The organism is Ruegeria sp. AF8 (assembly GCF_056541825.1).
Map to the genome: position 1 here is coordinate 1 of NZ_JBQFYW010000026.1, position 43,045 is coordinate 43,045.

The window sequence follows — 43,045 nt, forward strand, 5'->3', positions numbered from 1 at the left end:
GGTATCAGCAAAAACACTGTGCTCGACATTATGAAACGTCATCGCGAAAACTCTTAGGGTGTCATTCTGCCCCCAGCCGGAACAGACCCCACTGTGCTCGACATTATGAAACGTCATCGCGAAAACTCTTAGGGTGTCATTCTGCCCCCAGCCGGAACAGACCCCTTCGTCGGTGCTGTGCGGCGGCATTCCCCGAAACGGCCACTGGACACGGGGCGCAGCATTTCGAGCTGCGGAGCGTCTGCGATGCGGCCCTTTGTTGGCGCTCCGCTTCGCCGGGTGCAGCAACGCCGCTGCTCCAAAGCCGCCCTTCGAGATGTGAAGCAGCACAACACGTGGGGGCCTTGTAGAGACAGGACGAAGCAGCCGTTCGGCGGGGTAGCAGCCAGTGTCGCTTTAAAGTAGAAAGCATCAATCGAAACTATCGAGCGATTCCACAGGCGGCACACCCACCCAGCTGGTTCGCAGATCGAATTGCGCACGCCCTATTTTCTAAATCATCCGCGATGGAAACAAACGCCTGACAAGCCGAGTATCGGCAAGGATAAGCCTTTGGATAGCAGCAAAATCATCGAGAATGCGGTCAGCAAGCTCGCAAACAGCATGAGAATTTACGTTGAAGCGCAAATGCGTTTTGGCGAGCTGTTCAAGATCGACGCCGAAGAAGCGATTGATAATGTCGATAGTGGCTTCGAGATGAAGCTTGAGGCGTTCCATACGCTTTATGATGTTTCAAAGAAACTATTTCCCTATTTCGATCATGGCGATACCGCCCTGATGATAGCCATACGAAACGCAACCCATCACTGCGATCACCCGCTCTTCACGAGTCTGAAGCGACGCCTGCACCTTGAGCGAGGTGGAATAGAACCCTGGCTCGGCGCGTCCTTTTTGCTCGCCAGCCACCCGGCGGCTCACGGCGCTCCTATCCTAATGTCCCATCATGTAAGATTGGACGATCTGGACGCACGCCTCGACCCTTCGCGTGCATCGCCATATCTGGACGTCTCTGTGAAAGGTGCGAAAGCGACCAATCGGTTCATGGTGATCGATGCTCAACTGGGACTGCCAGAAATCCGCGCTTTCCGTTCGCAGCACAGATACCCCGACGATCAAGCATACCTCGATCTTATGCCGATTTTTATCTCGGCTACATGCAAGATCTTCAAGGTGCTGAAGGCTGAAGGCATAAATTTCAATGGTTTCGATGCCAGTACCTATCTCGTCCCCTTCACGTCAGAGCTCAATATTGACCTTTCAAGCCCACAATTCTCGCAGTTGCGCCTACGCGGTTTTGGGCCACTCGATCTTATTCCCATTCCCATCGAGCAAGAACGGAACCGGGAGTCGACGTCTGCTCTGAAATGAGTTGTTGCTTTCTTAATCTTTGCCCTGTAGGTGAGTCGCAATACCGCGTGTGGATGACCAGATCAGCGGCAATGTATTCTCGCCCGTGATCCCCAGATCGTTGTCTTGAATAGCTCCATGAGAGCACAGAAACGACGGCGGCTATTTCATACGAGCTTCCCAGTAGATTAGAGAGACCAAGTGCCGATGGCGGTGAACCGCATGTATGGCACGAGACCAAACGCTATTGACGACATTTGACACATTCGGCCTTGCCGAGCCCATCCTGAAAGCCATCAAGGCTCAAGGATATTCGACCCCCACGCCCATTCAGGCCAAGGTCATACCGCTGCTTCAATCTGAGCGCGACGTGATCGGCATTGCCCAGACCGGCACGGGAAAAACCGCCTCATTCGTATTGCCCCTGTTGCATCGGATTGAGCGTGAGAAATCAAAACCTATCCCGAAACAGTGCAAGGCCCTGATCGTGACGCCCACGCGCGAGCTTGCGGCGCAGATCGTGGACAACATCCGCGCTTACAGCCAGTTCAGCCAGATTTCGGCGACGCTTGTTGTCGGTGGCATGCGTCCCGGCGGACAAATCAAAGCCCTCAGCGGTGGTGTGGACATCGTGGTGGCAACGCCCGGTCGCTTGCTCGACCACCTTGGCACAGGCGTCATCGATCTGTCCGCGACCCAAGCCGTTGTGGTGGACGAAGCCGATCAGATGCTGGATTTGGGCTTTCTGCCCAGCATTCGCAAGATCATGGAAAAGCTGCCCGAAACACGGCTGACGGCGCTGCTTTCGGCAACGATGCCGAAACAGATCAGAGTGCTTGCCGATGACTTCCTGAGCGATCCGGCAGAGGTTCAGGTGGCGGCTGTTTCAAAGCCGATTGAACGCATTGCGCAGAGCGTCAGGCATGTGGCCAAGCAGGACAAACGCCGTGTCCTGGCGGATATTCTGTCGGACAAGGACGTGCATCGCGCAGTCGTATTTACCCGCACGAAGCGGGGCGCGGACAACGTCTGCAAGCACCTGATTGCTGCCGGGATCAACTCCACCGCCATTCATGGAAACAAAAGTCAGCCACAGCGCGAACGCGCCATGGCGGGGTTCCGGTCGGGCGCGACCACCGTCCTTGTGGCCACTGATATAGCCGCACGGGGGATCGATATCGACGATGTGTCCCATGTGGTGAATTACGAGCTTCCGAATGTGCCGGAATCCTATGTGCATCGCATCGGTCGGACGGCCCGCGCAGGCAGAACCGGCACCGCGATTTCGCTGTGTGATCGCGAAGAGATGTCCCTCCTGCGGGATATTGAAAAGCTGATTGGCAACAGGCTGCCACGCGGCTCAGAAGCGCAAGACGAGCCTGTGAAATGCAGTCGGGTTGCAAAGCCACAAAAGCCCAGTGCTGCCCAAACTATACTGTCGCCAAAACCGCGAGTGATCAACCACGCAACGCGCCAGCGGAACGGACACCAACAATACAAGATCGAACCCGCTCAGGCGCAGGACGGTCTTTTGCGAATGCTCTCCAATATTGGTGAGTTCCCCCAAACTGCTGCCTGATTGCAGCAAGCAGCCCAGCCAATCCCGGCGGGCGCATCTGTCATTGAAAGGATATTCTCATGACGACCGGAACAGTAAAATGGTTCAACGAAACTAAAGGCTACGGCTTCATCGAGCTGGATAACGGCAGCGGCGACGCATTTGTTCATATCAGCGCTGTTCAGCGCTCCGGCCTCGACGGCCTGAAAGAAGGCGCAAAAGTCGGCTTCGATCTGAAAGAAGACCGGATGCGCGGCAAGTCTTCTGCCGAAAACCTGCAATTGCAGTAAGCAAGCTTCAAATGATACCAGTCAGCGGAAGCAAATGCCGCTGACTGGAAGCCCAACCGCCTGAATGCAGCCATTCGCTGCGGTGCATCCGATGATCAGGTTGGTTTCTTTGCCGCCTTGCGGTGCCGCAGCGACCTGCGACCTCGTCCCGATTTGGGAGCGACCTTTCACCTGGACATCGCACTTTCGGCCTAACCACCTGCAAATGCTCACGTTTTCCGGACTGCAAAGATGAGCCGGCATCGTTCGCCGTCTAATAGGTCGCTTTCCGACTTGGGGCGGTGAATTCACCGTATGAGCCCAACCTGTACCCTGGATTTTATTGCTGCATGCGCTTGCAGCAGTAACAACATTGCAACTGCCGAATATCTTGTGCGGCCAAGCAGCGGAAAGAACTGTCATTCATGCAAATAGCAGCGACGCTCGCGGCGGCAGCTCACAGTTCGCTCAACAAAGCCGTCCTTCACTTCATCCGCAACAGCTATCGCCTAGCTGAATTGGTGGACACGGGACCGTGGCATATGAACAGTAAACACAACAGTCGCCTTCCAACGGCTTCAAAACTGTTTTGCATGACTTGCATTCATAGAACCACTGGCAAGCATCCGTTGGCATTTGCTCGGTTTCGCTGTGGCCGCACTTCGGGCAAATCAGGGTGCTTTCTAGGACTACAGTTTGTTTTGTCATAGTCTCACATCTGCATGATCAGGTAATCGTTAATCCGTGCCTCGTTAAACACAACGACCCAAGCCACGCCGGTGATTAGAGTCGTTCCTGCAAGCCGCCATTTTAACGTCGGTAAGGAACCGCGCCGATAAGATACCAGCCACGATATCGCGACGAGCGCCGTTGAAATCGTCAGCACATAGTAACTCGCTGCCGCAACCTTCCCAAAGATTGCCAACCAACTGCCGCCCAGCCCCAGTAACATCATCATCATGGGCAAAACGCAGCAAGTCGCGACGCCAAGCGCTGATAGCGATCCCAAATAGCTGAGGCTAAGGTACTTCTGCATTCTGTTTCCCTGATGGACTACGTCGCGCGGAGTTGTAGAGACAACAACCTCTCGTATAACTTCTGTAGCCACTACAGGATCAAGACAGGAAATCTCACATGTTTGCGATTGGGGAGGCATCCCGGCAAAGCGGTGTCGGAATTGAAACTATCCGCTATTACGAACGCGAAGGGATCGTGCCGAAACCAGAAAGGGCATCGAATAATCGACGCATGTACTCTGCGCACGATGTGGGACGGCTTTGTTTTCTAAGGAAGTGCCGAGACTTGGGTTTTTCGCTTGCCGATGCAAAGGTGCTTCTCAACCTGTCCGAAGGTGATAGCGAGGATTGCCAATCCGTTAAGGAACTGGCCGAGCTTCATATCTCCAATGTGCGTATGAAGATAATCGAACTTAAGCGATTGGAGGCCGCCCTGAATGAACTTACGGCCAACTGTAACATCGGGAACGTTTCTTGCCCGATGCTTGCGCAGATACGGACCTACTAATGGCATTTTGAGGCTCGCAGTCGCCCTATGCCAACGCAGCATGACCCAAGATTCGGGCCACGCAGAATCTACCGTTCGTTAGAGAGGTCAACTCGTTGATTTAGCAATGTTTCAATCAATCAATGAACATTTGTGCGTCGCCGCGGTGTTCTTGAAGCACGCGGCGATTTCGGACAGTGAGCCCTACCTGCCGTGCCTGAGCAATCAATTTGCTACATACGCAGTCGGCAAGTTTTATCAGAAGTCGACCTCTGATTTCCGAAACGCAGAGCAATGGTTCTGCTTATCTTTGTCCCAAATTGGGCTAGGCAGACTCAGATATTCTGTTGCTTTCCATTGTATCAAGGCTTGTATCGTGCGTACTCGAAGTCCATATACACTAGGCTTACGTTTTTCTTTTTCGACCTGCTGTCTCCTCAATTCGGCGTTCAGTCTTTCGATTCAGACCGACCACGCCGAGTCGCCGCAATCATGCGGGCGACATGTATTAGGAGACTTCCACCATGGCAAATGGCACAGTAAAATGGTTCAACTCGACCAAAGGTTTTGGCTTCATCGAGCCTGAAGACGGTAAGCGCGATGTGTTCGTGCATATCTCAGCACTTGAACGTTCCGGCATCAGCGAATTGAAGGACGGCCAGAAGGTTACCTTCGACGTCGAAGCTGGCCGTGACGGACGCGACAGCGCCGCCAATCTGGCACTGGCCTGACCTTTTACGGGCACCCTTCTGGGGTGCCTGTTTGCTCAGAGGGTTCCTAAGTGCCGTTGGAGAACAAGTCAGTTGCAACAGCAGGAATTGACCCGGGCGCTCGCGCAATACCGTGTGCCCGATACGAAGCGTAGCGTTTTTGAACTGACAATCACTGTCATCCCCTTTTTCGCGCTATGGGGCGCAGCGTGGTTTGCGCTATCCCTTAGTATCTGGGTCACTGTTCTACTGGCCATCCTGAACGCCGCATTTCTGGTGCGTCTCTTCATCATCATGCATGATTGTGGTCACGGATCATTCTTTAGAAACCGTACCGTTTGCAATTGGACAGGTCGGGTCTTGGGTGTTCTCGCCCTCACACCTTATGACGTCTGGCGGCAAAGCCATGCGATTCACCACGCCTCAACCGGCAACCTTGATCGGCGTGGTATGGGCGACATCCCTACGTTGACCGTAGAGGAATACCTGAAGCGAAAGTGGGCCGGTCGTGCCGCTTACAGGTTGATCCGGAACCCCTTCTTCCTGTTCTGTATCGTACCGGTCTACACGTTCTTTCTTCAAAATCGCTTGCCTTTTGGTTTCATGCGGTCAGGCTGGCTGTATTGGGCAAGTGCAATGGGAACAAACGCCGCGATTGCGGTGGTCCTGGCTGCTATTTTTTGGACCGGAGGCCTGGATGTACTGGTTTATGTATTCCTGCCAACCATGATTGTCGCCGCGTCGATTGGTATTTGGCTATTCTATATTCAACACCAGTTTGAACACACGACCTGGGAGCGGGAAGAGGTGTGGAATCTTCAGAACGCCGCATTCTATGGAAGTTCTCACTATGCCCTGCCAGGCATCTTGCGGTGGTTCTCTGCCAATATTGGTGTGCACCATGTTCACCACCTTGCCAGCCGCATACCTTTTTATCGGCTAGACGAAGTTTTGCGTGACCATTCCGAGTTGGAAAATTGCCAGCGTATTACTCTATATGAGAGCTTTCACTGTGCACGATTGCATCTTTGGGATGAAGAAAGTCAGCGCTTGCTGACATTTTCCGAGGCTTTGTCGAACGCCAATCCCAACAAGAGTTTAGTGTAGCCTGGCACGCACCAAGTAGGCTTCGACAGTGTCTCCTCCGAGGGCGCGAATGGCCTCTAGTCGGTGAAGGCCTTCAATCAGCACGAACCTTTTGTTGTCCGCTCGTACTTGAATCGGGGTCTTCTGGCCGTTCTTCAGGATATCTTCGGCCAGCGACAGGACTTTTTGCTGATCAAGTGTTTTTGCACGTTTCACAGGTACATAGATCAGGTCGAGCGGGTATGGTTTTTTCTCCAGCATAAGCTACGAGGGCAACCTTTCATGCATTTGTTCCGGTCCAGAGTTCGCTTCAAAGGCAGGCGCTGGAACGTGCGTCATAGAACCGAACGAACAGCATCGCGCAGTTCCTGATGCATGATCCAAGTCGCAGGTTCATCGTCACTTTCGATGTGAGAAAATGCCAGGACCTGAGCGGCGCCATCATTCTGTGCCGATCCGGCTTCGGGAAGTTCGAGTTCCAGGTATTCTGCGATCAATAGCCCGATTTTCTTGAAGACCTTGACGGACGCCTCGCGCGATTTGTAACCGGCGACCCGAGACAAGTGACCAATGGTCAGACCTTCCTTGCCGGCGAATGTAAGTGCTTTGAGCATTGTGACCTGCGCCGGGGTTAGCCTGATCTGGCGCAATGCCTCGGCATATTCTCGATCACTGGGAACGAGGGTGCCGGAGTTTCCCTCCAAACGGCGTTGACCGCTACGTTTCCTGTCTCGTTCTTCGAGAATTTCTTTTAATGCTTCAATGGCCAATGCTGGTGTTTCGCCAACTGCATCAGCAATCATTGCCTGCGTTTTGGCTGGTGGCTTGGGGAATGCGCGCGCAACGCTGTTACCGCTCAGAATACCAGCCTTAATCAAGTACTTTCCGAACTCTTCTTCAATCACTCCTGATACGTCGGCGTTCCGCGACTTACGAACACTGCGGTCCTGAAATGCTCTTTGTTCCAGACCACGAACTGATATCTTTGGACCGTGAAGGGTTACTTGAGGGGCATTTTTGCGCATCAGAGAAACACCACCACAATTATGGCCGCAACACACACTGCTAACGCAATAGATGTTTTAATCCCGTAGGATCTGCGACGAGCCCTTTCGGCTTTGAGCCTTTTACCCAGATTTTCGTCAATCGAGTTGTGGTTCACGGCTTGGTCCTTCCGGATATTTCAGGCGGTATTGGTTTCCATTAACCTATTGTCGCGGCACAGTTTCGGTGCACTTGTCATTCTGTCGTGTGTACGGCCGATTGCATTCCCAACCGTCACCTCTCCGATTCAAGTGAGCATTTGAAGGGACAAGGATCGCAACGCACCTGTCCTGTTTCGCGCGAAAGCCACGTTCACATTTCCATCCAGAGTAGGTTTCAGGCGCAAGGTATGCATGCAGTGGAACGGCCACAGGCTCACAGCCGCTCTCCGCTGCCCTGTAACCTCTGAGGCATAGCCAACCATCCACGCTATTTTTGTCAGTCAGACGGCCGTTGCTTGGAACATTAATCGCAACACAATCCTGGCTTTCCTTACGAAATCCCCAGTTGCAGTGTATTTCCTGCACGCCAAACCTGGTTTCGACGTACCCATTCTGAGGTGAAATCACTTCTTCGCATTTGTCCCCGACTCGTCGGAAGAGCCGATTGCACTCCCATCGATCTCCGGTCGATGCAAGATATGCGTCTTTAGGAACTGCTATTTCCTCACAAAGATCTCCAACACGCTGGAATCCATGGTTGCATTCCCAACCTGAACCATAGGAACTGCCGGTCAAATGCGCATTTTCAGGTGCGTTTGCTCTTTGGCACGATCCGTTCTTGTTTTCGAAACCTTCGTCACATACCGATCCGTCGGCATTGCCTGCGACTTGGGCAGGAAGCTGCGTTCCTGAGAGCGGCACCAAAAGGGTCGGGATCAGGCAAAGAAAGCGGCGCGAAAACACGATGAATGACTGATTGAAACGGAGCCTGAGACCTGATCTATCGAGCATCAAGCACGCTAATTATTAGCCATGTGTTGTTCATACGGCGCCTTCTTTCATGGGTCTCGCGATGACTGGGGCTTGTCAGGTCACAGTTGCGAAAGCTTGCGAGGAACGAGCTCATCACGAAGACCCCAGCGAAACCCGTTCCTGTGCTGGGGCACATGCTACAGTTAGTCTGAAGGCCATTGGATCATCGAAGCCGGCAGCATCGCGGCGACGAGTAATTTTCACCAATGCACTTTAGTGGTCCTTAGCCAGCATAGAGTCAAGGAAGTTTCCCTCGTCGCAACGCTAGCTCCACCAGGGCAGATAGTTTTTGAAACTGCCGGTGACCAAGATCCCTGGTGAACTACCGAAAGAAATTGTCTGGTATTAGTTTTTTGTTGTGTCGATTTGGGGCCAGACTAGCAGCGGGTGGCAGTTTATGTCCGCGTTTCAATTGTCGGGCCTGAGTGAGGTGAAAGAGGAGTATGTGATCAAGGCTTCCTCGTGACTATGAATGACTGGCCTGACGACATTGGCTGCAAAGCAGCGATTTTCGCGCCGCTTCTGCACAAGTACTCGCGGCGCAATCAAATGGCCGCTCGGTCCCGCACCTTGTAAATTGCGCCTGTGCCGAGAAATCTGTGCTGCGAGCGCACGCAACAAGATTTTGACACTTCCGCTCAGGGCTCGCTACGTCCCACCCCTGCGCAAAAGAACTAGAACCGCTATGGATTGGCGACCGACAACGCCGCTCGCCAAACTGTCTCAGATGTCTATACGTTCTGCAATGCTTAGCGCGTCTTCCAATTCAACGCCCAAGTATCGCACGGTGCTGTCGACTTTTGTGTGCCCGAGCAGAAGTTGGACCGCCCGGAGATTTCCTGTCTTGCGGTAGATCTCAGCTGCTTTGGTTCGGCGAAGCGAATGCGTGCCATATCCGCTCGGTTCCAATCCGATTGCGGTCACCCAGTCTCGAACCAGCCGGCCATACTGTCGCGTCGAGATGTGTGGTCGATCATGGAATCGGCTTGGAAACATGAACCGGCTAGCAAACATTTCCGGCGAATTTACCCATACCAATACAGTTTCTCGCGTGTTTTCCGTCAGTTCGAATTGAACAGATCGCTTGGTTTTGCTCTAGATCACCGAAACACGTTCACGGACGCGATCGTCTTTGACAAGATCAGTCACAGCGAGTTTGACCAGATCGCAGCCGCGAAGCTTGCTATCAATCGCGACGTTGAACATTGTGAGATCACGCAGATTTCCAGCAAGTTCGAGCCGTGCACGGATCGCCCAGACCTGTTTTGGGAGTAGCGGTCGTTTCTGACCGATGATCCGCCCCTTGTTCCAAGCTCTGGTTTTTGGGGTGACTGCGGGTAGTTGGACTCTTGGCATATTATGCACTCCGATCCACCCTCCGCACCCAAGCAACAGCACCGCGCTGACCATCGAATAGTACAAGCGGCGTGAATGCCTGCTGTCCAATTATGAATACTGGCATGGTCTAAGTGTGTGCATTCGGCGGCTTGAGCCCATATCACTACGCAGAAGAACGGTTCGCGTCCAAACCGCGCGTACGCTTCGTCTTCAGCACCGATTACCGGTCGGGTTCCACGTTAAAAGGCCCGGGTCAGCGGGCTGGGTCAGCACCAATAAGATAAAATGAGATATGATCAGAAAAGCTGGTAAGACCGTCGTCAGGTTATCAGCGACGCCGAGTTAACCCGGGGCTTACCGATACGCCATTTCGCCACGCGCTCAACCCCTTGCAGCGCCGACAAATCCGTTCTCCGAATCCTTCGCTCCAGAACGGAGTTCTGCAACGAAGGCACGGGCGTTCCTGCGGCACGTCATTTTGAGCGCGAGCCATGATCGCATTTGTTTCGTTGTCGGGGTCTTCCATCAGTTCTTAGCCTCGATTTCTGTTTTGGTTTACTCCGCGGCTGGAAAAGAAAGTTCCGAGCCCTACGCTTTGAGTTTGAATGAGCTGCCCATTTCAGTCCGTCCTATCGGGCGGCCTGCAATCCGAGGGGTTTTATTAGGACGAACCGGCATTCCTTCATTCTCGGCAGCTTGGACAGCGAATGCATACCGAGAGTCGCTTCCGCACACTTGCCGTGGGGCTCGTTGGCTTGATGATTTGTCGTCTGCTTCAGAAATGAACGAGCCCGAGTAGAGGTGCCGAAGTTGAGTCTCAGACACACCATCAGCTTCCATGATCAGTTGCACCATCGGATCGGCCAAAAGTTGGTCGAGCAGGAACTGCGACAACTGCTTTGAAGACAACTTGTCCTTTGCGCGTGCACAGTCCAAATCAGCAAGAGAAACGGTCAAGGTTCGCGCCAGACCGGGGTGAGATTTCCGTGGATGCAGACAGATTAGTACTGATGCCTTCCAGGCTTCTGGGTCCGAATAATCTGGTGGTGCGGAAAGCTCTGTTTCTATGTCGTATTCGCCTGCCGGGAGTAATTCGTCGAAGCCAGGGAAAGTAAACGGCCTGGAAAAGACTGCGATTGTCTTGCTGACTATCTGGTCCATTTGGGTAGTTCTCCTTTGCTGATACCGCTCGCTCGGAGATGCAGACAAGAACAAGCCACCTACTCCCGGCAGGGTATTATTAACTTTGAGGTTTAGGCTTTGGTTTTTCGGGGACGGTGTCAGGCCCTTCCGACGTCGTTTCTTTTTTCGGTGCGTCCGCATCGTTTTCCTTCAGTGCGGCAGCCGCTCTGGTCGTCAGGTCTTTGAAAGACATCATTTTGATCCTTTGATTGTCCGCACCACCCACGAGCCCAGATGGGGTGTGAAAAGTGAATGCGGATACCACCAATATAGGTATTGGTGGCCCAATTTACTACGTAAACCTGTAGAATAAGACGGTAGACTGAAGTTTGGGTTTAATCGGCGACGATCTTGGTGCGCTACCTTCACTTCGAATATGGGCGATCATTGTTCGCAGCGGTGCATTCTGCCAATGCGCTAGCACCACGGAAGACCTTTGCAACATCAGGTGCTGCCATGCTACGCGAAAGCGCGCTATACTTCATTCTCAGCTTCATCTCGCCACCAGCGCGAGCCGGACAATCGGTGGTTTCAACAACGATATGATCACTGGTAGCTCCGATGAACGTGACGCCAGCAGGAAATACAAGACCCGCCGCATCGGTGTCCTGAAGTCCAATGGCAAGGATCGACCGAGTATTCGAAGGACTGTCTAAAGTCACACACTGCATTGAAGGTATAGGGTAATTCATTTGCACGGGATTTGGGTTTGATTTGGCTTTCGTTTCGATCACTTCCGCCCAAAGCGTGAAAACATCGGTGTAAAGCCCGTTGATCGCGTACCCCGACACGGGATCGGTACCCAGCAGGATGGCCTCACCCAGACGCAGGTTGTTGATCTTTCCGGGCGCCCCCTTGCCAAGCGCCCATGGCAAACTGGCAGAGCCGCCGCCTGATACCGTTTCCAGAGCGGGTCCACTTGCAAGTTCGGTGTCTACGGCAAACGACGAAAGCAATTCCATTGCTCCTGCAGATGGTGCAACATGACCCAGACAGGCAAAATTTGCGCCAATCCCCTTCAAAGAAATCCCTTCCATTCTAAGAATTTGAGACACAGTGCTTTCAAGGTGTTCAGACAGGATTCCTTCCCGCATATCCCCCATTTCCACCATCAGGATAATATTGTGAGTAATGTTCTTTCCCAGCGCCTCGATGGCCAGGCTGGCGATAACGTCCATCTCTGTGTTGAAGCTGACATCGCAGTTATCAACGACTTGCGCGACCTGGCTCAGCATGGGTGTTCGGATCAAGGATATGGAACACGAGATTCCAGCATTGCGCATACGCATGATATTGCTGATCCGCGCGTCCGCCAGCCCTGTCGCGCCACCTTCAAGCATAGCATTCGCAATCTCCGGATGACCGCACACGGCTTTTGTCACGCCTGTCACCGTAATTCCGCGGGGTCTAAGGTGGTCGACCAGGAACCGTGTGTTGTACCGAATTTTATCTAGATCAACGTCGATACGCAGCTTGTTCATTCAATCGACGTTACAGGTACAGGCTGCAAGCGCGGAAAGGCAGAAAGAACCATGTTCACCAAGTTTGATGTAGGACCGTTCAATGCGTCAGTAACCGGGAGGTACAATTTGCAGTTATAATCTGTGATGGCCTTTGAAATCTCAACTTCATTCATACCTTCATGGTTGATCGTCATGCCAATTACCTCTGTGTTCGCAAACGCCTCGATCAGGGTGATTTCATCGCAAGGATCGGGCATAGTCATGTTTGGGAAGTCGCATCGACGTTGTCGCTTAGGCGCGTGTTGAAGAATAACTGCATGTGGCTGACTGCCTCGCAGAATAAAGGCTGATGTACAAAAGGCTGGATGGCTGAGCGCGCCCTGGCCCTCGATCACTATGACATCGGGGTGCTCACCTTCAGAAGCAGCAACAACAGCGCGCTCAAGCTCACCACAACAAAATTGCGGCGGCACCGAATCCATCGCGACACCATACTTGGCGCCCTGCATCAAACCTGTCTGGCCGGTGCCAACTAAAACTGTTTTGATCCCATGCGTGTTAAGTGCGTTTGTCAGGATTGTCGCGGTCGTACGCTTTCCAATTGCACAATCGGTGCCGAACACCGCGATGCGGATCGCCTGGACGTCTCCAATACTGCCATCTAACAGGCGCAGGTCGGGATTTGGCCGCGGCTTGCGAATGTCGCGTATCGTGACATCGTGAATTTTGGCAAATCCGGCGAGCTCCTTGTCATCGCTAAGAAATTCATGCAGCCCACTGACGATGTTCATTCCGAGCGTTATCGCATCCACAACAACTTCGCGATCCTCAAGGGACATTCTGCCGCTGGCCGGCGCCATTCCGTAAATAAAAGTGTCGGGGATCGTAGCTTCATTAGCGACGGCGGCATCAAGATCATCGAAGATGGGAACCTGATTTGCGATATTATCAAGCACTTTGCCACTGTCACAACCGCCATACGTGCTGTCGATCACCGAAAGAACGCGATAGGCCTGTGAATGTCGAACGAGACCATTAGCCGTCTTGCCATCGATCTTCGCGAAGTTTCCTTCGCAATACACAATTGCAGTCGGTGTATCTGTCACGAGTGTCTTGCGGTGAAGCTCTGGAAAAACTGCTTGTTCAGGCGCCAGCTTTTGCGCATCGCTGGCAATGAACTGCTTGGCATCCGACGCAATGGGTACGGGTTTCATATTTGTTCCTTTTTAGAGTGTGAAACGCGCGTCCTTGGTAAGGACGGGCAAAAATTGTGAAGTTTGGGAAAGTGGGCTTTCTGTCTGAATTCTCACTGGTTCAGAACACACAGCCCTTCTGATCGATGATAGTTTTTGTGGCATTGCCACCCATTGCCGGATCGGTCGATATGGGCATTTGCCGGTAGCTCGATTGCATTGCAGCGATCACCGGACGCCTCGTAGCCACGTTCGCATTTCCATCCAACTCCATGGATCGCGTCATCGTAGAAAGCATTTTCAGGCACAAAGACGGCATCGCACCGTCCGTCGCGCTCAAAATACCCACGCTCGCACGTCCAGGGACGCCCGCTGGTTGATGCGTTCAGAAAAGCGTTTTCCGGCACCGCTACTGCCACGCATGCTTCTCCGTTTTTTTCGTAGCCACGGTTGCAACGCCATGCAGATCCATAAGTGCTATTCGTCAGGTAAGCATTATCCGGCACCACGATTTTCTGGCAGCTATCGTCTACTCTTGTGTATCCACGCAGGCACCGCCACCTCTCACCTGATGGATCGAGATATCCACCTTCAGGCACAATCACTTCAGTGCATGAGGTGCCGCCAACTTCAACAAAGCCGTGCATACATGCCCACCCTGAGCCGTATGTTCTGTTTGTGGGGTAGGCATTTCCCGGCACGACAATGGCAACGCATTCTTCGCCTTCCAACCGATAGGACAAATCGCATTCCCAACCGTCGCCATATTTTTTGGGATGCGCATTATCCGGGACCGAATTTGTTTCGGCCGATGCGGGATTTGATGAGATAAAGGAGCCCGCCAAGCAGCTGAAAACGCCAACAAACAGCGCCGTCATAAAGTGAGAGTAAAACCAGTGCTGATTTTTTCGATTTGTCCTGGTGCAAACGGCGTTGTCCGAATGTTGAGTGATTGAGTTACGATCCATCCAGGTTCAGCCCTTCGATACAGGCCTGTGCTAGATCTTTATTAGGAGTTTGAGATCCCGGTACCGTTGCCCAGCCGGCTGCCATAACGGCATCCTTCCGCTTGAAAGACGAAGCTTCTTTGATCGTCGTTATTTTTTCGGCGCGTTGGGAGTCAGTTCTAGCCATGTCGACGCAGATCGGAACCAACGCAGCGATTACATTGTCGCGGGACATGGCGTTGGCCATCTTGTCCGCGTTACTGCCCGTCATCCATCCACCCCAAGAAAATCCAACAACGCCGACGAAAATCCCTCCGATCAGGGCACCGTAGATTCCGGGTTTGAGCCATTCGGGCGTGTTCATAATCTATTCCTCCTGCGGGGAAAGCGCCGCATCGCTGTCATTGTTAGATGTGGCCAAGGTCTGGTCGTGCTTAAGTGCCAGTTCGAGATCTTTTTGGTCTACGGGGCGCATTTCTGTGCGGCCTGGCTTGCTGCCTTTGCTCTGAACCGTCAGGTAGGTTCCGGTTCTGCGATATGCTTCGAAACTCAGACCCAGTAGTAGTTCTTCTTCAACAACCACTACATACTCACCTGCAGGAAGTTCATCCGGGTAGCCGGACAAAGAGAACGGATTTAAAAACGTCACCAAAGAACTGGACGATCTCGTGCTCACCTTGGTCCTCCATATAGTTTGTTGGATCTTCCCCGCGCAGTCTGCTGCGGAATACGCTCGTAAGCGCCGCGGAAGTACTGGCGTTGCAAATTAGGATAATGTGCAAATGGCAGACGCGCGCTGATCGATGTTAGTCGGCGGCCAATGACCTGAGATTTTTTTGGAATCTCAAATGCATTTGGTGCCCGAGGATCAGGTACTGCCAAAAATTGACTAACCTGCGTCAGTGCAACGATGTTTGGATTCCGGCAACGTGATGTGTGTTGGCGGGATATTTGCTGGCGTGTTCTTAACGAGTATTTAAGAAGCGCAGGAAATCCAGTACCGCAATCGGACTGTATTTATCTTGCGCTTCTTTTTCAGTGAAATCCCAATTCTGCCGAAGCGAATAGCGTCTCTAACCAGGCAACCATCATCAAAATCTGGACATCGCCGGAGGGGTGAACCTATTGCTTCAACAGTGGCCCGGCCTGATCCAGATAAGTGGGGTCAAAACCGGCCAACGTCACCAGTCCGTCATAATCATCAAATACCACTTGCCCGGATTGAAATGTAACCAGCCCCTTCTCCCGCAGTTGCCGTAGGACACGATTAACATGCACGGCACTCAGTCCTAGCGTATCGGCGAGGTGGTATTGTGTCAGTGGGCAGGCGTATCCCATCTTGCTGCCGATCCCGACCTGAGTCAGCCTCACACCAAGTTCCAACAGAAAATGCGCCATGCGCTCACCCGCATCTCGCCGTCCTATGTTGACCAGGTGCTCAACCACCATCGCTTCATCTCGAGATACCGCCCAAAGAATTGCTGTCGCCAGCCGGGGTGTTTGCGCGAATGCTTCCAGGAGATCATCCACTACTACCTCAATGGCTTGGATTTCCATGATTGGTTCTATGCTGTGATCCGAGGTGTGCAGCAGAACGCTCCGCAAGCCCAGAAAGTCACCCGGTACTTGGAAATCGACGATCTGACGAGACCCGTCAGTCTGGGTTTTGTAGGAACAAACCCAGCCCGAGACCAGAATGTAGGCAGCCTGCTCTGATTGCCCCTGATACACAAGATCACGTCCCGTTACAAAGGTTTTGCGACGCTTGTGCAGACGCGCTAAAACCGCAAGTTCAACCTCAGACAGCGCGACGAAGTTTGAGAGCTTTCGGGTGAGCGGACTGTTCTTGATAGCGAGCAAACATTCTTCCTTCATCAATGAGCCGTCCGCGAAACTATCCCACGCGAAGACTGCTTTCGATCAGTTAAGTATACAGAAATCTATGCCAGTATGGTGCAATTCATCGTGGCGCTTCCTTGCTTGGACGCCTGATAAAAAAAGGACGTCTACCATGGCCGAACAGCAAGACTACTCAGGAATGGCCGCACTCTCAATTTGTGAAGCGCTTTTGCTTGCAATGAACGATCGTGAGCTCCTCCCCGAACATGAGATTGTGGGAGTTTTGCGTGACGCAGCCGCTGCCCACGAAGCAGCGGTCGGCAATAACGATGAAAAGGATATGCACCAGGCCGCCGCTGTTCTGATTAACCGGATCATTGCTTCCGGCTATCGGGTTCGGCAGTAGCTTAAATTCCCATGTCGGAAAAACAAGATTACGTTCGTCAAAAAAGCTTTACAGCGAATAGACGCACTTTTGGTGGTATTGCCAACTTGTAGATTGATGTCCGTGTAAACCGTTTTGCCGTTTGCTCAGAAGGCCATTTCCGTAGTGTAGTCTGCCCACAAGCTGAAGGCGTCGGCTCTGGCTTGGCGGTAGTTGGCGGCGGAAAGTTTTTGGCGACGGGGGCAAAAGATCAGGTTGATTTGACCATGGGCGGACAGAAACCTCTGCGCGTGTCGGGGCGACTTGAAACGCCCGGCAATCTTTTCCTGTTTTCGGGTCGACCCCTGCAACACTTCGATGGTGTTGTTGGGGCCTTTGTGCGTCAGATGGTCCGCGTCTGGAGCCAAGGCCATTACCGGCTTGATGTAACTGCGCAATCAGCCGGTTCAGAAATCGCTTTGCCGCTCTGGCATTTTGCCTGGGTTGCACAAGAATGTCCAAAACGTTGCCGTCCGCTTCGATGGTCCGCCAAAGCCAGTGCTTTACGCCGCGGATCGAAATAACGTCTTTGTCGAGGTGCCATTTATCGCGCGGCGCAGGCCGGTCTCTCTTGCTGCCGCCTATCGCAAAAAGAGGGCGAGAACAATTTGGCAATACCGGCTCGTGAGTTGTTCGCGCTTCACGACCGCGAGTATGCCCAGTTGCAGAACGAAATCGAAAAAGTCGAGGCGCGACTGATGGCTTGGCATCGCACGGACGAGTGCAGCTGCCGTTGGACGCAGATTCCAGGCGTTGAGCCGATCGGCGCACTGATGATGGTCACCGGCGACCAGTTCGACGCCAATGCTGCGCTATTAGCGCATGGTCGTGCAGCATAAAGATCTGCCATTTAGGGAATGCGCAAATGGCGCAACCGCGAAAGGCTGAGTCCGAACTTGCAGGAAACGAACAGTTAGTGTGATCGATCGATCCAAGACGCGAGAAAATTCGTACGATGCAAGGCTCTCAAAAGGCCGCAGACTTGTTTGGAACTCACGTTACGGAAACCATCTTGGCCCGCGGTCATGCGCGGCTGCAATCAGAGGCCGGAACTATGATCGCAAGCGATGGGATCATGTCGCTGTTCAATATCGTGCAAGAAGGAGGCCGTCCACATATGTATCGTCCATCTGGTGTGCCATTCCCTGAACTTCTGTGCTTGGAAAGACAGGGAATTGGTGGCTGCTGATTTGCGCCGGATTTACGGGGCCGCTACGGCAGATCACGCCGCCGCGGAACTGGATGGGTTCGAGGAAAAAGGGGCCGGAAAATACGCCTCCATCGCCCCTGCCTGGCGGCGGGCATGGGCCGAAGTGATCCCGTTCTTAGCCTTCGATCCGGCAATCCGCAAAATCATCTATACGACAAACGCCATCGAGGGCCTCAACCCGGTGATCCGAAAAACCATCAAAACGCGTGGCTCATTCCCGACTGAGGAAGCCGCAACCAAGTTGATCTATCTGGCCTCCGGAACTTCGAGAAAGGTGTCAGGAATGTCCGCGAGTGGTTTGCCGCGCGCAACCAGTTCGCTATCATGTTCGAGGAGCGCTTCAATGCGTGACAATATCTGAAACCCGCTTGGACCGGGTCAGATACACAGACTTCATGACACTCCTTCACGCGATGCTTTTTTGCCTGTCTCCAATCGTAGAACGCGTTTGTGACACGGTGTTACGAATGTCGCACCACGTAGCTTATTCTGTGCCGTTTGCCGGTAGGGTTGGAATGATATCGGAGCCAAGTACAGGAGTTCTTGGCGGCGCGACACCCAAGCAAAGAAGGGTAAATTGTATCCTGCCACTCCAGGCATTGCCCCACCTGTCATCGCTCAGCGTGAGTACTGACCTTAGATGGGCAACTGTTTCCGGACCGGTTTTTTCAATTTTGTCCACAAAAACATTCACAGAACCAAACCCGTAATTTTCATCTGTTGGATCAACCCATTGAAATTTTCGGTTGAACTCGCCGTAGGCCAAGGCCCATCCATTCAGTGCAGGGATTGCTGTAAGCGTGGACTCTGGGACCGTTAAGGCTTTCTTGGCAATAACTACTGGACTGGCTTTCCATTCAGTTGTCGCTACTTCGTCTTCCGCGACATAGACCAAAACCTCTACAGGAATCGCGCATACAATGCTTACTGGGCCGGTCTCGGCAAAGAAGGCATCTGGCGCGAAGAACCCACTAATTGTTTCAAGGTTTCGAGGCTCGTAAGTAGGTTGATGGGAAGTTTCTGGGTCGTCATCGTCACGCACAATCTGAGCTGCAAGCGCAACGGGAACACAGCCCAAGCCTATCACTGTAATTGCAAACATTGATTTAAAACTGAGCACAAATTCCTCCCAAATTGGTCTACATTCGCCAAAGAATACTAGCACAACCTAGTAGAAGACGGCCTGAACCGCTTACTTTCATTTTGCGCGACAGTGGTTTGAGAAATTGGATTGCACTCAAAATTGACCATTGGTTACACTGAAGACGAGGGCAATGTTCCTATAGTTTGCATTCTACAGTTATCCTTCAGAAGAACATACTGACGCGCTGCCTCATCTTTCCCGCATGGACCGCCTCAAAAAAAGGCGGCAGATGCGTGGCGCAATTGCAGCGCCTGAATTCGACCACCAAGTCGGCGTACCGTGGGAAGAGTTGGCGCGTTGCAGCTAACCGTGACCGGGAATATTCCTTTGTGTATGGGTGCACCGATGCTGACACCGCTGAAATGGTCGGAGATGTTTTCGCACCGTGAGTGCGAGGAAATCGTCGGCATGGCCAAGGCACAGGGCCTACACGAGGCCAGGCTGGTCCGTGGACCACAAAACCAGAGTATCCGGTCCGCTCAAATTGCCTGGCTCGATGAGGAAGGTGAAGCCGGTTGGGTTTTTGCGCGGATGACAGACACCGTACTCGCTGCCAATCGGCAGCATTTTCAATTTGACCTCACCGAGTTTGCCGAGCGCGTTCAAGTCGCCTTTTACGATGCCGGTCAGTTGGGGCATTTCGACTGGCACATCGACATTGGTGCTGGCACTTTCGCTGCCAAGCGCAAGTTGACGCTTGTCGCGCAGCTCAGTGATCCATCAAGTCATTCCGGCGGGTACCTCGAATTGAACGCCACAGGACAGTTCGAAGTCGCAGGCGCAGCGCAAGGCGACGCAGTGCTATTTCCAAGCTTTGTTCCGCACCGCGTGGCTGAGGTAACCAAGGGTAACAAATATTCACTGACGACTTGGGTCCACGGTCCGGCTTTCCATTGATATTCTCAGACGTGGCCGGCTTTCACGCTGCCCTTAATTTCTGGGCGCAGACGTATTCGAGGCGGAACCTCAGAATTTTGTGCCCCTAATGTCTGGATATCCACAGGCCGCCGCGAAGTGATCGCACATCACCCAGTGAGGGAATTAAAGCACTTCCAGATTAACCTGCGACACATCCGGCAGCCTGAAAGTAGTTCCAACATTCTTGCAGGCAGTACATTTCACAGATTTCTCCGACGGCTTGGAAGACGGATGTGAAAGACCTTGCCCCGATCCGGCGCAGGTGAGCTTTGAGTTTGGAGAAGGCCAATTCAATCGGGTGCAGATTCGGTGAGTATGGCGGCGGGTACCGCGTTCTCGCTCCGCGTCGTGCTGTTTGCGAGCCTGAAGCAGCAAACGATTGAACTTGGCTGTTTTGCACGCCAAAGATCAGAGGTTACTTCCGTTTGTCCCCGATATTGAGCGGCGTCTTTCCCTTGGCGAAATCGGCCGTTGCCAGGACCTGCTCCTTTACTTTTTTCGGTTTCTTCACTTCAAGATTTCCGCGTTTCTTGTTGTCTTTGGACATCTGATTTCCTCCAATGTCATGTTTGTTGGGTGATTTCAAATGATCAGACGGATACAGACGTTTCTTGCCGGCCGAATTTCTGTCGAACGTAGCTGGATAGAAGCATTGAACCGGTTTACATCATGCCGCTCATGGGATCCATTTCGGACATTCCGCCGGGCCTTTCCGGCTTGTTTGCTACCATCACCTCCGTCGTGATCAAAAGGCCCGCTATCGACGCAGCGTCCTCCAATGCGATCCGCATGACTTTGGTCGGGTCGATGATACCCGCCTGCTGCATGTCGCCATACTTCTCCAACTGAGCGTCGAAACCGAAGGTCGTGCTGGCGTTCTCGATGACCTTGCCCGCGACGATCGACCCGTCGACCCCTGCGTTTTCCGCAATCTGGCGTAGCGGCGCGTGGATCGCGCGGCGGATGATCTTGATGCCGGCATCCTGATCGGGATTGTCGCCTTTCAAGCCGGCCAGAATCTTGCCTGCGTGGACCAATGCTGCCCCGCCACCGGGAACGACGCCTTCCTGCACCGCCGCGCGCGTCGCGTTGAGGGCGTCGTCCACCCTGTCCTTGCACTCCTTGACTTCGATCTCGGTGGCACCCCCAACCCGGATGATGGCAACGCCTCCCGACAGTTTGGCCAGACGTTCCTGCAACTTTTCCTTGTCGTAGTCCGAGGTGGTGTTCTCGATCTGGCTGCGGATCTGCGTGATGCGCGAGGCGATCCCGGCCTTGTCGCCCGCACCATCGATGACCGTGGTATGATCCTTGGTGAGATCGATTTTCTTAGCGGAGCCGAGCATGTCCAGCGTCACTGTTTCCAGCTTCGTCCCGAGTTCGGCCGAGATGAGTTGTCCACCCGTCAGGACCGCCAGATCCTCGAGCATCGCCTTTCGGCGATCCCCGAAGCCCGGCGCCTTGACGGCCGCGACCTTCAGTCCGCCGCGCAGCTTGTTGACGACCAGGGTGGCCAATGCCTCGCCCTCGATGTCGTCGGCGACGATCAGAAGCTGCTTGTCGGCCTGGATGACCGCCTCCAGCAGAGGCACCATGGATGCAAGGGAGGTCAGCTTCTTTTCATGAAGCAGGATGGCGCAGTCTTCCAGCTCCACGACCATCTTCAGCGTATTCGTGATGAAGTAGGGGCTCAGATAGCCGCGGTCGAACTGCATGCCCTCGACCACATCGGTCTCGGTTTCCAGCCCCCTGTTTTCCTCGACGGTGATCACGCCTTCTTTTCCGACCTTGGCCATCGCTTCGGCGATCTGCCGACCGATCTCGACTTCTCCATTGGCCGAAATGGCCCCAACCTTGGCGATCTCGTCGCTGTCAGCGACCGGTCTGGACATGGTCTTGATCTCGGCAACGACCGCAGCCACCGCCCTGTCGATGCCGCGCTTCAGATCCATCGGGTTCATGCCGGCGGCGACGGCCTTCATGCCTTCCTTGACGATGGCTTGGGCCAGAACGGTCGCGGTTGTGGTGCCGTCGCCGGCCTCGTCGTTGGTGCGGGACGCCACCTCCTTCACCATTTGTGCGCCCATGTTTTCGAAATGATCCGAAAGCTCGATTTCCTTGGCGACGGTGACGCCGTCCTTGGTGATGCGCGGAGCGCCGTAGGATTTGTCGAGAATGACGTTTCGGCCCTTGGGACCAAGGGTAATCTTGACGGCATCCGCCAGCGTGTTGATGCCTTTCAGCATACGGTCGCGGGCGTCGGTACTGAAGCGAATTTCCTTAGCGAACATGTTGTGGGCTCCTGAGACTGAGGTTGCAGTGATGGATTACGGACTCAGGCGATCACGCCGAGAATTTCGCTCTCCTTCATGATCAGAAGGTCTTCGTCGTCGAGTTTGATCTCTGCCCCGGACCATTTTCCAAACAGGATCCGGTCGCCGGTTTTCACGTCCATCGGGATGCGCTCACCGTCCTCGCGTCTTCCGCCGGCGCCAACGGAGACGACTTCGCCTTCTTGAGGTGTTTCCTTTGCGGTGTCCGGAATGATAAGCCCGCCGCTAGTCCTTTCGTCGCCTTCGATGCGACGAACAAGGGCCTGGTCGTGGAGGGGAGTGAGTTCCAAAGAACTGTTCCTTGTCGAGGTTTCGGTTCGAGACTACCGCCGCAGTGGTTCACGAGCGTCGAACCGAGTTCCCGCCGGCGATGATTGAGGTGATCAGGTCTGCCACATGCTGATGCATTTCCATTTCGAGTTCGGTGCCGACGGCGTTTTCATAGGTCGCAGCTGCGTCACAGAGAATCCCCACGACCTCGTGCTCCTGCAGCAGCCCGTGATCGTTTATCGCAAGCAGGAGCGCCTCGCAGATCGATAGGGCGGACTGGCCTGCATGTTCGCTCGCCGTGGACACCCAGGTTTCCTTCCTTGGCATCGTGAACGGGGGAATGTGAGGTTTAGATGCATCCGTACTTATCGCAGGAAGTGCTCTATACTGTACTGATCCAAAGCAGTGTCCCGACCGATTCTCCGGGGTGTCTGACGTGAGCGCCAATGGGACAGTTTAGGTGTGTGAGCGATACCTGAACTGCGACTCCAGTCGGTAGTCAGGGTAGGGACCTCATCGCATTTCCTCCAGCATCTTTTCCCGGAAGACCTCTGCCGGTGTCTTCCACCCGAGGCATTTCCTTGGCGTTGCGTTGAGGCGGTCGCAGATCATTTTCAATTCATGATCTGAGACCGCCGTGATGTCGCGCTTGCGAGGTAGCCATCTTCGCACCCTTCGATTGGTGTTCTCGACGGTGCCTTTCTGCCAAGGTGAAGAGGGGTCGCAAAACCAGGTTTGCGTTCCGATCTCGGCCTGAAGATGTGGCCAGCTGACGAACTCAGTGCCGCGATCAAAAGTGATCGATTTGCGCGCCAGGTGGGGCAAGTCGCGGACGGCCTTCATGATCTTTCCCATCACCGGTTTCGTGCGCTTGTTCGGGTTCTTCAGCAGCACCGTGAACCGGCTCACGCGCTCGACCAGTGAGGTCACATTTGATTGCCCAAAACGCTGCTTAAACAGCACAAGGTCAGCCTCCCAATGGCCGAACTGACGGCGGTGCGCGACATCGTCTGGGCGAAACAGGATGCTCACATCACGATCGAACTTTGGGGCCCGGCGCTTTCTGGCGCGACGCGGCCTGCGAGACTTCCGATGCTCTGGAAGGTACCACCAGGGTTCCTGGGCCATGCCTTCCTTAGAATAGATGTATCGGTAGATCGTTTCCTGGCAAACACGCAGCTTTGCACCTTCGTAGATCATCCGATTGCCGATCTGCTCCGGTGTCCAGCCGTCTTTGATGCGCGTGACCACAGACTTACACAGATCAGGATGACGGATTAGTTTGCGCTGAACCGAGCGGCGTTTCTGCGTCTGTTGATGTGCAGCATGACCGAAGTAGCCTGCGTACTTTTTGGGAAACGCATCATCATCCCAGAAATTGCGTTTTAGCTCGCGAAAGATCGTCGATTTGTGACGCTTCAGAACCCGCGCCATCTCGGCGACAGGGACCTTGGCGTGCCACCAGTCCTCTATTTTGCGACGTTCCTGAAGGGATAGTTGCGTGTAAACGGCGCCCATGGCATGATCTCCCATTAGATAACATGTTGTTTTCTAACAAGAGTCGCACTTCAGGGTAGCGCGCTCCGCTACATGTGTTGGGAACGCATAGGTGAAATTATGTGAAGCGAATAACTGCACACAATTTAGAAGACAGAGCAGCGCAAATTAATCGAACATGAGAACTGTCGGCCGATCGTACGCCCAATGGACGCGTTGGGTTTAGGACAATAGGCGCAGCAGAATGTGCGCATCGTGGTTTTGACCACTATAGAAGACGGCGAGTACTCGTATGACCAGTTCGTCATCGTCGACTTCAAAATAGATGATCGCTTTGTTCTTGGTTACGTTCCGAATGCTATTGCCGAGATGAGGTCTTAGGGTGCCTTGATGTGGAACGTTCACCAGGCTTTCGAGGCTCTCCTGAATCTCGATCACACGTTTCTCAGCGCGCTGAAAAGCGGTTTCCAGATCTTCGCCAAAGTGCTCAGCGGTTTCAACAAGATAGTCAAATATGAGATCAATATCTGAAGTGACTTCTTCGGCGCGAACGACCTTATAAACCACGTTCGGCCCGTTTGCGTAGGATCATGTCTTCGGTGCGCTTTTTGCCCTCTTCGAGAGTAACGAAGGTGCCGCTACGACGCTGATCCAGCAGCTCTCGCAGTGCGTCCGTGTTTTGCGATTGCTCACGCATCAGTTCAAGCCCGTGCTGAAGCACGGCGGAAAGGCTAGCGTAATGACCCTGGGCGACAAGATTCCGCGCATAGGCCTCTTGTGACTCAGTCAGGGATATTGATGCTTTAACGCTCATATCAAGCCTCATTTATACTACTGGGTAGTATAAGGCTGTGGCGGACAGAGGTCAATATTGGGCGCGCACGGGTGTATTTTTTGGGCATATCTATGTAGAGAGAAACTTCTCCGCATATCCTGCTTAATCGTAATGGCTTGCCAACGTCGTTCAGAGATAACTGATCCAAACGCTTTGATCCCGGTTGAGCCCAAGTTCCTCCAGTATCCTTTCGGCGTCCAAATTGAAGTCATTCATCAGGTCCAAGAAATTGCCAAAGACTTCAATTTGGATGCTGAAGGGATCCGTGAAGAACTCGGGCTCAGCCCGGATCAAAAAGTGTGGATTAGGTATCTCTGAGTTTAGGCCACATGCGCCGTTTGATTTGCAATGATGCGGACGGGTGCAAGTTTCACATAATTTCACCTACGCGCCATTTGGTGGCTGACTTGCAAGCTTCAAGTTAGGTTGAAGCGGATGCGAGTTTCGAAATTGTTTTGCATGTGTGCCGCAAAACAGGATTAGGCATGATTTATTTGAAAGGCTGCCACTTCTCGAAAAAAGCGGTTTTTACGCTGTCTACTTCCAATTCCGATATACAGTGTCTTACTGAAGCCTAGAGGAGATTAAAGAATCCAATTCTCAGTATCTCAGCAAAAGCTACCCAATCTTTGATCTAGACTTTGCTCGCCACAAATGCCTGGGCGATGGTGCACATCTTTTCCCTGGCCGCCATTCGGTCCATGTCATTTGGAAAGCTTTGTTCAATCACAGTTTCAATCTGAGTCATTGCTTCGTCCCGGTTGAGCCCGCCAATCTGCAAACCGCAGCGCATCCATAACCCGTCAATCAGCAAGCTGACTGTATGCGCGGTAACATGGGCCTTTACCGCTTCTGCCCCGGTCTCCTTCAGCGCTGAATAGAGGTTGCTGTGCAGGCGGTGATAAATCGCGTTTTGCAGGCGTTGAAATTGGGGGTTGTGCGGAACCTCGGCACACATGGCAATCCATCCATGCGCGACCTCTGGTCTGAAGGTGGTAGGAGAGAAATTCGCTTCGATAATTGCATAGAAGCGTTCCCAGGGCGTCGCTGCCAAAGACAGGAAGGCGACCGCCTCTTTGCGCAGCGTAGCATTAGCACGGCGCATGGCGGTTTCGATGAGGGCCTGTTTGTTCGAAAAATAGTGCAGCACGCTGGCCTTGGAGGCGCCGGTATGCTCGGCGACACGCTGCAAGGTCGTGCCTTGCATACCGTGTAAGGACAGCACTTCGAATGCTGCGGCAGCGAATTCTTCACGGCGAATTTCGGCAATGCTTTTACGTCCCATTGGGCCCTCTTTTTGACCGAGAATAGATTTAGTTGACTCTGCGGTCAATTTAAACGTATGGTCTGGTTATTGACCATAGGGTCAGTATAAAGACCACTGGGAGGAATTACGAATGCAAATGACACTCCGCAGCGCAACCATGGCCTCCGTACTGGCCGTTTGCGCCCATCAAGCCGCCGCCAATTGTGACACTGTGCGTATGGCCGAGCCAGGCTGGACCGATCTGGCCCTGACAACCGGTGTCGCGAGTACCGTGCTGGAGGGTTTGGGATATACGCCGGAAAGCGATGTTCTGGGTATTCCAGTGATCTATGAATCAATGGTCGGCAAGGATCTGGATGTATTCCTGGGCTACTGGGACCCGGCGATGGAAACCTATTATCAGGCCTATCGCGATACCGGCGACATCGAGACGGTGCACCAGAATCTGGAAGGCGCGAAATTCACCTTTGCGGTACCGAAATACGTCTACGAAGCGGGCGTGACCGATTTTTCACATCTGGTGGAAAACGCCGACAAGTTCGACAGCCAGATGTACGGGATCGAACCCGGTTCGAACGACATCATGCTGGACATCGTAGGCAAGGACGCCTTCGGTCTGGGCAGCTGGAAAGTCGTCGAAAGCTCGGAACAGGGCATGCTGGCACAGGTCAAGAAGAACCAGCGCAAAGAAGACTGGATCGTGTTCCTGGCATGGGCGCCGCACCCGATGAACACCCAGTTTGAAATCGAGTACCTGACCGGTGGCGACGAATTCTATGGCCCGAACTTCGGTGGCGCAACCGTGCATACCCAAGTGCGTAAGGGCTATCTGGAAGAGTGCCCGAATATCGGCAAGCTGGTAACCCAGATGACCTTCGACATCCCGATGGAAAGCGAAGGCATGGGCTATATCCTGGAAGATGGCATGGACCCGAACGAGGCTGGTGCCGCGCTTCTGAAGGCGCATCCCGAGTATCTGGACGCTTGGCTTGATGGCGTGACCACCTTGGATGGCAGCAGCGGTCTGGACGCAGTCCGGGCGCATCTGGGCCTGTAATCAAAGCGGGGTGAGCGATGCCTATCCAACAGACAATCGCCGGAAACTGCCCCATCTATGTCGAGATGCACGGCGACAAAGCCGCGCCGTGCATCGTGATGATCCTCGGGCTGGGAATGCAGCTGCCGGAATGGCCCCAGGGCCTGATTGACAGCCTGGCCCGGGACTTTCACGTCGTTTGCGTCGAAAACCGCGATATGGGGCGGTCTGGTCGGGCAGGGCCGGATATCGACCCCGAAGCCTTCAGACTGCTGGAATCGCAGCCAACCGTACACCGCTCCCCCTACACGCTGTTCGACATGCGCGACGATGTCCTGCGCTGCGTCGATGCCCTGGGCGTTGATCAATTTGCCGCGGTTGGGTTTTCCATGGGGGGCATGATCGCCCAGCTGGTCGCAGCCAAGCTTGGTTCGCGCGTCACCGGGTTGGCACAGATCTGCAGCAGCGCAGGCGAGGCAGAAATCCCAGCGCCGCCCGGTGCATGGGACCGTTTTAAGCGCACCGCGCGCCCGTTCGTATCTGAAACCGAATTTGTCGATTGGCTGACCGATGACCTCATCTGGTGGTCCGATCCGACACCGCTGACCAAAGAAGACGCCCGCGCGACGGCGCTGGACATGATCCAGGGCGGGTTCTCGTCCGGGGGATATGCCCGGCAGTTGCTTGCGCTCAATGGGTCCGGCGACCGGACGCCCGAACTAAAGTCGATCACGGCACCAACCCTGATCGTCGCCGGTGCGCAGGACCGCTGCGTGATGCCCGAAAGCTCGTATCAGGCGCATGCGCTTATCGCCAATTCCGAATTCGTACTGTGCGAAGACATGGGCCATGCCCTGGATCCGCAGGCCATCAAATATCTCGAAAACTGGCTGAGGAAGACACTTGACCCTCAGGACCAGCAAACAACGGCACATGCAGGAGGGAGGACCTGAAATGGAGTGGTTGGAATCCTATAAAATTCCGATTGGGAAATGGGCAAAGATCTTTGTCGAATGGCTGACCGATAACTTTTTCTGGTTTTTCGATGGCCTTTCCGCAGTTCTTGAGGGGATCATCCTCGCCCTGCTCTGGTTGCTGCAAGCACCAAACACCTTTGTGGTGATCGCGGTTATAACCGCGCTGTCCTGGCTGGTTCGGAAATCCATCGGCTTTACCCTGTTCACGGCGCTTGGGCTGCTGCTGATCGTCAACCAGGGATACTGGGTCGAAACGACTGAAACTCTGGCGTTGGTCTTTGCTGCTGCCGTGGTCTGCATGGGGCTGGGCGTGCCGCTTGGCATTGCCGCCGCTCGCAAACCCTGGCTGTACCGGATCATGGAACCCATCCTGGACCTGATGCAGACGATCCCCACATTCGTCTACCTGATCCCGGCGCTGATCCTGTTCGGTCTGGGTATGGTGCCCGGCCTGATCGCCACGGTGATCTTTGCCATACCCGCTCCGATCCGTCTGACCCATCTGGGGATCACCTCGACGCCCACGTCACTGATCGAAGCCGGCAAGGCCTTTGGGTCGACCCCGCTGCAGCTGATGTGGAAGGTGGAACTGCCTTATGCGCTGCCACAGATCATGGCCGGTCTGACGCAGACCATCATGCTGTCACTGTCCATGGTGGTGATCGCCGCCCTTGTGGGAGCCGACGGCTTGGGTGTTCCGACGCTGCGGGCGCTGAATTCGGTCAATATCGCCAAAGGGTTCGAAGTCGGCATCGCAATCGTTCTGGTCGCCATCATCTTCGACCGGATGTTCAAAAGAGGGAGCCCGTGACCGATGACTGACACAATGGTACGTTTCGACAACGTGAACATCGTCTTTGGCAATGAACCGAAGACCGCCCTGCCGATGATGGACAAGGGGATGTCGCGCGCGGAAATTCAGGAACAGACCGGACAGGTTCTGGGCGTTCATGATTGCTCAATCGATATCAAGAACGGCGAGATTCTGGTGCTTATGGGCCTGTCGGGATCCGGTAAATCAACCCTGCTGCGGGCGGTAAACGGGTTGAACCCGGTGGTGCGCGGCAAAGTTGAGGTCAACACCGGAAACGGCCTGGTGGATATCGTGCAGGCCAACGAAAAGGCTCTGCGCGGAATTCGCCGGGATCGCGTTGCCATGGTCTTTCAGCAATTCGGGCTGCTGCCCTGGCGCACTGTGATCGACAATGTCGCCTATGGGCTTGAGGTCGCTGGTGTCGACAAAGACGAGCGTCTGCGACGCGCCCGCGAACAGCTGGAACTGGTGCATCTTGAGGATTGGGCCGACCGCAAGGTTCAGGAACTGTCCGGCGGCATGCAACAGCGTGTGGGCCTGGCCCGCGCCTTTGCCACCGAAGCGCCGATCCTGCTGATGGACGAGCCGTTCTCGGCCCTTGATCCGCTGATCCGCAACAAGCTTCAGGATGAATTGCTGGAGTTTCAGCAAAAGCTGGGCCGTACGATTGTTTTCGTCAGCCACGATCTGGATGAGGCGCTGAAAATTGGGTCTCGCATTGCCATCATGGAAGGCGGTCGCATCGTGCAATGTGCGGAACCTCAGGACATCGTCCTGAATCCCGCGACGCCGTATGTCGCCGAGTTTGTGGCCCATATGAACCCGCTGAACGTCTTGCGCGCGATGGAGATCATGATTGAGCATTCCGGCCCCGTTCCTGCGGACGCCCGGGTTATCGCTGACACGACGCCCCTAAAGGACATCATTTCGATGCTCATAGAAGAGCAAAGCGAAATCATTGTTCTGGGGGCGGACGGGCCAATCGGCAAGATTGACGTCAAGGCCGCGCTGAGCTGCCTGTTGCGCACACAACAGGCCGAAGTCGCGGCGTAACAACCGGCGCCGGGGGCTATCTCTCTGGCGTCGCTGACCAATTTGCATCGGAGGTGTCGACCATGATCGCGCAACCCACTGCCAGCCATTTCGTCAATGGGGCTTATGTCGAGGACGAAAGCGGAGAGGCGCTGGATGTCATCTATCCGGCAACCGGCGGGGTGATTGCCAATCTGCACGAAGCATCGGCCGAACTCGTTGATCGCACCATTGCACAGGCGCGGGCAGCACAAAAGGACTGGGCTGCGATGTCCGGCACCGAGCGCGGGCGCATCCTGCGCCGGGCCGCCGACATCATGCGCACGCGCAATCACGAATTGTCAGTGCTAGAAACCTATGACACTGGCAAGCCGCTGCAGGAAACCACTGTCGCAGATGCCACGTCGGGGGCCGATGCGCTGGAATACTTCGGCGGGCTGGCCGCCAGCCTGACCGGCGAACATATCCAGCTGGGCGAAGACTGGGTCTATACGCGGCGCGAGCCGCTGGGCCTGTGCGTTGGTATCGGCGCCTGGAACTACCCCACCCAGATCGCCTGCTGGAAAGCCGCGCCCGCGCTGGCCTGTGGCAATGCGGTGATCTTCAAACCGTCCGAGGAAACCCCGCTATGCGCGCTGAAAGTGGCCGAAATCCTGACCGAGGCGGGCCTGCCCGCTGGCCTGTTCAACGTGTTGCAGGGCCGGGGCGAGATCGGCGCGGCGCTGGTCACGGATCCCAGGGTGGACAAGGTCTCGCTGACCGGGTCGGTCCCGACCGGGCGCAAAGTCTATGCCGCCGCCGCCGAAGGCATGAAACATGTCACCATGGAGCTGGGCGGCAAGTCACCGATGATCGTTTTCGACGACGCTGATCTGGAAGAGGCCGTCAGCGGTGCCATTCTGGGGAATTTCTATTCCTCAGGTCAGGTCTGTTCCAACGGCACCCGCGTGTTCGTGCAGAACGGCATCAAAGAGGCGTTTCTGGCCCGCCTGCAAGAACGGCTGGCCGGTGCCATCATCGGCGACCCGCAGGATGAGGCGACGAATTTCGGCCCTCTGGTCAGCGCCCGTCAGCTTGAGATTTCGCTCAGCTACATTGCCTCGGGCAAGGAAGAAGGCGCACGGCTGGTCTGTGGCGGCGAGCGGATCGACAAACCGGGCAACTGGATCACGCCTGCGGTTTTCGCCGATGTCAAAGACGACATGAAAATCGCCCGGGAAGAGATTTTCGGACCCGTGATGGCAGTGCTGGATTTCGACACCGAAGACGAGGTGATCACCCGCGCCAACGCCACCGATTTCGGTCTGGCCGCCGGGGTGTTCACCAATGACCTCAAGCGCGGTCACCGTGTGATCGCCCAGCTTGAAGCCGGCAGCTGCTTTCTCAATTCCTATAACGATGCCCCGGTCGAAGCGCCGTTTGGCGGCGTCAAGCAATCAGGCGTGGGCCGGGAAAACTCGAAGGCCGCGATCGAACATTACAGCCAGGTCAAGTCGGTCTATGTCCGCATGACCTCGCTCGAAGCACCGTTCTAAGGAGGATTCCATGGAGGCAGATTTTGTCATAGTTGGTGCAGGGTCGGCGGGATGCGCCATGGCGTACCGCCTGTCCGAGGCCGGATCATCCGTGATCGTCATCGAATATGGTGGCACCGATGCGGGCCCGTTCATCCAGATGCCCGCGGCCCTGTCTTATCCGATGAACATGTCGATCTATGATTGGGGCTTTTCGTCCGAGCCCGAGCCACATCTTGGCGGGCGCGAACTGGCCTGCCCGCGCGGCAAGGTGATCGGGGGATCGTCGTCGATCAACGGGATGGTCTATGTCCGGGGCCATGCCAAGGATTTTGATCACTGGGCCGACAGCGGCGCTGCGGGCTGGAGCTATGCCGACGTCCTGCCCTATTTCAAGCGGATGGAAAACTGGCATGACGGCGGCCATGGCGGCGACCCAGAATGGCGCGGCAATGACGGCCCCTTGCATGTCACCCGCGGCCCGCGAAAGAACCCGCTGTTCCACGCCTTTGTCGATGCCGGGAAGCAGGCCGGGTATCAGGTCACCGGCGACTATAACGGGGAACAACAAGAAGGCTTTGGCCCGATGGAGCAGACCGTCTGGAAAGGACGGCGCTGGTCGGTGGCAAATGCCTATCTGAAACCTGCCCTGCAACGCCCGAACTGCACGCTGGTCAAGGGGCTGGCAAACCGGGTGATCATCGAAGACGGCCGGGCAACCGGTGCCGAGCTGCAACGCGGATCGAAAACCGAGACCATCCGCGCCAAACGCGAGGTGATCATCTCGGCCTCGTCCATCAATTCGCCAAAACTGCTGATGCTGTCGGGCATCGGACCGGCGGCGCATCTGGCCGAACACGGGATTGATGTCGTCGCGGACCGCCCCGGCGTGGGTCAGAACCTGCAGGATCATCTGGAACTGTATCTGCAGATGGCGGCCAGCCAACCGATCACGCTGTACAAATACTGGAACTTGTTCTGGAAAGGTGCGCTGGGTGCGCAGTGGTTGTTCACAAAGACTGGCCTGGGGGCATCAAACCAGTTCGAAAGCGCGGCCTTCATCCGGTCGGCAGCGGGCGTCGATTATCCAGATATCCAGTACCACTTCCTGCCGATGGCGGTACGCTATGACGGTCAGGCCGCTGCCGAAGGGCACGGTTTCCAGGCGCATGTGGGGCCCATGCGATCGAAATCGCGCGGCACTGTCACCCTGCGCAGCGCCGACCCCAAAGAGGCCCCCAAGATCCTGTTCAACTACATGAGTCATGAGGATGACTGGGCAGAGTTCCGGACCTGCATCCGTCTGACCAGGGAAATCTTCGCGCAGGACGCGTTCAAGCCTTATGTGAAACACGAGATCCAGCCCGGAAACGCGGTCCAGAGCGACGACGAACTGGACGATTTCATCCGCCATGAGGTCGAAAGCGCCTACCACCCCTGCGGTACCTGCAAAATGGGGGCTGCAGATGATCCGATGGCCGTTGTCGACCCGGATTGCCGCGTGATCGGCGTCGAGGGGCTGCGCGTGGCCGACAGTTCGATCTTCCCGCGCATTACCAACGGCAACCTGAATGCCCCATCGATCATGACCGGTGAAAAAGCGGCGGACCACATCCTTGGCAAGCGTCTGGCACCGTCCAATGCCAAACCCTGGACCCATCCGGATTGGGAGAGCAGTCAGCGTTGATCTGGCCTCTCCTGCGGCGCGTCTGATGCTCCTCCCCACATTGCAGGCGCGCCGTTTTTTGGCTCACAGTACACAGTACGCCTGAGGACGGAGGATGTGGGTCCAAAAGCTGGTCGCCCTATGCGATCGGATTTACCTGCGCTCAGAACCACGTATGGTCGGGAACCGACCGGGCCAACACATGGCAAGCCCGGTCCGAGGGATCAGAAATTGAACATCACACCGAATGTAGCGCTGTAGATATTGTCTTCATCCACGATCGGGCTGTTCGAAACATCGCTGGGCAGGAAGTCGGCGCGCAGACCGCCCATCAGGGACCAGCTTTCGTTGATCGGCCGCACCATGCGGGCTTCGACAAACGGGATGATCACATCGCCGGGCGCATATTCCGGGCGCCCCGGGCGTGCCTCATCCGCGGAAACCCCCCAGACATAGCCGCTCAGATCTTCGCTCTGCCAGCCGGCACCAGCGCGCAGTTGCAGCATCGACTTGCCGATCTGCGTGCCATACCCGAAATCAAAGATCACTTCCTGACCATCATGCTCGCCCGTGACTTCCTGACGGAAGCGCAGGCCGGTATTGAAGCCTGCACCAAGATCATAACCAAGGATAAGTGCCAGATCCCCGGTAATCTCACGGTCAATCCCGTCAAGCTCGTCGGCATCGGTGTTGAACAAACCCGAGAAGCGAGGCAACAGGCCGACGGACAGTGTATAGCCGTTGCCCTTGTAAGCTTCATATTCAAGACCCAACGTACCGATGGACAGCGGACCTGTCTTATATGTCACCAGCGGATAGGGTTGGACCTGCGTTCCTTCACCGATATAGGGGTTGTTTGCGACACCGGCGATTACACCGATCTGCCAACCATCTGGCGGACCGCTGTCCTGCGCGGCACCGGAAGAGGCCAAGGCGGCAACGGCCAACGGGGATAGGAACACTGCTCGACAGTTGATCACGGAATCTTTCCTCTGCGTGAGATTCAATTTTTGGGCGTTTGTGTTGACCGATCTTCTGTGCCGGCATCGAACGTGGTCCAGACTCAAGCAATCGGTCGAGGGGTAGAGAACTCTAAAGTGGTGGGTTTGGCGACATAAATGACAAACGGTCAGATCCAAGTTGAACCACCCGACAAATGCAAAAACTCAGCCCGGGTATTCGAAGACTAATTTTCATCTAGATTAACCTTGTTTTGGCACAAAGACCTGCGAGTGCGCGTCGTCAGCCATCGCCGCGTTGAGTTGTTTAGTTCTTGGCGTCAGCTAGTTGCATCAAATACTCAGTGCACGTGCAAGTTCGTCAACACGCGCCAAATATACGCGAATGGTCTGTGGTATTCGTAAGCGGTATGTGTGCAACCGTTGGCGATTAGGTGCGTTGTTTTCCTGTTTCGCAACACTTAAATATTCACGCTGAGACTCTTGATCCAGATCCAGCGATTCCATGACAAAACCCGTTCAACTCTACGGCACTTTACCTCAGACCGTTCAAAACGCGTTGATTTCAATCGTGTCGTTTGAGGGTTTGACAATTTGGAAGCTCATCCACTTCGTGGGCTGGTTCGTGGGCGGCATGGGTCTTCTTTTGACAGTGTTCGAGACTGGGCCCTATTCAGATTTGCCGATGTGGGCGGCATTCCTGATGTGGTCGGCGCTGCTGTTTGCAGGCAGTGCAATTTTGATCGGGGTCGCCGTTGCCAGCATCCTTGCCGGCCTTAGCATGCCCTGGCCTTTAATCTGTGCGGTGCTTTTTCTACCTTTGTTGCTGGCCCCCTTTTCTCTGCTGATTGGTCTCATGTCGGGAACAGATCGGCTTTCCGGCTCTCTTTCCAATGGTATTGTGATCAGCCTGCTTGACGAAGCCACCAATCTGGCGCTGCCATCAGTATTCCTGTCCTCAGTGCTTTGTGTGTTTGCTGTCTGGTTCGGCAAACTTCTGCAGGCCAATAGTGACAATAGCGGTGAGAAGTCAGAGGAAATCGTCCAACGACCGCGTCTCAGAGAAGCAATCCCGACTTTGCCAACCCGCCTTGGTGAAGATATTGTTCGGGTCGAAGCGCAGGACCACTATATCAGCGTGTTCACATCATCCGGACAAGCGACGTTAAAAATGTCGTTCTCCGATTGTGTTGACCGATTGCAGGATTTCAGCGGTGCGCAATGTCACAGATCGCATTGGGTCAGTTTCAGCCATATCCAGGAAATCCACCGCTCAGGAAGCGCTTATACCTGTATCCTACGCGACGGAACCAGCATACCGGTCAGCCGCAGACGCCGATCTGCACTAAATGTTTCGCCTTAATTTTGTAAGCTCTCAAAACATCTGTTGTTTGTCGGGCTTGTATGCCGCTTTCTGCGCGGATCCAGGCAGCCCGGTGTGGATTCTGCATCTGGCGCAGGCGGTCGCCATCATCCTCTTTGAAACTCTCTTTCCTTATCGTATGTTGATAGGTAACTACCCACGCTTTGAAAGAAGACAGCGAAGAATGCGAATTTCGCCAGATATACGGACGAAATATCTCCAATCGCTTCGTCGCATTGAAGTAGGCAAAAAAGAAACTCTTCTTTTGCAGGGGGAAATTAGCAATCTTGCCTACATCGTTGAAGAAGGGTGCCTACGTATTTGGCATAACAATGATGGGACGGATGTTACGCTTCAGTTCTTCTTTGAGAATGATATTGTTTCTTCGCTTGAAAGCTTTTTTCACGGTCGCCCGAGCAAATTCGGGATCGAAGCCGTTACGCCGACGGTTGTCAGAGCTATTGAGCGAACCACATTTAATAAACTGATGGCCCACTCGACAGAGTTCAGAGAGTTCATGTTCCGCGCGCTCGTTGATCGCCTTACTGACTACCAAAACCTTTTCCTCAATCGGATTATGGATAACCCAGAAAACCGATATCGCCACCTTTTGGAACACTCTCCTGAGCTTTTGGAAACGGTGCCGCTGCACTATTTGGCATCGTATCTGGGGATCACTCCAGTATCACTCAGCAGAATCAGAAAAAAGGTTGGCTTTCCTTAACAAATGATAACGCGGGTCGGGTTGAAATTTGGCATATTCCCTTAGTCGGAGATTTTAGATCTGACTATTTGGACTTGCACTCACTTGTAAACTGAAGAGCAAAACATGCATGAGCCCATTCAGCATGCGAAGCAGCTAAAGTTCCCGGAAAGAGGCATCTCATTCAGTGCGACAATTAGGATCGTCGCCTGTAGCGCATCGAAGTTGTTCACACGGTATCGCACCGGGGGGCGGGGATACTTGGTATGGTCAGCCTTTTCCTCTGTTTCTCGCGTGAAGCCTGAATCCGTCTCGTGCCAAACGTCATAAAAAATCACACGTGAACTTTCTTGTAGGAGACTTCATAGCATGAACACCATGCATGCATGGGTTGCCCGTTCTTACGGCGAGCCAAAAAATGTTCTTAACCTCGAAGAGGTGACAATAACCGAACCTAAGGGGAACCAGGTTCTTGTGCGAATTCTGGCATCCTCGCTAAACCCTATCGACCTGAGAATGGTACAGGGTTACGGATCACGGTTGCGGCGCCTGGCCGCGCCGGAAGAATTTCCCTTTATCGCCGGTCGTGACATCGTGGGAGAAATCGTTGCCATGGGTCCGGAAGCAATCAAGTTCAAAGTCGGTGACAAGGTCGCTGGGGTAAATGATATCAAGGAATCCGGCGCCCACGCCCAGTTCTCTGCAATCACCGAAACTTGTTTGGCGGCGGCACCGTCCAATGTTTCTCCTACCGAACTGGCTTCAATTCCGTATGTTGCCATGACAACCTGGAGTGCCTTGGTGGATCGGCTGAAACTCGATCCCCAAAACGCATCCGATAAACATCTGTTTGTCCACGCGGGTTCAGGTGGCGTTGGTAGCTTTGCAATACAATGGGGAAAATCCCTTGGAATGAAAGTTTCGACGACTTGTGGACCCTCCAACATTGGCTGGGTCAAAGGCCTGGGCGCGGACGTTGTTGTTAACTATCGCACGCAGGACTATCGCGAAATCGTCAAAGACGTAGACTTTGCCTATGACACGCTCGGCGGGTCATATGAAAAGGACACAGCAGCCCTGGTTAAGGAAGGTGGCGGTTACGTTTCCATCGTACACCAGCTTATGCCCTATACAGACCGCAGCGGGCTCGTTATCGGCGGGCTGCATGCTCTAGGGCGAGTTTTGAGCAAGAAAGTTCGCTATGGCCTGTCAGGTAAAAAATACGCTTGGTCCATCGCACAGCCCAATGAAGAAGGTATCGAGCATATAATGACTAAGGTAGCTAGCGGCCAAATAAAGCCTGTAATTGATCGCGAATTATCGATGGCGGATATCATTGACGGCTACGAGCACCTTGGCACTGGTCGCGCCAAAGGAAAAACCGTTTTGAAATGGCAGTGTGCCTGACGCGGTCCGCTCTGAGCTGACACTCTTTACGCTGCGGACAATGGCTCTTCTCTTCCGCGGGGCCATTCCTATACCGGTGGTCTCCATTCGATGGATAATCCCACCCACCAAAAAGTTTCAGAATGAGCAGTCAAACCCTTAAGGAGCAAAAGACCACCAACTGATCTTCCTACACCATTGCATAAAAGGGGGATCACCATCGATTCTATTTGATCTTGGTGCCGGAGCCATCGCCCGAAGTGAAATCGTCAATGCATCGCGATACTTGGACTGCGATGTTTGGCAACGATGGATCGGATAAGACCGCCGACGCCGTGTCGTGCGCCAGATAGACTGTACCATGTCACTCAGGCAGTCACTTCCGGCGAGAGGCTTTGAAAGGTAAGTTGCAGAAACCCAGATTCGGGATGCCCTCATAAACAATTCCCTGATCTTTGGTAAACCTGTCACCTTGGCTTTCGTCTGAGAAAAGAGGCAATCGGCCGGTCAACGGCTTCGCGCAACAAAGCCGTTTCAGTTGAAAATTCAAGAAATTTACAATTGTTAATGTTGCACTCTTTCATCTCTGCTAGCGCAGTTTTCGAACTGCGACGTTTCAATGCGCTGAAGCGGCCGGGTGAATGCAGCCTGCCCTAATAGAACTTACCGGAGCAGAACAACTGCAGCTGCTCACTTACAACACTCAACAAGGGATCACTCATAAAATGGTGCGCTACCTCAAACTTGTACCCATTCTCACCCTTGCCGTTCTGTCTGCCTGTAAAGAAGAGGAAGTGGACCAAAGCGCCATTGTTCGCGGGGTAAAGACCTTTCTGGTCACCGACACACAGTCAACAACCGCACGCCACTATCCCGGTGTTCTGGAGCCTGCCACGATCACGACCCTGTCCTTCGAGGTCAGCGGAACGCTTGAAGAGATGAACCTGTCGATCGGTCAAGCGGTCGAAACAGGCGATGTGCTGGTCGAACTGGATCCGACCCTGCTGCGCATTCGGCTTGAAAACGCACAAGCCGCCGTCGAGCAGGCCGAGGCGCAGTTCACCAATGCCGAACGGACACTGAAAAGGCAGCGCAGCCTGCTGGACCGTGGGGCAGTAACGCAGGTCTCGGTCGACAATGCCGAAACTGATTTCCTGGCCTCAAAAGCCTCGCTGGCACAGGCGAAGAAGGTTGTCGAGGCGGCGCAGGAAGACCTGACCAAAACCACGATTCACGCCCCCTATTCCGGGAACGTCAACTCGGTCGACGCGGATTCCTTTGCCACAGTCAGCGCGGGAACGCCTGTCGCCTCGATCTATGCTAGCGACAGTTTCGAGGTCTCGTTCTCGGTTAATTTCGAAGCTGCCAGCCAGATCGAAATCGGCGGGCCCGCAATCGTCAAACTGGTGGACCGTCCCCGGGTCAAGCTTGAGGCCGTCGTGACAGAAATCGGCAGCAGGGCCGACGTTGTTTCGGCCTATCCGGTCGTCGTTTCCGTGACCGACAATAACCCGATCCTCAAGGCCGGTATGGCCGTTGAAACAACGCTTGAATTCCCGCTGCCCGAAGCCGTTGGATATCTGGTTCCGCTGACGGCGGTCAGCACGGACCTGACCAACCTTGATCACGACGCAAACGAACAGACCGAAACGCTGGTCGCCTTCGTCTATGACGAAGACAGCGGCACGATCCGGCAACAGGAAATCGTTGTTGCGGGCCTTCGGGATAACTCTCTGATCGTCATTTCAGGGCTGCAGCCCGGTGATCGAGTGGCCTCGGCCGGGATGTCCTTCCTGCGCGACGGGCAGCCCGTCAAACTTATTGACAGCAAAAATTAATTGTAAGGCGAGGGTTTTCCCATGGGGTTCCTGACTCGGTTCGGCATTGAAAAGTCGCGACTGACTGTACTGGTCATGATCGGGGTGCTTTTGCTTGGGGCAATTTCGTATATTCAACTTCCCAAACGCGAAGACCCCGAAATCTCTCTGCGCACGGCGATTGCGGTGGCCCAGTATCCCGGCATGTCGCCGGAACGGGTCGAAGAGCTGATCGCAGAACCGCTGGAACGCGCGGGCCGCGAGATCGAAGAAGTCGAAACCATCGTCACGCTGATCACCCGTGGCCAAGCCGAGCTGAAGTTCGAGGTCTACGACTCGGTCCCCAATTCCGAGCTTGAGCGGGTCTATCAGGACATCCGCAACAAGATGAACGACTCGATGGGTCAGTTGCCGCAAGGCACAATTGGCCCGTTTGTGAACACCGATTTCGACGCGGTGGCCATCGCCACAATCGCCGTTACCGGCGAAGGGTTCACCTATGAAGAGATTTGGGATGCGGCGGAAGACCTGCAAAAGCAGATCTATACCCTTAGCGGGATCACCAAAGTTGCCATTGAAGGCCGTCAGGAAGAACGCATCTGGCTGGAGATTGACACCCGCAAGCTTGCCTCGGTCGGGGTACAACTGGATCGCCTATTGTCGGACCTGAGCGCCCAGAACGTCATCGTTCCTGCGGGCAATCTGGATGCAAATGGCGTCAACATCATGCTTGAGGCCAATGGCGATCTGAAAACCGTTCAGGACATCCGCGAGGTTCTGACCAAGGTTCCTGGGTTAAGCGGGCTGGTCCGTTTGCAGGACCTGCTGACCGTTCGGCGCGGCTATGTCGATCCGCCGGATGCTCCGATCTATTTCAACGGTGAACCGGCGCTATTGCTGTCGGTCGAGATGGATAACAGCCGCGATATCCAGACCATCGGCGATGACCTAAAGCAGCGCCTGCCCGAGTTCGAAGCGACGCAACCCATCGGAATTCAGTTTTCGATTTCGACCTTTCAGGAAACTAACGTCACCCAGGCCATCAATGGGGCGCTGACAAATGTCGGTCAGACCTTTCTGACCGTCTTTGTGGTCATGCTGGTGTTCCTCGGGCTGCGTCCTGCGTTTGTGGTGTCCTGCATCGTGCCATTTTCGGTGATGTTCTCGCTGATCCTGATGTCACGGGCAGGAATTCCGATCGAGCAGGTCTCGATCGCGGCCGTCATCATTTCGCTGGGTCTGCTGGTTGATAACGGCCTTGTCGTGGTCGAAGAGATTCAAAGCAGGCTGGATGCGGGTGAGACCCCGAGACGCGCAGCTGAAAAAGCTGGCACCCAGTTCTTTATTCCGCTGGCCGTGGCCTCGGTCACCACAGCGTCAGCCTTTATCCCGATGCTGATCCTTGAGGGTGCTGAGGGGGACTATGCCTTCTCGCTGGGTGCCGTGGTCGCCTTTATGCTGCTTGGGTCGTGGATCACCGCCCATTACATTCTGCCCTATCTGGCGACCTATCTTCTGCGCCCGTCGAAAAAGGCGCAGGCCGCGGAAGAAACCTGGCTGATCCGCTCCTACGGCAATCTGACCCGTTTCCTGCTGCATAAGGGCCTTTTGGTTGCCGGGGTGATTTACGGGATCATCCTTGCGGGCACGACAGTGTTTGGCTCGCTCAAGGGTGAGATGTTCCCTCTGGCCGAACGGGCCGAGTATCTGATATATCTTGAGATGCCACGTGGCACAGCGGTCACCGCCACGCGGGACGAGGCGCTGGCGGTTGACGCATGGCTGCGCGATCCTGAACGGAACCCCGAAGTCGTCAGCACCACCCTGTTTGTGGCCAGCGGCGGTCCCCGGTTTTTCCTGACACTGGACCCGGCAGATTCTGATCCGGCTAATGCCTTTTTCGTGGTCAATACCAAGGATTTCGAAAGCGCCGTCGCCGCCGCCGAACGCGCACGCAACTATCTGGTCACCCAACGCCCGGCCGCCAGCTATCGCATCACGCGCCTTGCCATGGGCGGCGAGGAATCGGGCATTGTGGATGTTGAAATCACCGGCCCTGACGCCGATGTTCTGGTCGGCCTTGCGCGCAAGGTTCAGGATGCGTTCGACACGGTGCCCGGCGCAATTCTGAACAAGAATGACTGGGGCAACAAAACCCTCAAATTCACTGTTGAGATCGCCCAGGACAAAGCGCGTGAATTTGGCGTGACCTCAAAAGATGTCTCGGAAGTCATGGAGGTCTATTTCTCGGGCGTTCCCTATTCCGAGTACCGCGATGGCGCCGATTCCATCCCGATTGTTGTACGTGCGCAAGAACCGTTCCGGGACAGTCTGGAAGACCTGGAAAACCTGTCGATCCCGGCGGATGGTCGGTTGATTTCATTGGCGCAGATCGCGGATTTCGCGCCCAAGTTCGAATTCTCTCAGCTGCGCCGGGAAAATCAGGTGCGCAAGATCACGGTATCGGGCAAAAGCGCCTATCTGTCCGCCGCCGAGGTCGAAGCATGGGTGGCCGAGGATCTTTCGGAGCTATCACTACCGCCGGGATATCGTCTCAACCTGGGTGGGGAGACAGAGCGTAGCGCCGAGATCAACGGGCTGCTGCTGGCGGGCATGCCTGCGGCTTTGCTTGTGATGCTTGCTGCACTTATGTTCCAGTTCAATTCGGTCCGACGGGTTACGCTGACGTTTCTGACAGTCCCAATGATCCTGATCGGTGCACCTACAGCTTTATTTCTAGCTTCACAGCCGCTGTCATTTTTTGCGATTCTGGGGCTGATCTCTTTGATGGGCATAATAATCAACAACGCAATTGTGTTGATCGACCAGATCGACATTGAACGCGAAACATTGGCTCTGGACGACGCGATTGTGGTCGCTGCAAAGAAAAGGGTCACGCCGGTGATGCTGACATCGCTGACCACAACCCTCGGTCTCGTGCCGATGGCGCTCAATGGCGGCGCCCTGTTCGAACCGATGGCAACACTGATGATCGGCGGCTTAATCGTCGCTTCACCACTGACCCTGATGTTTGTTCCATCTGTGTACCGACTAATGTTCGCCATGGATGAGCGGAAAAGGGTAGCTGCAGCAATGACGTCTTGATCCACAGCTGTAATTTTGCTGCCCTGGCTTACTCTCGGCCAGAAAGATGAAGAGTAAGATCGTTGAAGTCAAAATCGGGCACGGTGTTTGGGGCTGCACAAGCTTTCAGTTTGGACAAAGCAGCTAGGGATCTTTTACGAAGTTTCTTTCTGCGCAAAGATTTTACACCGAACTTACGGCCTACGCCGCCAGTTCTGCAAATTGACGAAAACGGACAGATTCCGAGCGTGAGTGGTTGTGAAGGTGTAGACGCCCCCGCTGGCCTCGATGTGCCATTGTGGGTTTGCAAACAACCTGAATGGAGGCGTCTATGGAAGAGATT

General features: G+C 54.5%; 41 protein-coding genes and 5 pseudogenes. 22 read left to right on the forward strand and 24 right to left on the reverse strand.

Annotated elements, in window-relative coordinates; all coding sequences use genetic code 11:
* The first annotated feature begins 474 nt into the window (after nucleotides 1–474).
* The 3 genes from ACR0AO_RS22730 to ACR0AO_RS22740 all read left to right on the forward strand — a co-directional run bounded on the left by ACR0AO_RS22730 (nucleotide 475) and on the right by ACR0AO_RS22740 (nucleotide 3,195).
* The gene (locus ACR0AO_RS22730; protein WP_480608789.1) at nucleotides 475–1,368 is read left to right on the forward strand and encodes a hypothetical protein; all 894 of its coding nucleotides are present in this window, start codon (nucleotides 475–477) and stop codon (nucleotides 1,366–1,368) included.
* 205 nt (nucleotides 1,369–1,573) lie between these two features.
* Nucleotides 1,574–2,926, forward strand: coding sequence for a DEAD/DEAH box helicase (locus tag ACR0AO_RS22735; protein ID WP_480608791.1), 1,353 nt, complete (start codon nucleotides 1,574–1,576; stop codon nucleotides 2,924–2,926).
* Between the two features lie 59 nt (nucleotides 2,927–2,985).
* The gene (locus tag ACR0AO_RS22740) at nucleotides 2,986–3,195 is read left to right on the forward strand and encodes a cold-shock protein (RefSeq protein WP_480608792.1); all 210 of its coding nucleotides are present in this window, start codon (nucleotides 2,986–2,988) and stop codon (nucleotides 3,193–3,195) included.
* 468 nt (nucleotides 3,196–3,663) lie between these two features.
* Here ACR0AO_RS22740 and ACR0AO_RS22745 read toward each other — a convergent pair whose 3' ends face one another.
* Both ACR0AO_RS22745 and ACR0AO_RS22750 read right to left on the reverse strand, forming a co-directional pair.
* Nucleotides 3,664–3,882, reverse strand: coding sequence for a GDCCVxC domain-containing (seleno)protein (locus tag ACR0AO_RS22745; protein ID WP_237217120.1), 219 nt, complete (start codon nucleotides 3,880–3,882; stop codon nucleotides 3,664–3,666).
* A gap of 4 nt (nucleotides 3,883–3,886) precedes the next feature.
* A complete protein-coding gene (locus ACR0AO_RS22750; RefSeq protein ID WP_170499188.1) occupies nucleotides 3,887–4,210 on the reverse strand; it encodes a hypothetical protein in 324 nt (107 codons plus the stop codon).
* Between the two features lie 98 nt (nucleotides 4,211–4,308).
* Here ACR0AO_RS22750 and ACR0AO_RS22755 point away from each other — a divergent pair, with 98 nt between their 5' ends.
* From ACR0AO_RS22755 to ACR0AO_RS22765, 3 genes are all read left to right on the forward strand, one after another.
* On the forward strand, nucleotides 4,309–4,698 hold the full coding sequence (locus ACR0AO_RS22755) for a MerR family transcriptional regulator (RefSeq protein ID WP_480492262.1): 390 nt from the start codon (nucleotides 4,309–4,311) through the stop codon (nucleotides 4,696–4,698).
* Between the two features lie 503 nt (nucleotides 4,699–5,201).
* On the forward strand, nucleotides 5,202–5,408 hold the full coding sequence (locus tag ACR0AO_RS22760) for a cold-shock protein (protein WP_170430361.1): 207 nt from the start codon (nucleotides 5,202–5,204) through the stop codon (nucleotides 5,406–5,408).
* Between the two features lie 72 nt (nucleotides 5,409–5,480).
* Nucleotides 5,481–6,494, forward strand: a complete 1,014-nt coding sequence (locus tag ACR0AO_RS22765) for a fatty acid desaturase (RefSeq protein WP_480608794.1) — start codon at nucleotides 5,481–5,483, stop codon at nucleotides 6,492–6,494.
* On the opposite strand, the gene ACR0AO_RS22770 is transcribed toward ACR0AO_RS22765, so the two are convergent.
* From ACR0AO_RS22770 to ACR0AO_RS22815, 10 genes and pseudogenes are all read right to left on the reverse strand, one after another.
* On the reverse strand, nucleotides 6,486–6,734 hold the full coding sequence (locus ACR0AO_RS22770; RefSeq protein WP_480492265.1) for a ParB N-terminal domain-containing protein: 249 nt from the start codon (nucleotides 6,732–6,734) through the stop codon (nucleotides 6,486–6,488). The two genes, ACR0AO_RS22765 and ACR0AO_RS22770, sit on opposite strands and share 9 nt — an antisense overlap.
* 74 nt (nucleotides 6,735–6,808) lie before the next feature.
* A complete protein-coding gene (locus tag ACR0AO_RS22775; RefSeq protein ID WP_480608796.1) occupies nucleotides 6,809–7,498 on the reverse strand; it encodes a hypothetical protein in 690 nt (229 codons plus the stop codon).
* Between the two features lie 1,716 nt (nucleotides 7,499–9,214).
* Nucleotides 9,215–9,847, reverse strand: a pseudogene (locus ACR0AO_RS22780) (tyrosine-type recombinase/integrase).
* 570 nt (nucleotides 9,848–10,417) lie between these two features.
* Nucleotides 10,418–10,990: a hypothetical protein gene (locus tag ACR0AO_RS22785; protein ID WP_480608797.1), complete on the reverse strand. Its 573-nt coding sequence runs from the start codon at nucleotides 10,988–10,990 to the stop codon at nucleotides 10,418–10,420.
* Between the two features lie 386 nt (nucleotides 10,991–11,376).
* Complete coding sequence (locus ACR0AO_RS22790) at nucleotides 11,377–12,492, reverse strand: alanine/ornithine racemase family PLP-dependent enzyme (protein ID WP_480608798.1); 1,116 nt, start codon at nucleotides 12,490–12,492, stop codon at nucleotides 11,377–11,379.
* Nucleotides 12,489–13,688, reverse strand: a complete 1,200-nt coding sequence (locus tag ACR0AO_RS22795) for an N-acetyltransferase DgcN family protein (RefSeq protein ID WP_480608799.1) — start codon at nucleotides 13,686–13,688, stop codon at nucleotides 12,489–12,491. The genes ACR0AO_RS22790 and ACR0AO_RS22795 overlap by 4 nt, the downstream gene beginning before the upstream one ends.
* Nucleotides 13,689–13,780: 92 nt before the next feature.
* Nucleotides 13,781–14,635 (reverse strand): hypothetical protein, encoded by an 855-nt coding sequence (locus ACR0AO_RS22800; protein WP_480608801.1) that lies wholly within the window; start codon nucleotides 14,633–14,635, stop codon nucleotides 13,781–13,783.
* Nucleotides 14,625–14,978 carry a hypothetical protein gene (locus tag ACR0AO_RS22805; RefSeq protein ID WP_480608803.1) on the reverse strand — a complete coding sequence of 118 codons (354 nt, stop codon included), beginning with the start codon at nucleotides 14,976–14,978 and terminating at the stop codon, nucleotides 14,625–14,627. The genes ACR0AO_RS22800 and ACR0AO_RS22805 overlap by 11 nt, the downstream gene beginning before the upstream one ends.
* Nucleotides 14,979–14,981: 3 nt before the next feature.
* Nucleotides 14,982–15,290 (reverse strand): hypothetical protein, encoded by a 309-nt coding sequence (locus ACR0AO_RS22810; protein WP_480608804.1) that lies wholly within the window; start codon nucleotides 15,288–15,290, stop codon nucleotides 14,982–14,984.
* A gap of 446 nt (nucleotides 15,291–15,736) precedes the next feature.
* The gene (locus tag ACR0AO_RS22815; protein ID WP_480608829.1) at nucleotides 15,737–16,489 is read right to left on the reverse strand and encodes a Crp/Fnr family transcriptional regulator; all 753 of its coding nucleotides are present in this window, start codon (nucleotides 16,487–16,489) and stop codon (nucleotides 15,737–15,739) included.
* 136 nt (nucleotides 16,490–16,625) lie between these two features.
* Between ACR0AO_RS22815 and ACR0AO_RS22820 the strand changes: the two genes are divergently transcribed.
* Nucleotides 16,626–16,859, forward strand: a complete 234-nt coding sequence (locus ACR0AO_RS22820; protein WP_480608805.1) for a hypothetical protein — start codon at nucleotides 16,626–16,628, stop codon at nucleotides 16,857–16,859.
* A gap of 125 nt (nucleotides 16,860–16,984) precedes the next feature.
* Here the strand turns inward: ACR0AO_RS22820 and ACR0AO_RS22825 are convergent.
* Nucleotides 16,985–17,450: pseudogene (locus ACR0AO_RS22825) on the reverse strand (DDE-type integrase/transposase/recombinase); the annotation flags it as partial.
* A gap of 47 nt (nucleotides 17,451–17,497) precedes the next feature.
* Here ACR0AO_RS22825 and ACR0AO_RS22830 point away from each other — a divergent pair.
* Nucleotides 17,498–17,659, forward strand: a pseudogene (locus ACR0AO_RS22830) (IS110 family transposase); the annotation flags it as partial.
* Nucleotides 17,660–17,986: 327 nt separating this feature from the next.
* Nucleotides 17,987–18,438, forward strand: a pseudogene (locus tag ACR0AO_RS22835) (transposase); the annotation flags it as partial.
* A 133-nt stretch (nucleotides 18,439–18,571) separates the two neighbouring features.
* Here ACR0AO_RS22835 and ACR0AO_RS22840 read toward each other — a convergent pair.
* A complete protein-coding gene (locus tag ACR0AO_RS22840; protein ID WP_480608806.1) occupies nucleotides 18,572–19,207 on the reverse strand; it encodes a hypothetical protein in 636 nt (211 codons plus the stop codon).
* Nucleotides 19,208–19,576: 369 nt separating this feature from the next.
* On the opposite strand from ACR0AO_RS22840, the gene ACR0AO_RS22845 reads away from it, so the two are divergent.
* Entirely contained in the window at nucleotides 19,577–20,128 is a 552-nt protein-coding gene (locus ACR0AO_RS22845) for a 2OG-Fe(II) oxygenase (RefSeq protein WP_480608808.1), read from the forward strand.
* A 160-nt stretch (nucleotides 20,129–20,288) separates the two neighbouring features.
* Here the strand turns inward: ACR0AO_RS22845 and ACR0AO_RS22850 are convergent.
* The 9 genes and pseudogenes from ACR0AO_RS22850 to betI all read right to left on the reverse strand — a co-directional run.
* Nucleotides 20,289–20,492: pseudogene (locus tag ACR0AO_RS22850) on the reverse strand (IS630 family transposase); the annotation flags it as partial.
* A gap of 72 nt (nucleotides 20,493–20,564) precedes the next feature.
* Complete coding sequence (locus tag ACR0AO_RS22855) at nucleotides 20,565–20,696, reverse strand: hypothetical protein (RefSeq protein WP_480608809.1); 132 nt, start codon at nucleotides 20,694–20,696, stop codon at nucleotides 20,565–20,567.
* A 115-nt stretch (nucleotides 20,697–20,811) separates the two neighbouring features.
* The gene (gene groL, locus ACR0AO_RS22860) at nucleotides 20,812–22,440 is read right to left on the reverse strand and encodes a chaperonin GroEL (RefSeq protein ID WP_480608811.1); all 1,629 of its coding nucleotides are present in this window, start codon (nucleotides 22,438–22,440) and stop codon (nucleotides 20,812–20,814) included.
* Between the two features lie 44 nt (nucleotides 22,441–22,484).
* Nucleotides 22,485–22,772: a co-chaperone GroES gene (locus ACR0AO_RS22865; protein WP_480608813.1), complete on the reverse strand. Its 288-nt coding sequence runs from the start codon at nucleotides 22,770–22,772 to the stop codon at nucleotides 22,485–22,487.
* 49 nt (nucleotides 22,773–22,821) lie between these two features.
* Nucleotides 22,822–23,058 (reverse strand): hypothetical protein, encoded by a 237-nt coding sequence (locus ACR0AO_RS22870; RefSeq protein WP_480608815.1) that lies wholly within the window; start codon nucleotides 23,056–23,058, stop codon nucleotides 22,822–22,824.
* Between the two features lie 207 nt (nucleotides 23,059–23,265).
* Entirely contained in the window at nucleotides 23,266–24,270 is a 1,005-nt protein-coding gene (locus tag ACR0AO_RS22875; RefSeq protein ID WP_480608817.1) for an IS30 family transposase, read from the reverse strand.
* Nucleotides 24,271–24,471: 201 nt separating this feature from the next.
* Nucleotides 24,472–24,816 (reverse strand): type II toxin-antitoxin system RelE/ParE family toxin, encoded by a 345-nt coding sequence (locus ACR0AO_RS22880; protein WP_480608819.1) that lies wholly within the window; start codon nucleotides 24,814–24,816, stop codon nucleotides 24,472–24,474.
* The gene (locus tag ACR0AO_RS22885) at nucleotides 24,806–25,063 is read right to left on the reverse strand and encodes a ribbon-helix-helix domain-containing protein (protein WP_480608821.1); all 258 of its coding nucleotides are present in this window, start codon (nucleotides 25,061–25,063) and stop codon (nucleotides 24,806–24,808) included. The genes ACR0AO_RS22880 and ACR0AO_RS22885 overlap by 11 nt, the downstream gene beginning before the upstream one ends.
* A 655-nt stretch (nucleotides 25,064–25,718) precedes the next feature.
* Nucleotides 25,719–26,417: a transcriptional regulator BetI gene (betI, locus tag ACR0AO_RS22890; RefSeq protein WP_480596607.1), complete on the reverse strand. Its 699-nt coding sequence runs from the start codon at nucleotides 26,415–26,417 to the stop codon at nucleotides 25,719–25,721.
* Between the two features lie 64 nt (nucleotides 26,418–26,481).
* On the opposite strand from betI, the gene choX reads away from it, so the two are divergent.
* From choX to betA, 6 genes are all read left to right on the forward strand, one after another.
* Nucleotides 26,482–27,408, forward strand: a complete 927-nt coding sequence (gene choX, locus ACR0AO_RS22895; RefSeq protein WP_480535150.1) for a choline ABC transporter substrate-binding protein — start codon at nucleotides 26,482–26,484, stop codon at nucleotides 27,406–27,408.
* A 17-nt stretch (nucleotides 27,409–27,425) separates the two neighbouring features.
* On the forward strand, nucleotides 27,426–28,340 hold the full coding sequence (locus tag ACR0AO_RS22900; RefSeq protein WP_480535151.1) for an alpha/beta fold hydrolase: 915 nt from the start codon (nucleotides 27,426–27,428) through the stop codon (nucleotides 28,338–28,340).
* A 1-nt stretch (nucleotide 28,341) separates the two neighbouring features.
* Entirely contained in the window at nucleotides 28,342–29,175 is an 834-nt protein-coding gene (choW, locus tag ACR0AO_RS22905; protein WP_480535152.1) for a choline ABC transporter permease subunit, read from the forward strand.
* A gap of 3 nt (nucleotides 29,176–29,178) precedes the next feature.
* Nucleotides 29,179–30,231, forward strand: coding sequence for a choline ABC transporter ATP-binding protein (choV, locus tag ACR0AO_RS22910; RefSeq protein ID WP_480535153.1), 1,053 nt, complete (start codon nucleotides 29,179–29,181; stop codon nucleotides 30,229–30,231).
* A gap of 62 nt (nucleotides 30,232–30,293) precedes the next feature.
* On the forward strand, nucleotides 30,294–31,745 hold the full coding sequence (gene betB, locus ACR0AO_RS22915; protein WP_480596603.1) for a betaine-aldehyde dehydrogenase: 1,452 nt from the start codon (nucleotides 30,294–30,296) through the stop codon (nucleotides 31,743–31,745).
* A gap of 10 nt (nucleotides 31,746–31,755) precedes the next feature.
* Complete coding sequence (gene betA / locus ACR0AO_RS22920) at nucleotides 31,756–33,411, forward strand: choline dehydrogenase (RefSeq protein ID WP_480596601.1); 1,656 nt, start codon at nucleotides 31,756–31,758, stop codon at nucleotides 33,409–33,411.
* A gap of 203 nt (nucleotides 33,412–33,614) precedes the next feature.
* On the opposite strand, the gene ACR0AO_RS22925 is transcribed toward betA, so the two are convergent.
* Nucleotides 33,615–34,370 (reverse strand): MipA/OmpV family protein, encoded by a 756-nt coding sequence (locus ACR0AO_RS22925; protein ID WP_480535156.1) that lies wholly within the window; start codon nucleotides 34,368–34,370, stop codon nucleotides 33,615–33,617.
* Nucleotides 34,371–34,854: 484 nt separating this feature from the next.
* Between ACR0AO_RS22925 and ACR0AO_RS22930 the strand changes: the two genes are divergently transcribed.
* The 6 genes from ACR0AO_RS22930 to ACR0AO_RS22955 form a co-directional block, all read left to right on the forward strand.
* The gene (locus ACR0AO_RS22930; RefSeq protein ID WP_480608823.1) at nucleotides 34,855–35,712 is read left to right on the forward strand and encodes a LytTR family DNA-binding domain-containing protein; all 858 of its coding nucleotides are present in this window, start codon (nucleotides 34,855–34,857) and stop codon (nucleotides 35,710–35,712) included.
* On the forward strand, nucleotides 35,699–36,436 hold the full coding sequence (locus ACR0AO_RS22935) for a Crp/Fnr family transcriptional regulator (RefSeq protein WP_480535158.1): 738 nt from the start codon (nucleotides 35,699–35,701) through the stop codon (nucleotides 36,434–36,436). The genes ACR0AO_RS22930 and ACR0AO_RS22935 overlap by 14 nt, the downstream gene beginning before the upstream one ends.
* Before the next feature lie 348 nt (nucleotides 36,437–36,784).
* Entirely contained in the window at nucleotides 36,785–37,822 is a 1,038-nt protein-coding gene (locus tag ACR0AO_RS22940) for a zinc-binding dehydrogenase (protein WP_480608825.1), read from the forward strand.
* A gap of 704 nt (nucleotides 37,823–38,526) precedes the next feature.
* Nucleotides 38,527–39,639, forward strand: a complete 1,113-nt coding sequence (locus ACR0AO_RS22945) for an efflux RND transporter periplasmic adaptor subunit (protein ID WP_480608827.1) — start codon at nucleotides 38,527–38,529, stop codon at nucleotides 39,637–39,639.
* Nucleotides 39,640–39,660: 21 nt separating this feature from the next.
* Nucleotides 39,661–42,723 carry an efflux RND transporter permease subunit gene (locus ACR0AO_RS22950; protein WP_480596593.1) on the forward strand — a complete coding sequence of 1,021 codons (3,063 nt, stop codon included), beginning with the start codon at nucleotides 39,661–39,663 and terminating at the stop codon, nucleotides 42,721–42,723.
* A gap of 62 nt (nucleotides 42,724–42,785) precedes the next feature.
* The coding region (locus tag ACR0AO_RS22955) for a hypothetical protein (protein ID WP_480608828.1) at nucleotides 42,786–43,045 on the forward strand (260 nt) is incomplete at its 3' end.

Bases quoted from the DNA above. Each gene is read 5' to 3' on its own strand.
- ACR0AO_RS22735 (WP_480608791.1), top strand. From the start codon at position 1,574: ATGGCACGAGACCAAACGCTATTGACGACATTTGACACATTCGGCCTT.
- ACR0AO_RS22740 (WP_480608792.1), top strand. From the start codon at position 2,986: ATGACGACCGGAACAGTAAAATGGTTCAACGAAACTAAAGGCTACGGC.
- ACR0AO_RS22745 (WP_237217120.1), bottom strand. From the start codon at position 3,882: ATGACAAAACAAACTGTAGTCCTAGAAAGCACCCTGATTTGCCCGAAG.
- ACR0AO_RS22750 (WP_170499188.1), bottom strand. From the start codon at position 4,210: ATGCAGAAGTACCTTAGCCTCAGCTATTTGGGATCGCTATCAGCGCTT.
- ACR0AO_RS22755 (WP_480492262.1), top strand. From the start codon at position 4,309: ATGTTTGCGATTGGGGAGGCATCCCGGCAAAGCGGTGTCGGAATTGAA.
- ACR0AO_RS22760 (WP_170430361.1), top strand. From the start codon at position 5,202: ATGGCAAATGGCACAGTAAAATGGTTCAACTCGACCAAAGGTTTTGGC.
- ACR0AO_RS22770 (WP_480492265.1), bottom strand. From the start codon at position 6,734: ATGCTGGAGAAAAAACCATACCCGCTCGACCTGATCTATGTACCTGTG.
- ACR0AO_RS22775 (WP_480608796.1), bottom strand. From the start codon at position 7,498: ATGCGCAAAAATGCCCCTCAAGTAACCCTTCACGGTCCAAAGATATCA.
- ACR0AO_RS22785 (WP_480608797.1), bottom strand. From the start codon at position 10,990: ATGGACCAGATAGTCAGCAAGACAATCGCAGTCTTTTCCAGGCCGTTT.
- ACR0AO_RS22790 (WP_480608798.1), bottom strand. From the start codon at position 12,492: ATGAACAAGCTGCGTATCGACGTTGATCTAGATAAAATTCGGTACAAC.
- ACR0AO_RS22795 (WP_480608799.1), bottom strand. From the start codon at position 13,688: ATGAAACCCGTACCCATTGCGTCGGATGCCAAGCAGTTCATTGCCAGC.
- ACR0AO_RS22800 (WP_480608801.1), bottom strand. From the start codon at position 14,635: ATGGATCGTAACTCAATCACTCAACATTCGGACAACGCCGTTTGCACC.
- ACR0AO_RS22805 (WP_480608803.1), bottom strand. From the start codon at position 14,978: ATGAACACGCCCGAATGGCTCAAACCCGGAATCTACGGTGCCCTGATC.
- ACR0AO_RS22815 (WP_480608829.1), bottom strand. From the start codon at position 16,489: ATGAAGGAAGAATGTTTGCTCGCTATCAAGAACAGTCCGCTCACCCGA.
- ACR0AO_RS22820 (WP_480608805.1), top strand. From the start codon at position 16,626: ATGGCCGAACAGCAAGACTACTCAGGAATGGCCGCACTCTCAATTTGT.
- ACR0AO_RS22845 (WP_480608808.1), top strand. From the start codon at position 19,577: ATGCTGACACCGCTGAAATGGTCGGAGATGTTTTCGCACCGTGAGTGC.
- ACR0AO_RS22855 (WP_480608809.1), bottom strand. From the start codon at position 20,696: ATGTCCAAAGACAACAAGAAACGCGGAAATCTTGAAGTGAAGAAACCG.
- groL (WP_480608811.1), bottom strand. From the start codon at position 22,440: ATGTTCGCTAAGGAAATTCGCTTCAGTACCGACGCCCGCGACCGTATG.
- ACR0AO_RS22875 (WP_480608817.1), bottom strand. From the start codon at position 24,270: ATGGGCGCCGTTTACACGCAACTATCCCTTCAGGAACGTCGCAAAATA.
- ACR0AO_RS22885 (WP_480608821.1), bottom strand. From the start codon at position 25,063: ATGAGCGTTAAAGCATCAATATCCCTGACTGAGTCACAAGAGGCCTAT.
- choX (WP_480535150.1), top strand. From the start codon at position 26,482: ATGCAAATGACACTCCGCAGCGCAACCATGGCCTCCGTACTGGCCGTT.
- ACR0AO_RS22900 (WP_480535151.1), top strand. From the start codon at position 27,426: ATGCCTATCCAACAGACAATCGCCGGAAACTGCCCCATCTATGTCGAG.
- choW (WP_480535152.1), top strand. From the start codon at position 28,342: ATGGAGTGGTTGGAATCCTATAAAATTCCGATTGGGAAATGGGCAAAG.
- choV (WP_480535153.1), top strand. From the start codon at position 29,179: ATGACTGACACAATGGTACGTTTCGACAACGTGAACATCGTCTTTGGC.
- betB (WP_480596603.1), top strand. From the start codon at position 30,294: ATGATCGCGCAACCCACTGCCAGCCATTTCGTCAATGGGGCTTATGTC.
- betA (WP_480596601.1), top strand. From the start codon at position 31,756: ATGGAGGCAGATTTTGTCATAGTTGGTGCAGGGTCGGCGGGATGCGCC.
- ACR0AO_RS22930 (WP_480608823.1), top strand. From the start codon at position 34,855: ATGACAAAACCCGTTCAACTCTACGGCACTTTACCTCAGACCGTTCAA.
- ACR0AO_RS22935 (WP_480535158.1), top strand. From the start codon at position 35,699: ATGTTTCGCCTTAATTTTGTAAGCTCTCAAAACATCTGTTGTTTGTCG.
- ACR0AO_RS22940 (WP_480608825.1), top strand. From the start codon at position 36,785: ATGAACACCATGCATGCATGGGTTGCCCGTTCTTACGGCGAGCCAAAA.
- ACR0AO_RS22945 (WP_480608827.1), top strand. From the start codon at position 38,527: ATGGTGCGCTACCTCAAACTTGTACCCATTCTCACCCTTGCCGTTCTG.
- ACR0AO_RS22950 (WP_480596593.1), top strand. From the start codon at position 39,661: ATGGGGTTCCTGACTCGGTTCGGCATTGAAAAGTCGCGACTGACTGTA.